The organism is Bacteroides faecichinchillae JCM 17102 (assembly GCF_000614145.1).
Taxonomy (GTDB): domain Bacteria; phylum Bacteroidota; class Bacteroidia; order Bacteroidales; family Bacteroidaceae; genus Bacteroides; species Bacteroides faecichinchillae.
Genome location: NZ_BAKK01000017.1, coordinates 1 through 57671, shown reverse-complemented (window position 1 = coordinate 57671; position 57671 = coordinate 1). Strand labels below are relative to the sequence as shown.

Here is a 57671-nt window from a genome sequence, read left to right as displayed (position 1 = left end):
TGTAATATTATTGAATAAGCTGAAAATAAGTCTTCCGACCATTAGGCCACCCCAATAGAGTGTAGCTAATAAAGCAGGAATTCCTAAGTCCAGTCCCCAAAGGATGAGATGATGTCTGCCGAAAAAAGACAGACCTTTGCCGGATTCAATTAATTCCATGGCGTGAAGATTGACATTTACACCTACAGCTACTTCGGCACCAACATAGAAAAAGATTGCAACTACTCCCAATGTTAAATGACGGAAGGACCAAATGCTGTGTTTTAGCTTTTCTCTGCTGTTTGCTCTGGTTTCTTGGAGATCAGGTAAGTTTAGGCGGGAAGTGATTAATGTGGTGACAAGTACACATAACGTTATTAGGAAAAATGGGACCATCAGTTGAGTAGCTGTTATACTTTCAAGTGCTACGCCTGCAAAGATCACTCCCGTTACAAAGAAAGGAGCAATGGTTGTACCAAATGAATTAATGGCACATACGATATTCATACGTTGTACTGGTTGTGTGTGAGGCAATTCGTAAGCGGCTACATAAGTTGATAACGACTTGAAGTAGTGCGGCAGAGGTTCCCATCAGATATGAGCCTAACAAGAAAATAAAATAACCGTAAGGAATTGTGTCATTAGCTATTTGCAGACAAGCATCTCCGTAGTTTACAACGAACCAAGAAGAAAGAGAGTACATTAGTAGTCCGGCAACCATCACAGTTAAAGCCCGTATTAGAGTCTTTTTATAGCCATGTGTATTTATCCATTTTCCTCCCAGAGAACTATTTAGCAGGTATCCTAGGAAAAAAAAGAATGAAATAAGGGTTGTCAATGTGTTTTTTAACTCATCAACTTGGGAAAGAAATGTAATTTTCAGAGGTCCCTGAAATTGTCCATTGACAGTTGTCAGGAAACCTACGATAAAATAAATGAAAGTCAGGATGATAAATGGTCCCAGACTATTTTTTCTTTGTGTATCCATGATGTAAAGTTTGAGATAATAAAACCTTTTTTATGATAGCAGGTTTTCTAGAACAGACATAGCTCCTTTTTCTTTGATAGCTTCTACCATTAGCAGATATTGTTTTACGAAATCATTAGCTGCTTTTAAGTCTGTACTTTGAAAAGGAGATAGTGCCAGAAAGTCGATCGGATCGTTACTTTTGATTAGTGTTTCATCTTCGGCTGTTATCCAAGGTTCGGCTATATCAAATGTAACACTTTTATCATCGATTTTGTATTTCAGATAGTGACGGTATGTGGCAAAAAGGTAAGTGAGTCGTGAAAGATCCTTATGGTCTTGGATCATTTTGATTAGATTGGGCATTATATATACTGGGAATTTAGAGATCCCGTCGAAACATAAGCGTGCTATTTGATCGCTGACAGAACGATTTCCGAAACGTTCAATTAATGTTTGCTTATATAAATTCAGGTCGGTATTACCGGGAGCTGGTACGTATGGAGTAATGTCTATATTCATGAAGGTACGGACAAATTTAGTAATCCGTTCATCATGCATTGCGTCGTCTACTTTGCGATAGCCACTAAGGAAAGATGGATATGAAAGCAATTGATGAGAGGCATTTAAAAGGCTTAGTTTCATGTTTTCATATGCAGTAACGTCTTGAGTAAATTCTACTCCGACTTTTTCCCATGCCGGGCGACCTGCAATAAAATTATCTTCGATTACCCACTGGATAAAATCTTCACAATAAACCGGTGCTTCATCTTTAGTCCCGTTTTGGGTGTTCAAACGAATGATGTCATCTGGACGAGTGGCGGGTGTAATGCGGTCCACCATACTGTTTGGGAAAGTCACATTTTGGGCTACCCATGTAGCCAGCTCTGCGTCTTGTGCTTGAATGAAAGTGATAAATGCTTTTTTTGCAGTATTTCCATTATGTTGTAGGTTGTCACATGATAAAATGGTAATAGGACCATTTCCTGAAGCTTTCCTTCTGCGTAATCCTTCGGCTACAAATCCAAAAGTTGATTTTGGGGTTTGCGGATGAGTTAAATCGTAATTTATATTTTCATTTTCCAGCATGAATTCTCCGGTTGATTTTTTTATATTATATCCACCTTCAGTAATGGTAAGTGTAATAATTCGGGTACTTTTATCAGCTATTTTTGTAATGACAGTCTCTGGATTTTCGATTGCCCAAATAAGTTCGACGAGTGAACCGATATGATAAACTTCGTCTTTGCCATTACGCCCACATACAGTTAATGTGTATTCGTTATTTTGTTTCTTAAGAGTTTTATATAAGTGTTCGTCACTGGGTAATAACATTGCACCACATATACCCCAATCTTGTTGAGTCGGATCACCTAGCAGCAGATTAGTGTAAAACTCCTCATGGGCACGATGAAAATTTCCCACACCAATGTGTAAAATACCTGTTTTAACCTGTTTGCGGTTGTAATTGTAAGAGATAACTTGTGTCTTCATGATTTCTTTTGTTTTATAAAATTCAATTTCATTTTGATATAACAAAAATAGGGGTTGGAGTATTATAGCAATATCTTTTTTCGGTTCTTTTACCTGCAAACGATTGCGGGAACGTTCCCAAAATCTGCAAACGTTCTCAATGATTAGGATTTATCGTTTCAAATTCATACTTTTGTTTTAATTTAGACAAAAAGTTCCATGAAGCATATCACTATTAAAGATATAGCCCGGCAGCTATCTTTATCTGTTTCAACAGTCTCTCGTGCGTTGATGAATGACAAGAATATCCGTAAAGAGACAAAAGAAAAGGTATTGGAAACAGCAAAAGCTTTAGGATATAAACCTAATCCAGTAGCTATCAATTTGAAATATGGACATACGAATACAGTGGGAGTTATTGTGCCAGAGATGGTTACACCATTTGCTTCACAAGTGATTAATGGTATACAAAGTATACTTTATGCGAATGGAATAAAGGTTATTATTGCCGAATCGGGTGAAGATTCTTCTAAAGAAAGCGAAAATCTTAAAATGATGGAACGCTTTATGGTAGACGGTATTATCATCTGTTTGTGTAGTTATAAAAAAAATAAAGATGAGTATAATCGTCTTCAAAAATCGGAAATGCCTATGGTTTTTTATGATCGTATTCCTCATGGTATGAACGTTTCTCAAGTGATTGTGGATGATTATTTAAAGGCTTTCTTTTTAGTAGAACATTTAATTCGGGAAGGTTGTAAGCGCATTGTTCATTTGCAGGGACCGGATGATGTTTATAACTCTATAGAGCGGGCAAGAGGATACAAAGATGCATTATCTAAATTTAATATCCCATTTGAAAAAGAGATGATGCTTAAAACAGGTCTGACATTTGAAGATGGGGAAAATGCTGCTAATATATTAATAGAGAAAGGGGTGCACTTCGATGCAGTTTTTGCTTTTACTGATACGCTAGCTATCGGAGCAATGAATAGGCTTCGGGATCTGAATAAGAAAATACCGGAAGAGGTTGCTATTGCCAGTTTTTCGGGGACAGTACTTTCTACGATTGTTTATCCGCAACTTACTACTGTTGAGCCACCTTTGTTTCAAATGGGAAAGGAGGCGGCCGAATTGATTCTGGAAAAGATAAAGAATCCTTTGTCTCCAAACCGTTTCATTGTGTTGGATGCAGAAATTCAGTTACGTGCTTCTAGTATGAAGAAATCTTCTCAATAATTTTAATTGTTTTTTTGTAACAGAGTAATAGACATGGAAATAAAAAAGGTTACCTCAGATAAGAAAAAATTTCTGGATTTGTTGTTATTAGCAGATGAACAGGAAAATATGATTGATAGATACTTGGAGCGTGGAGAAATGTTTACTCTGTATGAGGATGGTTTGAAAGCCGTTTGTGTGGTAACAGCTGAAGGTAAAGGAATTTATGAAATTAAAAATATTGCAACCGTTCCGGCTTTTCAGCGCAAAGGATATGGAAAGAAATTAATAGACTTCCTGTTTGGGTATTATTATGATAAGTGTTCGGTAATGTTAGTCGGCACAGGAGATGTTTTTTCTACTGTTTCTTTTTATGAATATTGTGGCTTTTCTATCTCTCATCGGATAAAGAACTTTTTTACAGATAATTATGATCATCCGATGTATGAAGATGGTGTACAGTTGGTAGATATGGTATATTTGAAAAAGACATTTTAGTGTTGTTTGCCATGGGAATGGATATACAGTGATTGGTCGATGAATATAAAAAGCTGATTTCTGCGATTACCGTATGATTCAAAATAAAGATATAGCTTAGGGCAACACAGGAAATGTGATATTCTATCGTATGGATGAATAATTAGTATTGTGTGATTATATTATCAATGAAGCATGGTCGGAAATTGTGCTTTTAAATTAAAGGAAACTACTGCTTACTATTCTTTACATTTTGGGTTTCTAATTACAATAAATGCCGATTGGATTTATAATAAAGTTCGTGCACATTTATTATAAAAGGTACTCTACTTTATTATAAACTATTTTATGAGCTTATTAGTAAAAATAGAATTGTATTATGATGTAAAATAAACAAATAGGGCATTAATCGATTAATTAATGCCCTAATATAAGTATGTTTTAATACTCAAAATGCTTTGAATTGTAGATGTTTCATGTATTCATATTTCTTATTCTATCATACTGTTGTATTTTTTATTTTTCTCCAAAGATACAACATAAAAAGTCATTTGTCAAGTGTTCCATAAGAAAGCAAATGATTTATCGTATTTTCATTTAATCCATATGCTGAATTTGTATACAGAAATAAATAATAAAAATTAAATCTAGAATAAAAGCTATAGAAGACCATTTAATAAATAACTTATCTTTTTTATAAATGCCAAAATATAGTCCAACTATAGAACCGAGGAAGATGCCTATGGGGAATCCCCAAAATCCAAGTAGTATGATTCCTGTAAGTATAATAATACCTGTAATTATTAATATTTTGCTTCTATTCATGTGGCTAAGTTATTTATTCATTGAACCAATCTATCTTTTTCGAGAAATACATCACGATGGCTAAAATGGTAAACAATCCTAAGCTACCGGCTAGCAGTGCGAAAGTTTCCAATTGAATGAGGACAAATATATAAAGATAAAGTATACTTAATAGTCCCACCATAATAAACGCAGGTTTCTTTTTTCTGATAATGCCAAGCATATATCCGCCTACTAATAGGACAGTCAATGCTGATGACAACAAATATGCAGGATTAAAACCGATATGTTCGGAGAAAGAAAGGAGTAAACTATAAAACAGGCAGAGCGCTAATCCCACTAACAGATATTGCAACGCATGGATGCGAGTTTTATTCATGATTTCAGTGAAGAATATAACTCCAAATGTCAGTAAGATAATGAGAATGGCATACTTGGCAGAACGCATGGATTGCTGATACTGCTCCACTGCTATCTTGAAATTGACTCCAAAACTGGAGTTTTCTATATCTTTGATATTTTGGTTATAGTTAATTGTAACTTGCGAATAGTTACGATTTAGATTCAGCACTTGCCATTGTGCAGAAAAATTATTTTCAGTAATATCTCTATTGTTAGGCAGGTAATTTCCTATAAAACTAGGGGTATTCCAATTAGCTTTCAGATTCACTTGAGTTGTTTTTCCTAATGGAATAAAATTGATAGATTGTGAACCTTTCAATTTGATTTTGATCTCATAAGGTAATTTCTTATCCGTTTTCAGAGCTGAAAGGTCAGCGATGGCGTGAACTCCTGTGTTGTTTATTCCTCTATTATCCATACCGGGTTCAAATATATAAACAGAATCGTCCAATGTAATACTAATTTGTTCACTGATACCTCTCATGTCAGTCAGATTTAGGCAGATAGCAGCTTGATCAAATTTCAGGTTATTCATATCTATTCTGCTTTTTATTAACTCTTCTGAGCTGAAAGAACCTTTTAGCGTCAGTTCGGATTGGTATACATTAACCTCATAAAGACTTCTTTTTAGAATTTCGGTTTTCAGTTGTCCGTCAATAAGTAGTTCGTCTGGGAATAGTATCAAGTCTTTGATGGATACTTCTTTCTTTTCATTATTTTCCGTAGTAACTGGATACTGGATATTCAGGTAAGGTCCGGATATTGTTTGTGCCAAACTCCATTTCTCGCTTACCTCATTGATAGCATTTTCTTGAGTGTATCCTCGTTCGGTTATTAGATTTTCAATCATGAACATAGGTATCATCAAGAGAATTACGAGGCCTCCGATAATAAGAATCTTAATCGTTTTAGAGAAGCGATGCAGACAACCCATTGGTTGTTGTGTCTGCTCATTTAATTCTTCATTGAAATTGTCCATAAGAATAGTTGTGTTAAATGAATGATTATGTTGATTCTAAAAATCTCTCCAAGGCTTCAATATGAATTTTAAAGGCTTCTTTTCCTTGTGGGGTAGCTCGAAAAACGGTTCTTGTTTTTCGTCCTACAAAACCTTTGTTGCATTCGATATAGTTCAGTTCTTCTAATGCGCGGGTATGGCTTGCCAGATTGCCGTCTGTCAGTGAAAGCAGTTCTTTCAGAGTATTAAAGTCCATTTCTTCATTGACCATCAAAACAGCCATAATGCCTAGCCGGACCTTGCTCTCGAATGCTTTATTTATATTTTGAAATGCTTCTATCATTTATGATTTCTTTCGTAATGAATATAGAATAGTATCCCATATAAAATATGGAATCCGCCGAATCCTATAGTCCAGAATAGTAGGGAATGACCTCCCCAAAAACTATCTATAATTCCCAAGCAGATGAAAGCATATCCCAACCATGCTATATTAGAATAAGTAAACTTGGAGACATTTATCAAAGTTAATCCATAAAATAAAAGCGTGATGGAAGATATTATGTCATAATACCCATGCCACAAAATGGATATACATAGTACTCCTCCAGTCAGCATTGGAAGTGAGAAATTCCATAATGTCCGGTAAGCTAGTCTACTAAAAAACTTTTGTCGCATTCTCTTGGATTTATTGTATGAGAGAATGCATGCTGTAATCGCCGAAGCTGTTAATACAGCCATAGCAACCATAATTATAGACTCTAGCGTATCTGTCAGACTAGGAATTAATACTATAATACTTGCACCTGTTAATGCGTAAATCCCAGCCATAATAGCTGCGAAACCACTGATCGAGATAAACTTGGAAGATTTTTCCATCAACTCTTTTATCTCATTTACCGATTCTAATGCTTTATCTTTATTCATTTAAAAAAGTACTTTGTACCGCAAAGTAAAATAAAAGATTTCAGATAGCCAAAGATTAAGCAGAATAATTTTGAAAAATTGATGATGATAGGATTATGTCGCTAAGTTGATAAGGGAGGTATATCATTGTTACTCCGAAAGAAGAAGATTTTAAAGAACAGATCCGTTCTGTTTTGAATTCGTAAGGCGGATTTGAAAAACAATTTACAGAATTACAGACTTTGGCGAATAGAGTAAAGATTAAATTGGGATTATTAAATCAGTATATGAATTTATTCGGTTTTTTCAAAAGGGCTTCAATTTCATCAATAAAGAATCCTACCGAGAGATTGGCAATTGCAATATAATCGGCAGGATTGACTTTTAAGAATTCTGTTTCTATATACTTTATTTGTTGTGTTTAACTTTTATTTACTATGGTAATATTCAATCGTTTCTGCAGTTAGTAAATCAATAGGCATATAATTGATACGAGTAACGTCTTTTTTAAAAATGAGATGGTCACAAAGAGCTTTAATACCATTGAAACCCTGCAACTCTGGTTGTTGGGCGATAAGGAAAGAAATGCTACCTTCTTTCAGACAAGAGACATTTCGTTCCAGCAGGTCATAGCCTATCAAGTTGAATTTTCTTTTCTTACGCGTTTGCATATATTCTCCTATGATATAAACTTTGGAATTAAAGGTTATTCCTGTATTTACATTAGGATGGGAGCGAAAGAAATCATCCAACATTTCGTTGTCTTCATCATTACGTTCTGCATGTAAGTCTAGTTCCAATATCTTACATAACGGATGATATTCTTTCATATATTGTTTGAATCCGATTTCACGACTTTCTTGTTGGTTAGAACCAACAATTCCTTCATGTATTTTTTTGAAAATAACAATTTCTTTTTCCTCTCTGGCAAGTAACATCAGCATTCTGGCTGCAAAATATCCGCTTTGGCGTGAATTCTGTCCAAAAAAGGCGAGGGGAGGTGTATCTTCTATTTTTGAATCTATAAATATATAAGGTATATCTAACATTTTAAGTTGGGCAGTGAAACCTTTCGTATATTGAGGAGCAGTTGGCGCTACCATAACTCCGTCTGGCTCTTCTGCCAGAATGGTTTTGCTGGCATTAACAAACGAATGATAATCATAAGGATCATAATAGTTGATTTTAACCGAAGTGTTGAAATCCGAATACGTAGTAACTGCTTCGTAGATTCCTGCTTCGATGGCAGTCCAATATTCTCCTTTCAGATGTTGGGGTAGAAGGCAGATGAAAAAGTATTTTTTGTTAGAAGCAAGTGCACTAGCATACATATTGGGTTGGTAATCCAACTGTTTTAGTATTTCTTCTACTCGTTTTTTACTGGCTTCTGAAACTCCGCTACGACCATGAATTACGCGGTCTACAGTTCCTACTGACACATTGGCTAAATGTGCTATATCTTTTATTCTAATTCTCTCGGGCAATTTATTCATATGATCCCTTATTTATATAAATTTATGTGCTCGTACACAATAATAATCTAAATATTATCGATACAAATATATAACAATTTTTGTAATTACGAAAATTATTGTATCTTTGTGCCCGCACACGAAAGTCTACGACCTTTGTTTATAGATAAATTAATATTCATGTTATCAGTGTATTATGTCTTTTTATAGGCGAAAAATGATAATTTGAAACTTTATAATACTAATAAATTAGAATTTAAAACATAAAATTATGGGAAAGAAAGTAGTTACATTAGGTGAAATCATGCTTAGATTATCAACTCCGGGTAATGCTCGTTTTGTTCAGTCTGACTCTTTTGATGTAGTGTATGGCGGTGGAGAAGCAAATGTTGCTGTGAGCTGTGCCAACTACGGACATGATGCCTATTTTGTAACCAAATTGCCGAAACATGAGATCGGACAGGCTGCTGTAAATGCTTTGCGCAAATATGGGGTTAAAGCAGACTTTATCGCTCGTGGTGGTGATCGTGTAGGTATCTATTACTTGGAGACTGGTGCTTCTATGCGTCCTAGTAAAGTAATCTATGATCGTGCCCACTCTGCTATTGCTGAAGCGGAGGCTGCTGACTTCGATTTTGATACTATAATGGAAGGTGCTGATTGGTTCCACTGGTCTGGTATTACTCCTGCTATCTCAGATAAAGCCGCTGAATTGACTCGTCTGGCTTGTGAAGCTGCAAAACGTCACGACGTAACTGTTTCTGTAGACTTAAATTTCCGAAAAAAACTGTGGACTAAAGAAAAAGCACAGTCCATTATGAAACCTTTGATGAAGTATGTCGATGTGTGTATTGGCAATGAAGAAGACGCAGAACTTTGTCTGGGTTTCAAACCGGATGCAGACGTTGAAGGTGGGCATACGGATGCTGAAGGTTATAAAGGAATCTTCTTACAGATGATGAAAGAATTTGGTTTTAAATATGTGATATCTACTCTTCGTGAATCTTTTTCTGCTACCCACAATGGTTGGAAAGCAATGATTTATGATGGAAAAGAGTTCTATACTTCAAAACGTTATGATATTAATCCTATTATCGATCGTGTAGGTGGTGGTGATTCATTTTCGGGCGGTATTATTCATGGTTTATTGACAAAAGCTACTCAAGGTGAGGCTTTAGAATTTGCAGTAGCTGCATCCGCTTTGAAGCATACCATTAATGGCGATTTTAATTTGGTTTCTATAGAGGAAGTAGAGGCATTGTCTGGCGGTGACGCAAGCGGTCGTGTACAACGCTAATTCTTCATTTTTAATTCTTCATATATAATTTATTAGAGATGGCAAGATTTGATAAAATAGCCGTATTGAATAAGATGGGTTCTACAGGTATGGTTCCTGTATTTTATCACAAAGATGCAGAAGTTGCAAAGAAAGTAGTGAAAGCCTGTTATGATGGTGGTGTTCGTGCTTTTGAATTCACTAATCGTGGTGATTTTGCACAAGAAGTATTTGCTGAAATCGTAAAGTTTGCAGCAAAAGAGTGTCCTGAAATGGCAATTGGCATTGGATCCATCGTTGATCCTGCTACCGCTGTTATGTATTTACAATTAGGTGCAAACTTTGTTGTAGGTCCCTTGTTCAATCCTGAAATAGCTAAAATCTGCAATCGCCGTTTAGTAGCTTATACACCGGGTTGCGGTTCAGTGTCAGAAGTTGGGTTCGCACAGGAAGTAGGTTGCGATCTTTGCAAAGTATTCCCGGGTGATGTATATGGAACTAATTTTGTGAAAGGCTTAATGGCTCCGATGCCATGGTCTAAACTAATGGTTACCGGTGGAGTAGAACCCACTCAAGAAAATCTGACTGGATGGATTAAGGCAGGTGTATTTTGCGTTGGCATGGGCTCTAAACTGTTTCCGAAAGACAAGGTGGTAGCAAAAGATTGGGCTTATGTAACAGAAAAATGTAAAGAAGCTCTTGGATATATTGCTGAGGCTCGTTAATAAGACTTTTTAAATATATGGTTTAGTAAATAGAAACAGGAGCTTGGTAGTGACCAGCCTCCTTGAAATATGTCTCTATTGGTTAGTTAGTTCTGTTAGTAACGAGGCATATTTTCATTTTGTTTAAAGGTGTTTAAAAAGGGATAAACCATCGGAATGAGTGATCATTTTGGTGGTTTTTCTATGTTTTTGAATGAACTGTATTATAGTACATCAAAAGTTATGTAATATTTTGGTTTTGATGATTCGTCCGATTAAGAGAGTTAAAATATAAAATATGGCAAAACCTATTATGGAAAAAACAAATGGACGTTGTTCATCGAAGTTCTGACGTGGAGGTATTACTTTAAAGGCTTTGGCATAATTGTATTCTGTGTTTTTAGAACAGAATTTGTTGTCTGTGATACAATTGCAGTTGTTGATATTAGACTACTATTAGTTACAGCTGTATTGGGAGATATTTCTGTAGACATTTTCTTTATCTTTTTAGTTGAACATATTAATTTATTGGTTACAACATAGTATATAGACTGATTTTAGAAGGTTTTTATCAAAAAACGGAGCCAGAGATAACTAAAAAACTAGTTGGCAATACGAGGGAACCCAATTCTTTTTAAAGGATTTGTTTTAAGTCAATTTCTTAGTTTTAAAAACGGTAATAACTTTAATAAATGGCATGAACTAATTTTAAGCATAAGATGTTTTTCATAAATAAAAATGATATGATATGGAAACTCATCACCACGAACATAATCATCAGCTGACATCGCTCAATAAAGCTTTTCTTATAGGAATATTTCTTAATGTGGCTTTTGTTGTTGTAGAATTTAGTGTTGGTTTTTATTCCAATTCACTTGGATTACTTTCGGATGCCGGACATAATTTAGGGGATGTGGCTAGTCTGGTATTGGCTATGCTTGCTTTCCGTCTGCAAGGAGTAAGCCTAATAGCCGTTATACTTATGGATACAAAAAGAGTACAATCCTTGTTTCTTTGCTGAATGCAGTTATTCTACTGGTGGCAGTCGGAGTGATTGTTGCTGAAAGTATTGATAAATTGTTTCATCCAGTAGCGGTTGATGGTTTTGCCATTGCTTGGACTGCTGGAGTAGGAGTAATAATCAATGCTGTTACGGCATGGCTATTTCTTAAAGATAAGGAGAAAGATTTAAATGTAAAAGGTGCTTATTTGCACATGACAGCAGATGCATTAGTGTCTGTTGGAGTAGTTGTTTCGGGACTTGTTATAGCTTATACGGGTTGGAGTATTGTTGATCCCATCATCGGATTGATGATTGCAGTTATTATTGTTATTTCTACATGGGGGTTACTTCATGACAGTCTCCGTTTATCATTAGATGGCGTTCCGGTAGGTATAGATTCTCAAAAGATAGTGCAACTTATTTTAGAACAGCCAGGAGTGAAAAGTTGCCATCACGTTCATATCTGGGCTATAAGTACGACCGAAACTGCATTAACAGCTCATCTGGTTATTAATGATATTGCTAAAATGGAGCAAGTAAAATGTTCTGTAAAAACGGTCTTGGATCAAGCAGGCATCCATCATGCTACTTTGGAAATAGAAGATGAGGGAACGACTTGTGATATGGAATGTTGTAAGGATTGAAATAAATCCGTACCTTTGCCTCCCTAACACTAACTAACCTTTTTACAGTATGTTAATTGACTTGTTGCAGTCCTCTTATTTTTCTCTCTTCCTGATTGTCGCATTAGGTTTTATGCTGGGAAGAATTAAGCTTAAGGGGCTATCGCTTGACGTGTCAGCGGTGATCTTTATTGCTCTTCTTTTCGGGCATTTTGGCGTTATTATTCCCAAAGAGCTGGGAAATTTTGGTTTGGTACTTTTTATTTTTACCATTGGAATTCAGGCGGGTCCCGGTTTCTTTGATTCTTTTCGTAGTAAAGGAAAAACGCTGATTCTCATTACTATGCTTATTATAAGTTCTGCCTGCCTGACCGCGGTTGGATTGAAGTATGCATTCAACATTGACACACCGAGTATTGTAGGGCTAATTGCGGGAGCACTTACTAGTACGCCAGGATTAGCTGTAGCTATTGATAGTACCAATTCGCCATTGGCATCTATTGCCTATGGTATAGCCTATCCTTTGGGGTTATTGGGGTTATTTTGTTTGTGAAGTTGCTCCCTAAAGTAATGAAGGTCGATTTGGACAAAGAAGCACGTCGTTTGGAAATAGAACGTCGTGGACAATTTCCCGAATTGAGAACCTGTATTTATCGTATAACTAACTCAAATGTATTTAATCGCAGTTTGATGCAAATTAATGCTCGAGCTATGACAGGGGCTGTGATTTCACGTCTTAAACATCAAGATGAAATCTCGATTCCTACAGCATACACCGTGTTACATGAAGGAGATTATATTCAGGCTGTGGGTAGTGAGGAGTCATTGAATCAATTGGCATTGCTGGTTGGAGAACGTGAAGAAGGGGAACTTCCATTAGATAAGACTCAAGAGATAGAGTCTTTGTTGCTTACTAAAAAAGATATGATTAACAAGCAACTAGGGGATTTAAATCTGCAAAAGAACTTTGCCTGTACAGTGACTCGTGTCCGTAGAAGTGGTATTGACTTATCTCCTTCTCCGGATCTCGCATTAAAGTTTGGCGATAAACTGATGGTCGTTGGTGAGAAAGAGGGAATCAAGGGAATAGCTCGTTTGCTGGGTAACGATGTGAAAAAACTGTCTGATACGGATTTCTTCCCAATTGCGATGGGAATTGTACTGGGGGTATTATTTGGCAAATTGAATATATCTTTCTCAGATAGCGTTTCTTTTTCTCCCGGATTGACTGGAGGAGTACTGATGGTAGCATTATTTCTGAGTGCTATTGGTAAAACAGGTCCTATTCTTTGGTCTATGTCTGGCCCTGCTAATCAGTTATTGCGCCAATTAGGTTTGTTACTTTTTCTCGCAGAAGTTGGTACTTCTGCCGGAAAGAATCTGGTAGCTACTTTCCAAGAGAGCGGATTATTGATGTTTGGGGTAGGCGCTGCTATCACATTGGTTCCTATGTTAGTAGCTGTTGTTGTCGGTCGTTTGGTGTTTAAGATCAGTCTTTTGGATTTATTAGGAACGATTACTGGTGGCATGACCAGTACACCGGGATTAGCTGCTGCTGATTCGATGGTGGACAGTAATATCCCTAGCGTGGCTTATGCAACCGTTTATCCGATTGCTATGGTATTTCTTATTTTATTTATCCAAGTGATAGCTTCAGCTGTCTATTAAAATCATTATTAATAGGGATTGATTCCTAAATGAATAGTTTGTATCTTTGTCGCCTCTAAATAAAAAAGAGGTGAAACGATTGATGCTTCATATGATGCGTTATTTTCTGCCAGTACTGTTTATTTCGTACATGGCAGGCATTACATTCTTTGCCCACGTACACGTGGTCAATGGAGCAACAATTGTCCATTCACATCCTTTTAAGAAAGGGGCGGCGCATAGCCATACTACGGTTGAGCTGTTATCCATTCAATTGTTATCTCATTTGATAACTGATGGCGCCACTACTCTTTTTCTTGTTTCTTTAACTGGCCTTTGCATATTGTGTTTGTTGCTGAAACGTCCGCAACTTTCACATTATCATGCACCTTATTATGGCGTGGTAGCACTTCGAGCACCACCAGTTGTTCGTGTCTATATAGTTTAAAATAGAAGATAATGTCTGATTCTTTGCACAGGCTATTAATTATCTATGCTTTCATCTCATTATTTATAAGTAAGAACGAACAACGAACGAAAAATGAAAAAATACATATTTTCGCTTGTCTGTCTGTGCTGTGCATTATTGCCTGCTACTGAAGGACAAGCAGCTCAAGATGAACATCCTGAATTACGTAAATCGGATGCTAATATTATCGGGCATATTCTTGATAAGAATACAAAAGAACATTTACCCTACATGACGATTACCTTAAAAGGTACGACTATTGGAACAGTTACTGATGTAACCGGGCACTATTTTTTGAAAAATCTTCCTGAAGGAAACTTTGTACTTGAAGTAAGTTCTGTTGGTTATAAAACAGCCACTAGGAACGTAATATTAAAGAAAGGTCATACTTTGGAAGAAGATTTTGAAATAGAAGAGGATGCGGTAGCATTAGATGGTGTGGTTGTATCTGCTAATCGTAATGAAACTACCCGTCGTTTGGCTCCGACATTAGTAAATGTAATAGATTTGAAAATCTTTGAAAATACAAATTCTACTACATTAGCACAGGGATTAAGCTTCCAACCGGGTGTACGTGTTGAATCGAATTGTCAGAACTGTGGATTTCAACAAGTACGGATCAATGGTTTGGATGGTCCATATACACAAATTTTGTTGGATTCTCGTCCTATATTTAGCTCTCTCTCTGGTGTATATGGTATTGAACAGATTCCGACTAGTATGATAGAACGTGTAGAAGTAATGCGTGGAGGAGGTTCAGCTTTGTTTGGTTCATCAGCAATTGCAGGTACTATTAATATTATTACTAAAGAGCCAATTCGTAACTCGGGTATGCTGTCACATACAATTACCGGTATCGGAGATGGCGATGCGTTTGACAATAACACTGCTCTGAATGCTTCACTTGTAACGGACGGTCAACGTGCCGGATTATATATTTTTGGACAGAATCGTCATCGTTCAGCTTATGATTATGATGGTGACAGCTACTCGGAAATTCCTAAATTGCATGGACAAACTATTGGATTTCGTTCTTTTTTGAAAACGAGCATTTACTCAAAACTAACATTTGAGTATCATCATATGGAAGAATTCCGAAGAGGAGGAGATTTGTTAAGTCGTCCTCCTCATGAAGCAAATGTTGCAGAGCAGACTGAACATTCTATTAACGGTGGTGGATTAAAGTATGATTATTTCTCTCCGAATGAGAAACATCGTTTCAATGTTTTCGCTTCGGCTCAGCATATCGATCGGGATAGTTATTATGGAGGTAAACAAGATTTGGATGCTTATGGAAATACTACAGACTTAAATTGGGTAGTAGGTTCTCAATATATTTATACGTTTGATAAATGCCTTTTTATGCCTTCTGACTTGACGGCAGGAGTTGAATTTAATCAGGACCGTTTAGAGGATCATATGTGGGGATACAACAGGCATACTAAACAGAACGTTGATATCTATAGTGCTTTCTTGCAGAATGAATGGAAAAATGATCATTGGGGAATCTTGATTGGCGGGCGTTTCGACAAACATAATCTGATTGATCATCTAATTTTCAGTCCTCGTGCTAATTTGCGCTTCAATCTAACGAAGGATATAAATTTTCGTGTAAGTTACTCTTCCGGTTTCCGGGCACCTCAGGCGTTTGATGAGGATTTACATATTGAGAATGTAGGTGGCAATGTAGCGATGATTGAGCTGGCAGATAACTTGAAAGAAGAAAGGTCTAATAGTTTGAGTGTTTCAACTGATATTTACCATCGTTTCGGAGCTTTTCAAATGAACTTTTTGATAGAAGGATTCTATACAAAGTTATCTGATGTTTTTGCCTTGACAGATGGAGAAGTAATAGATGGAGTCCTGAAACGTACACGTTACAATGCTCCCGGTGCACAAGTAAAGGGAATGACTTTGGAAGGGAAAATGGCTTATCTGAATAAATTTCAGATTCAGGCTGGAGTAACTTTGCAGCAGAGCCACTATGATGAACCGCACGAGTGGAATAAGGAAGCGTCGAAAGTAAGAAAAATGATGCGTACACCAAATACCTATGGTTATTTCACAGCTACTTATACTCCAATAAAACCTTTGTCTATTGCATTCTCAGGAACTTATACAGGTTCTATGCTAATTCCTCACGAGGCAGTCCCGGGTTTTCTGGATGCTCCGATAACAGTTGATACCAAAGATTTCTTTGATATTAGTTTGAAAGCTGCTTATGATTTCAAGCTTTATAAATCGATGGATTTACAAGTAAATGTCGGTATACAGAATATCTTTAATTCTTATCAGAATGATTTCGATAAGGGACCTGATCGGGATTCCGGTTATATTTATGGTCCTTCATTGCCCAGAAGTTTCTTTGCAGGAGTAAAAATCAGTTATTGAAATGAATAAGTTTTAAAAAGATGGGCTGAAAGTTGAGGTATTAATCTAACCTTTTTGATTGCTTAGGTTAATAAACAATTATACAGAGTTTATTTATCTTATTTACGCTACAGTTTTTGTTCTACTATAATGGAACGAAAGCTCAGATGTACTTTAAATTATTAATATGTAGATGAGACAAAATTAATCTTTCCTAATGAGGGACTAATTACTTGAATAACTTAAAATGGAATGTCCGACCTGTGAAGGCCGGACATTCCATATATTTCAAATGTGGCTACGTATTATACGTGTGACTAATTAATTCTAATTTTAATATTGCAAAAGTATAAGGCGTTAACTAATTTTTACAATTCCTCATTATGGGTATAATATTGTGTTGAAGTCACAATAAATAATGAGAATGGTACCTTTGCAACCAGTTTGCATTTATTTCTCCCTACTTTTGTGAGCAAAGAAAAAGAAGAATATGAAAGAATATCGTTATGAATGTTTCTCGTTCTTGATGCTGATAGGCGGGATTTTAGCTTCTCATTTTGAACAAAGTTGGTTTGCCGCAGAACATGTTAGATTAATCTGGTATCTCATCGCAATATTACCTGTAGGGTTACCTGTTCTTAAAGAAGCATTAGAGTCATTGAAAGAGAAGGATTTTGCCAATGAGTTTATGTTAATGAGTCTTGCTGCTATTGGAGCCTTTATCATAGGCCAATATCCGGAAGGAGTTGCTATAATGTTGTTTTATGCTGTTGGTGAGAAATTGCAGGATAATGCAGTTGATAAAGCACGTGATAATATTCGTGCTTTATTGGATATGCGTCCTCAAACAGCTTCTGTATTGAGGGAAGGTGAGTTACAAATTGTAACTCCGGCTGAAGTGCAGATTGGAGAAACGATTGAGATAAAGGTAGGCGAACGAGTACCTTTGGATGGCACATTGCAGAATGAGTCGGTTCTTATGAATACAGCCGCTTTAACGGGAGAGAGTGTTCCTCGATTTTTTAAACAATCAGAGGAGGTATTGGCAGGTATGATCCCTTCGGATCGTATAATTCATCTGATAGTAAACAGGTCAGCAGATCAGAGTGTTTTATCACGTGTTTTGAAGATGGTGGAGGAAGCGGCAGAGCGTAAAGCTCCGACTGAAGTTTTTATGAGGAAGATAGCCCGTATTTATACGCCTGTAGTTATGGGAATAGCTTTATTAATAATGGCTTTACCTTTTTGTTATAGTTTATTACAACCTACATTTAGTTATGTATTTGCCGAATGGCTATATAAAGCATTGGTATTCTTGGTAATAGCATGTCCTTGTGCGTTGGTGGTTAGTATTCCATTAGGATATTTCGGAGGTATTGGAGCAGCTTCTCGCAGAGGTATCCTGTTTAAAGGAGGAAATTATTTGGATGCCATAACAAAAATTGATACGGTAGTATTTGATAAAACTGGGACATTGACTACCGGAAAGTTTAAATTGGATAAAGTGATTGGAATCGTGGCTGAGGAGGAGGTTTTGCAGTATATAGTTTCAGCAGAAAGTCAAAGTAATCATCCGATGGCAAAGGCAGTGATAGAGTATGCCAGACAAGAAAACATTCCGATTTTACCAGTCGAATTTTCAAGAGAAATGGCAGGTTATGGTTTGGAAACAAAGATAAACGGGCAGCAGATAATGGTTGGTAATTATCGCTTGCTGGATAAATTTCATATAACGTACCCCATTGAGCTACGTTCTATACCTGAAAGTTTGATTTTGTGTGCCCGTGACCAACAATATATAGGTTATGTTGTATTAGTAGATGAACTGAAAGAAGATGCACATCAAGCTATTCTGGATCTAAAGAAATTGGGAGTCCGACAAATCGAAATATTATCGGGAGATAAGGATGCTCTTGTACAGAGTATTGCTCGAAAATTGGGAATTGATAAAGCTTATGGTAATTTATTACCTAGTGGGAAAGTGGAACATTTGGAGGCATTGAAACAGGAAGGGCGTCAGGTTGCTTTTGTCGGTGATGGTATCAATGATGCTCCGGTATTGGCTTTAAGTGATGTAGGAGTGGCAATGGGAGCTCTAGGAAGTGATGTTGCTATTGAAACAGCAGATGTTGTGATACAAAATGATCATCCCTCTCAGTTAGCAACGGCAATAAAAATTGGAAAATATACTCGCCGTATTGTCTGGCAAAATATTACCTTTGCATTTGTTGTTAAGATTATTATTCTTATTCTGGGTACAGGTGGACTCGCTACATTGTGGGAAGCTGTATTTGCAGATTCTGGAGTGGCGCTTTTAGCCATTTGCAATGCAATGCGTATCGGAAAATTACTAAAATAAATGATGAAGGAAATGAATTCAAATCAAGTTTATATAGAACGACTGGAGAAGAAAAATATAAAACCAACCTCGATGCGTATTTTGATTTTGCGTGCGATGATGGATGTGCCTTATGCAGTTTCATTAGCGGATTTGGAAGATAAATTAGATACAGTCGATAAATCAACGATTTTTCGTACTTTGACTTTGTTTCTGAGCCGTCACCTGATACATGGTATTGAAGATGGTAGCGGATCTTTGAAATATGAGGTTTGTAGTAGTGAGTGTGAATGTAGTGTAGATGATATGCATACACATTTTTATTGTGAAAAATGCCATCGTACATTTTGTTTTAAGGGAATACAAATTCCGGTTATTGATTTACCGGAAGGGTTTATGATGGAGAGTATTAATTATATGGTGAAAGGAATTTGTTCAGATTGTGTAGGAAAAGAAGATATCTCTTCCTGTATTTAATTCTTCTTTATTTCTTTTTTATGTGATGTTGCCAAAGGTAGAGGGGGGTGAGATAGAAAATCCCTATTAATAATAGAATAACAGGCCTTTCTCATTATTAATGGGTTATTATCTGATATATTTTTTGATATTTTAAGATTTTAGCTTATTTTTGTAGGTATCAAAACAAACATAGTTTAGTAAATATGAAAAATTTAAGGTACCTTTCTTTGGGAATTATTGGCTTGATACTAGCCTCATGTGTAGATGAGAAGAATTTGTATAAGCAGGATGGGGAAACATCAAAAGATGAACAACTTGGTTTGTCCTCGGATTTTAATCTAAAGACAGTAAAAAACATTTCAATTACTGCACTCAATGGGGATGGAGAACCACAAAAGGATGTAAAATTCGGAGTTTTTATGAGTCAGCCTTACACTGGTGAAGGGGGCATTTCTATAGATCCGGTATATGTTGGATATACGGATGTTTCGGGAAAATTGGATGCGAAAGTAGTAATAGCAAATAATATTTCAACAATTTATGTAGCTCCTCTTACAGCTGGTTACGGTCAGGTGCAGGAAGTGAATGTTCAAGATTTTATTTCATTAAAATTTCGAGGTGTTGCTTTTCCTCAATTAGCTACTAATGTTCGTGCCACTACTTCTATTGAGATTCCTGAAACTTTTACTAAGGTTAGTGGATTGTATGAATTATATGTGCCTTATAAAAATGCGGAGGTTGATAGAGATGGTATTCCGGTTCAAGACGGTTGCTCTTTGGTATCTAAAGAATTACTGTCTACTGCTTTGATTAATCAGATTGATAGCTGGTATCCCGAACAGGAAAATGTTCAGCAAGCAGACCTTTCTAAAAATTCTGATTTGAGGGTTATTGATGTAAATGGAGCTGAGGTTTGGGTGACTTATGTGGGTGATGGAGGTTTTTATGTTTCCAATCAAGCAGTTTATAATTCATTATTGTATTATAATTATAAAGAAGGAGAAATAAATAGGCATGATGATATTGATAAGCTACATATGACTATGTTACTTCCTAATACAAATCAGATCCAATGTCCATCCGGGTTGAAGGTTCAGTTGCTTTATTGGAATGGAACTGAATATAGTACGGTGTTTCCAAAGGGAACACGTATTGGATTTGCTGTAGCACGAGCTGGTTTTAAGAAAGATGGCACGTTTATAACGGAAAAGAATGCATATTCTTTTAAAAATAAGATATACCCAATTGTGAATGGTGATGTGTCTGGAATGTATTATTCTACTCCGATGCTGAATGCTTGGGGCAAAACTCAGGCTGTAACTCGTCAATTGGGTTCTTATAACTGTTGTGTGACCGGTTTTGATATTCGTCCTTTTGGTGATAGTAAATCTGATTATGATTTCAATGATGTGATGGTGAAAGTGACAGCTAGTCCTGTGGAGGCCATTGAGCCTGGTGAAGATATTCCGGTTGAAGAGGAAGTGACTGTTAATGAATCTATTCATGGTACATTAGCTTTTGAAGATCAATGGCCTAATCCCGGTGATTATGATCTAAATGATTTTGTAGTGAACTATACTTATAGTGTAGTTAAAAATACTGATAATAAAATTACGGATATCAAACTACGTTTAAAGCCAATAGCTAAGGGAGCGGTTGCTTATACAAAAATAGGTTTTGGAGTGGAATTACCTTTAGCAGAGAATGATATTGAGGTTGCAAAGGTGGAAGGTGCTATCTTGGAAAGTGGGAATGCAAAAGCTACTTTCGTTGTATGGGAAGATGTAAGTGAACTCTTTCCAGATGCGAATGGCTTTATAAATACAGAGAAGGGATCTGATTTTGTTTCAGCAGAAGAGGTCGTTGTAAGCATCCCCTTGAAAGTTTCGGTCAATAATCTTTCTTTGATGAAATTCAATCCGTTTATATTTGTCAATGGGCGTTCCAGGGAAATTCATTTACCGGATTTTGCTCCAACGTCTAAAATGGATAGAACATTACTTGGAACAAAGAAGGACTGTTCTGATGAATCAAAAGGAATTTTCTATCGAATGGAAGATATGTTTTGTTGGGCATTGGATTTTCCTCGTGCTTCTGCGAATGAACCCGCTTGGAGATATCCCAAAGAGAGATCATCTGTGGTAAAGGCCTATAAAAGATATAATGAGTGGGTGACTAATAAGACAGATTTATCTTGGTTTGATTCTACAATTTCTGGAAACGTGAACGAGGAGGAATTGTATTAAGTACGGTATAATTATTTTTTAAGTAAAAGGATTATCTTTCACGAGGTAATCTTTTTTTTGAGTGATAAACGTGAAAATTGAACATGAACTTGTTGGCATATCGATGTTTACATAATCGCATAAATTAGGTATGGATTGCACAAGCTTGATGAATATTGATGAGCTATTCATGAGATTTGTGAAATCCACGCCTAGAAATAGGTATGATGTAACTTTTTACATATCCCCTAAGATTCAATAGTTTAACTTTAAAATTTAGATGTATGAATCTATAAGTAAATCTTTGTATCTTAATGATGGAAGAGGCGGATACCTGTAAACGCCATTGCCATATTATATTTATCGCAAGTTCCAATTACATGGTCGTCACGTACTGAACCGCCCGGTTGAGCAATGTAGCTGACTCCACTTTTGTGAGCACGTTCGATATTATCTCCGAAGGGGAAGAAAGCATCAGACCCTAATGCTACACCAGTCATAGTATCCAGCCAAGTACGTTTTTCTTCGCGAGTCAGTATTGCTGGTTTTTCAGTGAAGAATTGCTGCCAAACTCCATCTGCTAATACGTCATCGTGATCCTCAGAAATATATACGTCAATAGTATTATCACGATCAGCTCGGCGAATTTTATCAATCCAGGGTAAATTCATTACTTTGGGGTGTTGGCGCAAATACCAGATATCCGCTTTATTCCCAGCTAGACGGGTACAATGGATACGTGATTGTTGACCTGCACCAATACCGATTGCTTGTCCGTCTTTGGCATAACATACTGAGTTAGACTGAGTATATTTCAGTGTAATTAAGGCAATAATTAGATCACGTTTTGCATCAGCCGGAATTTCTTTGTTTTGTGTGGGCATTTCTTTCAATAGACTTTCATCGATTTTCAATTCATTTCTACCTTGTTCAAAGGTAATGCCAAATACATCTTTATGTTCGATAGGAGCAGGACGGTAAGCTGGATCTATCTTGATAACATTATAAGTTCCCTTTCTTTTATTTTTTAGGATTTCCAGTGCTTCAGGAGTATAATCCGGAGCAATTACACCATCAGATACTTCACGATTGATGATACGAGCTGTTTCTTCATCGCATGTATCGGACAATGCGATAAAGTCTCCATAGGATGACATACGATCAGCACCACGTGCACGTGCATATGCTGTAGCTAGCGGTGATAGTTTGACATCATCTACAAAATAGATTTTCTTAAGTGTTTCGTTCATTTCTACAGCTACGGCAGCACCAGCCGGACTGACATGCTTGAATGAAGCAGCAGCTGGTAGTCCAGTTGCTTCTTTGAGTTCTTTTACTAACTGCCAACTATTAAAAGCATCCAATAAGTTGATATATCCAGGTCGCCCATTCAATACTTCGATAGGAAGTTCGCCTTCTTTCATGAAGATACGTGCTGGTTTTTGATTAGGGTTACAGCCGTATTTTAATTCGAGTTCTTTTGCCATAATATGGAATTAATTATGAAATACTGATTACAAATTGATAGCGACAAAATTACTAAAAAAAGCATATTCTTCCTAACCCCTTGTGTATTTAGTAAGAGATAATTTAGTAATTAGTATTTTGTAATAAATCAAAATACCTATAAATAGTGATTGTGTACCCGCTAAATAATGTGTTTCTTTGTAGGCATTAATATTAAATAGGTGTAGATGGATAACTTACAGAAATACAAGCCAACAGATAAGATGATTGATCTCATCAGTGATAACTATTCCTTGTTACAAGTGATGAGCCGTTTTGGACTTTCGTTAGGTTTTGGCGACAAAACGGTCAAGGAAGTATGTGAACTTAATAGGGTAGATTGCCGCACTTTTTTGATAGTTGTTAATTTCATGGCAGAAGGATTTTCTCGTTTAGATGGAAGTAATGATGAGATTTCCATTCCTGCACTGATTGATTATTTGAGACAGGCGCATCTCTACTTTCTTGACTTTTGTTTTCCTGCAATTCGTCGTAAATTGATTGAAGCTATAGACTGTTCACAAGATGACGTGGCTTTCTTGATTCTTAAGTTTTTTGATGAATATACGAGGGAAGTACGTAAGCACATGGATTATGAGGAAAAGACTGTATTTAAATATGTAGATGCGCTACTACTGGGCAATGCTCCTAAAAATTATCAAATTAGTACATTCTCTAAGCATCATGACCAGGTAGGTGAGAAGTTGACAGAGCTCAAAAATATTATAATTAAATATTGTCCTGCTAAGACGAATGTAAATCAACTCAATGCTACACTTTTTGATATCTATGCTTGTGAAGAGGGATTAGAATCACATTGTAAGGTTGAAGATTATATTTTTGTTCCTGCTATTCTGAATTTGGAAAGGAGAATAAAAAAAAATGAAAAATAACGAAACCGTCCGAATTGCAATTGCTGAAAGCTCTGTGATTATTCGTAGTGGATTGACAGCGGCTTTGAAACGCCTTCCTAATCTGAAAATACAGCCGATAGAATTATTATCTGTTGAGGCTCTACATGATTGTTTACGAACGCAATATCCTGAAATGCTGATTGTAAATCCTACATTTGGCGATTATTTCGATGTAAATAAATTCAGGCAAGAAACTTTTGGGAAGAAAATGCGTTTGATAGCTTTGATTACTTCGTTCGTGGATGTGACTTTATTAAGTAAATATGACGAATCTATTTCTATATTTGACGACCTAGCAGTACTTTCCCAAAAGGTTCATGGGTTATTGAATGTGAGTATAGAGCAAGAGGAAGTGGATAGTCCTGATACATTGAGCCAACGAGAGAAAGAAATTGTGAATTGTGTAGTAAAAGGTATGACGAATAAAGAAATCGCTGAAAAACTATTTTTGTCTATTCATACTGTCATTACTCATCGTAGAAATATCAGTAAAAAACTTCAGATACATAGTGCGGCTGGTTTGACTATTTATGCTATTGTAAATAAGCTGGTTGAATTGAGTGAAGTAAAGAATTTATAACTCAAAAATAATGTTATAAAATATAAACTTGTTTGTGGGCACAGAGATTCTTTCATATATTTGCAGTGCAGTTGTGAAACTGTTATTAGTTTATAAGGTAAAGAAAAGATTTTTTAGGTATTTATATTAATTATGGTAATAGATTTAGTTTTCATAGGATAAGTTTTAATAGAAGGTAAAAGGTAGTAATAAGGTAAGGAAGTTTTGAGGTAAAGGGAAAGAACGTTTTTAGGAAAAAGAGGAAAATTAAAGAAAAGCCATAAGGCTTTTCTGATGCGGGGCGAGTGATTCCATCTAGGGAATTGGCTCGTTTTTTTGTTGTTAACTTTGAAGATATGACGGGGCTTGCATTAATTATAAAAATGATAGCTCTTGAAGACAACTTGCTCTTTGTACATATATATGGTTTCACTGGGGAGGTGACAGCTGGCAGATGAATATTTGCTGAAGCACATTATGATTTTAGAATAAAAACAAAATCCCGGCGAAATCACTTCGACAGGACTTTATTTCATTTTTACTTAAATGTGGCTACGTAATAAAATTATGACTAATTAATTCAATTTTGATACTGCAAAGATAGATTGTTTTAATTTGTGTCACAATCCCCTTTTAAAGGTATACTGTAAAGTAACTCTCATCATTTATAGTTACTATAGGTTGATTATTACCCTTTTTTCCATTTTTTTGTTTCAAAATCGTAGGATTTGATCACTCTAGCCGGACTTCCGGCACAGACAGAATAAGAGGGAATGGAACGAGTAACAACACTTCCGGCTGCTACTATACAATGTCTTCCTAAAGTTACTCCAGACAATATAACTGAATTGGCTCCTATCCAAACATCATCTTCAATAATGATGGGCTGAGTACTGACTCCCTGTTCATCAATTAACTTTTCTACATTTTGAAAATTATGATTAAGACCACTGATTGTTATATTCTGAGCCAGATTTACATGATTTCCGATACTGACTGGCCCAATAATTGTATTTCCTAATCCGATACGAGAGTAATCACCGATGATAATATCACCAACTGCATTATTCAAACAGCAGAAATCTTCTATTACGGAATAACGTCCTAAAGAAAAACGCTTGAAAGGAGGAAGATCTTTACGGACGCTACGATATATAATTGAACCTTTTCCACATTTCAAATAGGTGAAATAGAATAATCGAATCCACCAATTAGGGCGTGTCTTGACTGAGTGCATAATAAAGCGATGGATTATCTGTTTCAGAGCAGGATGTTGTTTGATTCGTTGTTTTAAAGTTATCGTTTTCATATTAAAAGTTTTTTTCTTTTTTTCTCTTTAACTAGATAATCAGGTATTGCCAGACTGTATGTAATTGTAAGCCCGAATAATATTATCCACCATTTGAATGATTCTCCAAAACTATAGACTGTCATCAATAAAGTCCAAATATTGACACAGATATATAATTTAGTTGGAGATGGAAGTAGCTGTTGGATTATTCGGTTACAGAAATTCCAATTTCCTTCGAAAAGAGAAGATAAAAAATATGAAAGAAATTTTCTAGTTCTTTTGCGATAGGGATGAGCAGGAGTTGAATTGCAATATACTATTGCGTCGGGTAAATATTCAATATATATATTCTGTCGGAATAATTTTCGCTCTAGATTCGTTTTAGACGTTTTTAAGTTGTTTTGTAGCCAAGTCAAATCAATAGCTATATTCGTTCCATATAAATTAGATGAAAAACCAAGTTGAGTATTTCCAGTTCTAAATAAACTATTATTTATTTCTTCGCATAAAGCTTGTATATATTTTTGAATTCCTTTATCGATCTTTTATCACGGTATGTAATTGAATAACTTTTATTCCGGCATCATATACATTACAGACATTTTCGAAAAGGTGAGGAGAGAGATTGTCAGCAACGCTGGAGAGAAGGATTACTATATCATACTGTTCTTTGTCCAATGAATAAACGGTTTCCTGTAAATTTTTATATGCGATTAATTTGTATGATGCTTTCTTGTCAATATCATTAAAGAATTGATTTTCTTCGGGGATAAGGATGACGCAACGATATTTACATTTAGTTTTAGAATATTGTATGCGTTTGCCATGGGAAGCAATAACAAGAATAAACCAATATATCAATATAACTCCTGTGCAAAGCAGTAGTAAGTCGTCTATCATATAAACAAAGGTATTCATAAGTAGAGGGAATTATACATTCTCTTTTTGTACAAAGGCAGTGACTGTTTTCAGAATTATTTTCATATCCAATCCAAATGAAAAGCTTTTTGCATATTGGATATCCAACTGCTTACGTTCTTCTGCAGATAGTTTGCCAGATTCACCTCTTTTTTCTACTTGCCATAGTCCGGTAAGTCCTGCTGGTCCCATAAAACGATCGATATGTTCGTCACTGGTCAGTAGCTCAGCTTCGTAAAGCGGGAGAGGACGGTTGCCAACAATAGACATATCACCTTTCAAAATATTAATGAGTTGTGGTAATTCGTCAATGCTATATTTACGAATGAAACGTCCTACTTTAGTTATTCTAGGGTCATTTTCCAGTTTTACGAAAGCGTTATTTTTCTCTTGGGATTTCTGGTGGATATAATTTTCTTCGGAAATAACAAAATCGTCGGACACTAAAAGAATTTCTCCAAAATTTTCTTCTTTAATATCTGATATTTCTTTTTCCTTATTTTCTTTTGTTACTACATCTTCCTCTTGCTGATATTGATTTAGAGTATTAAACTCCTTTAAGTGTTTGTCCGCATCAGTATACATTGAACGGAATTTTAGAAAGTCGAATATTTGATAATTGCTTCCGACGCGCTTAGATTTATAGATAATTTGCCCTTTACTTTCCAACCGGATAGCTAATACTGTTACAATTAAAAGAGGAGAGAGAAATAATAAAGCCATGCTGGAGAAAATAATATCAAAAATTCTTTTCCATAAAGGTAAATGGAAACTATATTGATTCTGAGTTTTAAGCTGTAGATCCTTTATTTTTTGTTCTTTTCTACGATTAAGGAAAGTAGATAGAGTAATAAATGTATCACGAGTTGTTTCGTGCTTGATAGTGTTATTTACACCAGCTTTTAGATATTTTGCTCCTTCTTCCTGAGTGATGGCGTTAATTACTAGTACCATATAAAGCCCCGGATATTTCTTACGTATATAAGAGATGTTTTTAATGTCTTCGGAAGTGGTGGATTGCTCAAAAAATAATACGGCATCATATTTCTCATGAATATTGTCTAGTATACTAAATGCCTTTTGGCAGGTAGGAACAGCACAAAATACTCCTATACTTAGTTTTGAGAACAATTCTATCGTTTTATTATTTTTTCCTATGTAAACGAAATATTGCATGATATTACCGTGGATTAATCTATAATCTTTTTGATACGGATTTTAAGTTCTAGCGGATTAAAAGGCTTCAATATATAGTCTTCAGCTCCTTCTTCCAGAAGTCTGATTCTTTCTGTAGTACTTTCTTCGCTGGATAACATGACGATGGGTATTGATTTGAATAGTTCGTTGGTTTTCATGTAGTGTAAAAATTCATCTCCCATCATAAAAGGCATACGAATATCTGAAATAATTAGATCCGGTAGGTTGCCTTCATTAAGCCATTGTATTGCTTTTAATGGGTTCTCTATGTAGGTAAAATCATAATCTTTGCCTAAATATATTCCAGCCACTTTTCCAATGGTTTCTTTATCATCAACCAATAATATTTTCTTTTTCATATAAATACAATTAGAACCGTTTTTTAATGTTTGTTTTGTCCTTCGGTTTTAAATGGATAGATTAAGTACTTTTGTCATATTTCTATGATCTATGCAAATATAGCTATTATTTTGAATATTCTTTCAATCTGTGTAGATAAAATTCTGAAGATTGCATCATTAATGCTATTTATTTGATATTAAGGGTACGAATTCCTTTCATTCAGTTAAATTCGTATCCTTATATTAAGAACTAAAGTTAGTTTTTATTAGTTTGAAAAACTTTTGTTTCGTTCCAGTCATTCCACCAGTTTTTATTTCCTGCACCACCGCTGGTTACCCAATCATTAAATTGGTTATAAGCTGTTTTAATATTGACATATTCCAATGGCCATTTAAAGTTGGTAGGAACAATGATTCCCCAAGCAAGATTTTCTTTACTCAAATAGTATTTTTTAGCAGAAATAGAGCTGGCATCATCATTTCCTCCAAATGAACTAACATCTGCTAGTTGGGTAGGTTGGTAACCTGCTACATGGATTTCTCTACGATTTGCAGCATTCCCATCGGTAATGATAAAAATATTCAATTTGTTAATATTAAAGGCATCAGCTGGTAGAGTTGGTTTATCAAATTCTATAGAAAAGCTATAGTCTTTGTTTTTTTGACATTGTTTGAATGACCGGAAATAGTGTTTATCTGTATATACCGATCTCTTCCCAATGCTTTATGGGCATCGTCAAACAATGGAACTACTGCATATTTTTGTCCCTTTTCTATATTATAATTGTTTAAATTGAAGTTTTTAATAAGAGTATTATCATCATCATCGTCGTCATCGGCAAAATCTACCTCTTCTGTAATATCACTTGCAAGAACTCCGTCAAACATAATAGCGGCACCGATTTTCTTTGTGGCCCCAACGGCACTCAATTCAATCTCGAGTTCGAATTCTTCAACTTTATTATCGTGTTTTGATAATTTTAATTTCCTTTTTTTGATAGTCATAACGATGTCATTCATATCGTAATCTCCATATAAAGGCCATTGATCTTCGAACAGATAACTATAGTTACGATTATCTTCTAGCTTTATAGGGAATTGCGGGTCTTTGGGGGCTGTTCCCGGATCTGGAACTTCTGTTATTTCACTACATGAAGTGATGATTGTTTTAGAACCATTTGGTATATATAATTTAACTGAATTATCCATTATATAAGCCTCTTTTGAAAATTTTCCTTCTGGACATTCAATATCTAAATTACCTTTAAAATAGGTAGTCCATCCAGTAGAAATGCTTTCGGTTGCTTTTAATAATGAGCGAGTCCCTTCTGAATCAGTTTTGATGGTAGAGTCAGTAATGGTGATTTTTTCCGCTTTTATCATTGAACCATTATTTATTTCAACAGTAGCTTGTCCACTACCAAGAGTGAAAGAAGGGATAGCTATAATATTGTTTCCATCTATACCTCCTGCAAGAATCCCTTTATTCATTATAATTTTTCCATTAGTTCCTGAAAGATTAAAGGATTCTTTAGCATATAAGCTACAGTTATTTGTAAAAGTGGGATTTCCCGCATTAGTTATTTTAAGGGCATTAATTGTTCCATCATTAGTTCCAATTCCTCCTATAATGAATGTTGGGGTATTAACGACAGCTCCATCTCCATTGTAGAACAACTGCATGCTATCTTCTGAATTTAATTTTAAAGTACCATTTTGAATAGTAAATCCACCGAAATTGGAAATGAGCCCTTTTGTGAATACTGTAAATTCTTGTAAACCTATGGACTTGCCTGTGATAACAACACTAGCTTTAGGAGCATTGTACAAAGTACAATTTGAATTAAGATCCTTCATACTATTTACATTGACTGTTCCGAAATTTTTCATCAAGGTTTTTGTTGCTAGTCTTAAGTCATTTCCGACTAAACTTCCTCCGGATTGAATAGTCAATGTAGAATTATCACCTATTAAAAAGGAATCAAATTTACTGATATTGAGTTTACCTCCTTTTAATACAATAATATTGGCACTTTGGACCATGTTGTGAGGAGGAGTCCATTCACTTTCTACAAATATAGTAAATATTCCGCTATATTGGCTATTGTCATTTATGTTTCCTGTAAAAGAATTTTTTATTATATAACTTTTTCCTCCTTCTAAGTGATGATTATCTTGATTCCAGTTGGTATTACCAACCAGTTCAATAGCTCCTGTTGTGTCATAAGTTTCTTCTGAATATTTTTCAGGGAGCTCATTAGTACGAGTATTCGCTTTTAAAGCTCTTACAGTTTTTACAGACAAGTCTTGTCTATCTCCGATAGCCAGCGTGTTAACGGATACTCTACCTTTGGGATCTGTTTTACGGATATATAGATAAGTAATACCTTGTGGATAAATAACTTCTTGTGAAAAAGTCTGTCCAGGTTTAACGGTCCCTTTGGCTAATACATTGTAGTCAGAATTTGAAAATGGGTTTGCATCTAATACTTCGACCAAAGAATAATATTGGGCATCTTCATTGTCAGCTTCCACACTGACAGTAGTAGTTTCAGTCATTGACCAATCAAAACCATCAGGAGCAACAAATTCGTCTCCCATTGGATTAGGCATTCGATAAGATGAATCATAGAAATTTTTATCGGAATCAACGCAACTAAACAAAGTGCTTACAATTGCTATCGCAATAATGGATGCAAATAGGATAATTCTTCTCATACTATTGTAGATGTTTGATTGTTTGTTAATTAGTTTGGTACAAAGATACTTGTATATTTTTAAATAAAGATGTATTTATTGATTTTTTTGTTTGTTAGAACAATATATTACTTTTTTAGTTTCAATTTTAGCTTTAAAAAGTGAAAGCCCTTTGATTTTTTCTTTATTATAGCGCATAAAATAGAAAAAATCAAAGAAGATAATTGTCTATATGATATATACTTTTATGACTTAGTAATTTCCCCAATTAGGCATGAATCCATTTTATTGCGAATCTCCTTGTTGGGTAATTCGTGTCCCAATAAAAACATTAATTTAGTAATTGCACATTCCGGAGTGCTATCATAACCACTGATAACTCCTGCTTCTAATAAATGCATTCCAGTTTCATAACGTTCCATTTCTACAGCTCCGGAGGAGCATTGTGTAATATTTACTATAATAATTCCTCGTTCTGTTGCCTCTTTTAATTGCCTGATAAACCACTCTTTTTGTGGTGCATTTCCTGAACCAAATGTTTTCAGAACAACAGCTTTCAGACCAGGGACATGGAGTAGGGAAGTGACTATCTCTTCTTGAATACCAGGGAAAAGAGTAAGTATAACAACGTTGGTGTCAAATAAATAATGCGGTTTGAGTGGTTTGTTTGGATCTGGTTTGCGAATAAGGTTAGGTTCATATTTAATATGAATACCTACTCGTGCCAGTGGGGGGTAATTGAAAGAACGAAAAGCATTGAAATTTTCAGCGTTTATTTTGGTTGTACGGTTACCACGCATTAAGTGATTCTCAAAGAAAATACAGACTTCAGGGACAATAGCCGTACCGTCAGTATGTTTTGCTGCTGCTATCTCAATTGATGTAATTAGGTTTTCTTTTCCATCTGTACGTAATGTTCCAATAGGGAGCTGAGAGCCTGTTAAGATCACCGGTTTACTCAGATTCTCGAGCATAAAACTTAGTGCAGAGGCAGTGTAGGCCATTGTATCTGTCCCATGAAGGATGACAAAACCATCAAAATCATCATAATTGTAATTGATAATCTTGACTAACTTGGCCCAGTAGACAGGCTCCATATCCGAAGAATCAAGAGGAGGATTAAATTGATAAGAAGAAATACGGTAATTGAATCTTTTTAATTCGGGAACATGCTTGAGCAAGTGGTCGAAATTAAAGTTTTCCAAGGCACCAGTTTCGGGATTTTCTATCATTCCGATAGTACCACCTGTGTAAATTAACAAAACGGATGGGGCATTTACTCTCATAATTGACGGATCTTTGTTAAATGGCTAACAAAGATATAGATTTATCATGAATAATAGATAGTGAATGATGTATTTGTTGGTAGTTTACATTATAATGTTATAAAAATGAATATTTATTCGTATATATACTGCGAATTAAAAGAAAAAACTACAGAAATAAATCATTCACTATTTGTCATTAGGGGTATATTTTTATTTGAGTGCTTCTTTTAAGCGAATGATTGCTTTCTCAGGATCTTTTTCTTCTTCAAGTAAAGTTACGAAACGACTACCGATAATAGCTCCGGAAGCATGCTTACAAGCTGCTTCGAAAGTTGCTTTATTGGAGATTCCGAAACCTACCATCAAAGGATTATTCAAATGCATATCTTCTATCTTTTTAAAATAAGCCTTTTTTTGTCCATCGAAATCTTGCTGGGCACCAGTCGTAGCTGCCGACGATACCATATAAATGAATCCATCTGTATGTGTGTCGATTTCTTTTACTCGCCCTTCACTTGTTTCAGGAGTAATAAGCATAATCACTTTGATGTTATAACGTTCAGTTATGATACGATACTGTTCCTGATAGTCTTTGAAAGGTAGGTCCGGAATAATAACACCGTCGATGCCACATTCTACACACTTTTGGCAGAAGTTCTCAAATCCAAATTGCATGATTGGATTTAAATATCCCATTAATATGAGTGGTATTTTTACATCCTGACGAATATCACGTAGTTGCTCAAAAAGAATTCTCAGAGACATGCCATTACGTAATGCCTGAGTGGCAGCATTCTGAATGACAATCCCGTCAGCCATAGGATCACTGAATGGAATCCCGATTTCAATCATATTGACACCTTGTTTCTCGAGGGTACGGATTACATTGGCAGTACTCTCTAAGGTTGGGTTGCCTGCACAAAAATAAATGGAAAGTAAATTCTTCTTGTTACTGCTGAAAAGTTGGTTTATTCTATTCATGACTTTGATTATTTTTGATTGATTATATAGTTTCTAATTTATGGAGAAATTCCTGAATGCGCTTCGTATCTTTTTTCCCCGGTTCCAATTCAAAACGGCTGTTGATATCGTAACCTGCTAAACGTGGATGTTTGAATATTTTCAATAACTGAATACTATTCATATTGATACCTCCGCTTAGAAGAAATGAAGTCTTCCCATTATAGGTACGGAGAATATTCCAATCGAATTGTGAACCGGAACCACCGTACTGTTTACATTTAGTGTCGAATAGGAAATAATCACAGACTTCTTCGTATTTGCATACATTTTCCAAATCTTGGATATTGGCTATAGAGAAAGCTTTGATAATTTTTATTCCGTGAGTAGATAGGGAACGGCAATATTCGGGTGATTCGTTGCCATGAAGTTGTACATAGTTCAGTCCGAAACGATCAGCATAAGTAGCGATAACTTGTTTGTCTTCGTTTACAAATACTCCGACACGTTGAGAGTGAGTTGGCAAATAGGAGGGTAACTCATATACAAACCGGGGAGATTGAGGATAGAAGATGAAACCTATCATATCTATACATCCAAATTCTTCCAAGCTTTGTATATTCTCAGCTTCTCGCATACCGCATACTTTGATTATTTTTCTATTTACCATGATACTATTTGTTTTGAAGATCAGGGATTATTGAATTGATTGTATAAAACTTTGTAGAGTTTCTCCAGGTTGTGGAGTTTTCATAAATGTTTCTCCGATCAAGAAACCATGGAATCCATATGCTTGAAGTCGTTTTACTACTTCAGGTTTAGAGATACCGCTTTCCGAAACCAACACTGTATCTTGAGGAAGTTGTCTGGCCAGACGGAAGGAATTCTCAATATCAGTAATAAATGTTCCCAAATTACGGTTATTGATACCTACCATATCAACCTCATTATTTATATATGATAATTCTTCGATACTATGAATTTCTAACAAAACTTCCAGTCCCAATACATGCGCCTGTTCTGTCAATTGCTGACATTTGTCTTTTTCTAGTGCGGCAGCGATGAGAAGGACTGCATCTGCACCGACAATCCTTGCCTGATATAATTGGTATTCATCAATGATAAAATCTTTTCTGAGAATTGGTATATCGACTAAAGGACGTACTGTACGAATGTCTTTCAAAGAGCCACCAAAAAACTTTTCATCGGTAAGTATCGATAATGCGGAAGCACCTGCTGCAACATATGAAGGAACAATCTCTTTCGGACAGGCCTCCTGCTTGATCCATCCTTTTGAAGGTGAGCGGCGTTTGAATTCAGCAATAATGCCTGAACTGGAGGAAGATAAAGCTTGCTTCATGGAACGTGCCATCGGAATATCCCCGATACCTTCTTGCAATTGTTCGAGTGATATCGTTTGTTTTTGCAGATCAACTTCGAATCGTTTGTTAGCTATGATTTCAGATAATATATCTTTCATACGAGTTTTATTTATTTAGTTCGATAAATTTTTTGAGGGTTGCTAGTGCCCTTCCGCTTTCCAGTGATTCTTTAGCAAGAGCAATGCATTCTTCAATTGTATTTTCAGGGCAAATCACATGAATAGCAAAAGCTGCATTGATCATTACTGCATTTTTCTGTGCATTTGTAGCTGTATTATTCATTACACTGTCAAAAATATTTGCAGCATCTTCGGGAGTTTGTCCACCATCCAGTTCTGCTTCGGTGCATCGGGAAAAGCCAAGACTTTCCGGAGTATAAATTTTCTCGTGATTACAGGTGGCAACTTTAAATTCGTTAGTCAGAGAGATTTCATCGTATCCATCCAGACTATGAACTACTGCGAACTTTGTTTTACTTTCCTGATAAGTGTAAGTGTAAAGACGTAGCAAAGGTAGATTATAGACACCCAATAGTTGATAAGCAGGAAGTACAGGGTTAACTAATGGACCGAGCATATTGAAGAAGGTACGTACGGCTAGTCCTTTACGTACAGGTGCAACAGCTTTCAGAGCCGGATTAAATAACGGTGCATGTAGATACGCGATGTTACACTGTTCAATGCTTCGACGTAATTGATCTACATTGCTTGTGAATTTGACTCCATGTTGCTCCATTACATTACTAGCTCCACTGACAGAAGTTGCTCCATAATTACCATGTTTTACAACAGGAAAACCTGCTCCGGCTACAGTAAAGGAAGCGGCTGTAGAAATGTTGAAAGTGTTTTTTCCATCACCTCCTGTACCCACAATGTCTATTGGTGAAAACTCACTTAAATCAACAGGAACACGCATTTCTAACAAAGCATCGCGGAATCCGCATAATTCTTCTACAGAAATATTACGCATCAAAAAGACAGTAATTAGTGAAGCGACTTGTACATCATTATACTTTCCTTGTGCAATATTTTGTAAAATAGTGCGAGCTTCGTTGCGTCCTAGATATTGATGTTCAAAAAGTTTATATAGAATCTGTTTCATAAGTTTGGCTATTTAAAAAGTTCTTGATAATTTCTTTACCTTGTGGAGTTAGTACGGATTCTGGATGAAATTGAATTCCATGTACATCATAAGTTTTGTGGCGTAGTGCATGATCTGCCCTTCTTTACTTTCTGCTGTGATTTCCAGACAGTCGGGGAAATTATCACGACTGACTACCCACGAGTGGTAGCGTCCCACAGGTATTTCTTTCCCTAAGTGTTGAAATAGAATATCTTCACGAAGGATGGATACCGGAGTCTGTACTCCATGATACACTTCTTTCAGGTTTTCCAAATGGGCACCGAAAGATTCTCCAATGGCTTGATGTCCCAAGCAAACTCCCAAAATACTTTTAGTTGGTGCATATCTTTTGATAATAGGTAGTAATAATCCGGCTTCCTCTGGTATTCCCGGTCCGGGAGAAAGGATTATTTTATCGAATTGTTCAACTTTGTCAAGAGATATCTGGTCATTACGAAATACTTCTATGTCTAGAGCACCAAGCTCTTTTACAACATGTAAAAGGTTGTAGGTGAAAGAATCATAGTTGTCTAAAAGTAATATTTTCATTTTTCTATTTTATTTTTAAAGTTGATATCTTAAAATGAAGTTTTAAGTAGAATTACTAAGATCAATTCTTTAATGTAACGGCTAAATCAATCGCTTTTTTCAAAGCTCCTAGTTTATTGTTCACTTCTTGTAACTCATATTCTTCCTGGCTACGTGCTACTATACCTCCTCCGGCTTGAAACCACAATTCGTTGTTACGACTGACAAAGGTACGTATAGTGATAGCTTGATTTAACTCTCCGTTCAATCCGATGAATCCGATACAGCCTCCGTAAGCACCACGATTATGCGGTTCTATTTCGCTGATCAGTTGCATGGCACGAACTTTGGGAGCACCGCTTAAAGTCCCTGCCGGGAAAGTGTCGATAAAAGTTTTTATTTTATCCGCTCCTTCATTCAATACTCCGGAAACACGACTAACTAAATGGATGACATGACTGTAATATTGGGGTTCTTTATAGAATAGCACTCGTACGTCATAACAATTTCGTGAAAGATCATTTCTTGCCAGATCTACCAACATGACATGTTCTGCATTTTCCTTGGGATCGGCTAACAATGCTTCTGTTAATTCACGGTCTTTGACTGTATCTCCTGTACGACGTGTTGTTCCGGCAATCGGATCAATATAGGCGTGTCCATTTTCTATTTTACAATGTGTTTCAGGTGAAGAACCAAATATGCGATATCCTCCGAAATCAAAGTAGAAAAGATAGGGAGAAGGATTTATACTACGTAAGGCGCGATAAACTTTGAAATCATCTCCGGAATACGGCTGTATAAATCTGCGGGAAAGGACGATTTGGAATACATCTCCACGCATACAGTGAGCAATTCCTTTTCGCACGTTGGCTTTGTGTTGTTCGTCGGTAATGGGACTGGTAACAGGGCCTGTAACTGCAAAATTGTATGAAGCATAATTACGGTTTTCAATAGCTGCCTCTAGTTCAGCCAAGCCGCTTTTTTCGCCTTCGGAAAGCATCTCTACTAATGTCAATTCATTTTTGAAATGATTGAAGACAATTATATATTTATATAATATGTATAGTAGATCCGGTGCGTCATTTTGTTCATCATGGCTTTCTTTTACAGGAATCTTTTCGAAATATTTTACCGCATTAAAAGTAGTGTATCCATAGAGTCCACATACATTTTTGTTTTCTCCGCTGACATGAAACTGATTAATAAAACGATTCATGGCTTTTTCTACAGTGAAAGTTTTACCTAATGGCTCTTCTGTTTGGGACTGATCCGGATAAGTAGTAGTTACGATACTACTATTTATTCCGATAGTTGCCAATGGGCAAAGCGCGATGAATGACAACGAATTTTCTCCGGCATGATAGTCGGAACTTTCCATTAATGCGGATTGTGGATACATATCGCGTACTTTCAGATAGATACTGACAGGAGTATGCATATCTCCAAGTACCTGTTTACTATGAGTGGTGTAATTAAATGTTTTCATCTTTGTTAATTTTGAATGGTCGATCATTTTTTATTAATCGTTAAACGCTAAATACGTTTCAACATCTTTATCTCCACGTCCTGACACCGTAAGTACGACTATGTCATTAGTTTTAAACTTCATCTTTTTCAAAGCACCAAGTGCATGTGCCGATTCTAATGCAGGAATAATACCTTCAAGTTTGGTTAGTTCATAGGCCGCTTCTATCGCTTCATCATCATTTATAGCCAATACAGTAGCACGCTTTTGTGCTGCAAGATTGGCGTGGATAGGTCCGATACCGGGATAATCAAGCCCAGCAGAGATAGAATAAGGTTCTTCAATTTGTCCGTCTTCGTCTTGGATAACGTAAGTTCGTGCTCCATGGATGATTCCCATTTTACCTAACTGGATGGTTGCGGCAGTCATTCCTGTTTCTATTCCTTTCCCACCGGCTTCTGCAAGAACGATATTGATTCGTTCGTCATTGATAAAATGATAAATAGTTCCGGCAGCATTACTGCCTCCTCCTACACAGGCGATCAGATAATCAGGATGGTCACGTCCCTCTTTCTCCAAAAGTTGTTTTTTGATCTCTTTACTAATAACAGATTGCAAACGTGCTACCATGTCGGGATAGGGGTGTGGCCCTACGGTGGAACCGATAATATAATAAGTATCCGAAGGATGACAGCACCAGTCGCGGATTGCTTCATTTGTTGCGTCCTTCAAGGTCATGTTACCGGAAGTGACGGGGATTACTGTTGCACCTAACATTTTCATTTTTTCTACATTGATATGTTGGCGCTCAACATCTGTTTTGCCCATATATACAATGCATTCCATATTCATCAGTGCACATACGGTAGCTGTTGCTACTCCATGTTGTCCGGCACCCGTTTCAGCAATAATTCTTTTTTTACCCATGCGACGTGCTAATAGGATTTGTCCAATAGTATTATTGATCTTATGGGCGCCCGTATGATTTAAATCTTCTCGTTTGAGATACAATTTGCAACCATACTTCTCGGAAAGTCGTCGTGCCAGATAGAGAGGTGAAGGACGTCTACGTAGTCACGTAATAATTGGTCGAACTCTTTTTTAAATTCTTCACTTTCGAGTACTTCAAGATACGTATTCTTCAATTCCTCTACACATTTGTGGAGTATTTCCGGTACATATGCACCACCGAACTCTCCGTAATAACCATCCTGATCAACTAAAAAACTTTTCATGATTCTTATTTTTATTTTGTTAAAACTCTAACTAGATTTGAAATTTGAGTATACGAAAAGAGCCCTGTCGCAAGTTGCGACAGGGCTCTTTCAAATATCTTATATCTTTAATGAAGTATATACATACGAGCACTGCTCCCTTACGACTGTCGGAGTTGTAACGGGCGCCACCACCAATATGTATTTACTAACATTGTTCTCATATCTTTTTTCTTTAATTCGCAGCAAATATAGACATTTTGTTTTAAACAACAAACTTTTGATGACTTTTTTTCTTCCTGCTTTTGATTTTTTCTAAAATAGAACAATTCTCTTTCTTATCTGTTCTAATAAATATTGAATATTAAAACAGAAACAAATTATGAAACAGAGAAAGATTTTAGTAGCATTGCCGTAGCTATTTTTATTATACTTTTACTTTATTGGTTGCTTGTTGCAGAGGACATGAATGCATGGTTATCAGCTATGGTTCTTTAATATATGCTATTGGAGCATATGCAACCTATTTGAGCGAAAACTTTGAAAAAAGTTAATTACTCGAAATCCTTTTAATAAAAATGTGAGAGTCTGAAGTTGAGAAGATGTTTTATGACTAGTTTAAACCTCTGTGATTACTGGAATTTTGAACCAGAAACAGGAACCTTCTCCTTCTTTTGATTCTACTCCAATACCTCCTCTCGTGTGTTCGGCGTTTACGTTGATAAAAATTATACACAAAATTTTAGGAATGCAGTTCAGTTATTAATATCCACAGGGTAGCTTTCTGTTAGATAACTTTTCCTTCAAGTAAAAAAGAACTATTGTTTTATTGTATTCGATCTGTTAAAACTGTACTTTTATAGCGGAATTGTTAATATAATAATGACCTATGAAAACGATACGAATATTCATTGCATCTTCGGAAGAATTATATGACGATAGGAATGTTATTAGCCTTTTCATTGAGCAACTAAATGAAATCTATGAATCTAAAGGGCTACAATTCAAAGTGGTCAGATGGGAAAATCTGAATCCGGCCTATAAAGGTTTGAGGAAGCAAAGCGAATATAATGATAAAGTGCGCAACAGTCAGTTATTTATAGCACTATTTTATCATAAAGTCGGAATGTTTACATTGGAAGAGATATCGGTAGCTCAGGAATCATTGAAAGAAACAGGATCTCCTGCTATTTGTTTTTACATAAAATCTTTGCGGGTTGGAGAAAAGGAAAAAGAGGAGATGAGGTTATTGAAAGATCGGATCCTAAATGAAATGAAGCATTTTATTGAAAAACCATATTCACATCCAGATTCGTTAAAACTAAATATTGTATTGCAATTACAACGTTTAGAAAATGGAAATGTTATTCAAGCCAAAGCCGAAGAAGATAAAATAATGGTAGATAACATTTGTATTGGCAGTTTAAATAACATATCCTTTGCTAACAGAAATAAGGTGTTCAGGCAGATAAGTGACGCCATAGAATATTTGCAGAATGAATTGATAATGTTGAGAAATGATGAAAAAGATTTAGAAGAAGATGTTCAAAATTTGAAAAGTTGTGGCATCCAAACAGAAAAATTGCAGAGGAAACAACATCGGTTAGATGAAGTGCGAAAGAGAATTTCCGATCTTATGTTGAGATTAAAAAAGCAGAAATATGAGCTTAACATGCAAAGTAAGTCTTTATTGAATACGGCAATACAGATTAATCAATTTTCCATTGATAATCAGAGCCAAAGACTAAGAACTGCAATTGATTTGTTTGAAAAAGGAGAGACTGAGGCTGCAGATGCACTTCTTGATTTTGATGAAATAGCTGATGAAGCTCATAAACATATTTCAGATATTCATCTAGGAGCCAAATTAATGGAAGAATCTATTAATGCTTTAAAAGTAAATATTTATCAGTTGTTGCTTAAAGCTAAAAAATTTGAGAAATAACAGACATTCTTATGGTCAGACCGAACAGATTGATACAATATATAGACAAGTGGTTAAATTGATATCCGAAGTACCTGATGAGAACTTCCGGGCTATGACTATCTATGAAATTGCTCGATCTTACCAATCATGGGAATACAATGCTGAAGCTATTAAATATTATGTCAAAGCGTTGGAATGCTATCAGAAAATAGTTTTATCTCTGGAGGGTGAGGAAAAGCTAGTTGAGACTCAAATAATGATTGCTACTATTAAAAATAATTGGGCATATCTTCTGAAATGTACAAATCGGAATAGTTCTCGCGTAGAAGATTTATATAAAGATTCTTTGGGGATCTATGCGATGTTGTCTGAAAAGTTTGATGAAATCTATAGATTAGATTTGGCACAAGTACTTAATAATCTGGCTGGTTATTATCAGCAAGAACATCGAATAGCAGATGCAAGGCTGACTTGGAAGGAAGCTTTGGAGATGTATGAAAATGTTTCTCATAAATTGAATAAACGAGATTGGTTAACGATTGCTTCAATTAAAAATAATCTGGCTGGGATATATGCGCATACGCATAATCGGAAGAAAGAAGGGGAAATGTTATACAATAGTTCTTTGGATATTTATACATCTTTATTGGATAAGTCTAATGGAGATTCTTTTTATCTTCAGGAAGTGGCTAAAATAAAAAATAACCTGGCGACTCTTTATGTTGAAATGAAACGATATGCTGAGGCGGAAATTTTGTACAGTGATGCATTGGGATTGTACAATAAGATGAAGGAACAGGAACAAATCTTTAATGAAACTCATATTGCTTGGACTCAATGTAATATGGGGTATTTATATAAAAAAGAGAAAAGATATGATGAAGCTGCTTGTCTTTATGAGAAGGCGATAGATATTTATAATAGTTATGTATGCTGGGACGAAGCTACTTATTTACCGCAATTGGCTTGGGCAAAGGCTTGTTATGGAGGTTTATATTATTATACTCATAAAGATAAAGAAAAATACGAAGCTCTTTATCAAGAGGCTTTGACTATTTACCAGAAAATATCTGTTGAAAACAATTATATTTATTTACCGGATATAGCTTCTATTCAGAATAATTTGGCAATCCTATATAAACGTAATAATGACTTACTGCATGCGTATGAACTGTATTCCAGGGCATTGGAGAATTATCGTTTGTTGGATGAAAAGAATCCTGGGGTGTTTACAAGGGCAATGGAAGTGATACGGAGTAATATGAGTGCTTTAAACTAAGTATAGAAATAACTTTTTGATATCTTTTACCTATTGGTAGTCATCTATAATCTTTATTAAAGACGGTATGCAAATGCTTATGTGTAGTTTTATTGTTTAAAAACCTAGATATGATAGCTTATGAAAAAGAATTATTTATTTCTCAATTACTATAGAGGGATTGTGTTATTGTTATTTCTACCTTTGTTGTTAGGCGATATCAATAATGTTTGGGCTATCTCTAATTCATATTTGAAAAATGAGAGGCAAGGGATGGACAATACTATTGGGAAAGATAGTCTGGGAGCTTATTATACCGGTGTTTATCCTAATTTGTTTAAAGAGTATTTGGGAATTTCCCAGCAACAAACAGATGAAAAAATAGAGCAAATATGGGAGCATTTCTTTGTAAAGGATGCAACGAAGGTTTATTTTGAAAGTGATGACAATACAGCTTACATTTACGATACAGGTAATCGGGATGTAAGGACAGAGGGAATGTCCTATGGTATGATGATTTGTGTACAGTTGGATAAGAGAGTGGAATTTGATAAGTTATGGAGATGGGCTAAGAAGAATATGTTGTATACATCGGGTAAGTGGGCCGGATATTTTGCATGGCAATGTGATATAGATGGTCGGAAGATAGGAAGGGAGCCTAGTTGTGCTCCGGATGGTGAGGTCTATTTTATAACCTCTCTGTTTTTTGCTTCTCATCGATGGGAGATGAAGGTAGTAGTAATTATGGTCGTGAAGCACAGGAAATATTGAAGAATATTATGTCAAAAGATGGGACAAATGGTGTTTTTAATATGTTCAACCCGGATTCCAAATTAATAACCTTTGTTCCTTCAGGAGATATGTGGAAAATTACGGACCCTTCCTATAATCTGCCGGCATTCTTTGAACTTTGGGCTGCTTGGACGGATACAAATAAAGATTTTTGGCAACAAACTCCGGATGCGGCTCGCTGTTTATTGGCTAGAGCTTCACATCAAAAGACAGGATTATTTCCTGATTATTCTACTTTTGAAGGGAAACCTTATCAACCGGAGTGGAAAAAAGACTATGATGCAAGACGTTATCAGTTTGATGCAATAAGGTGTGCGATGAACGTCGGTATGGATTACTATTGGTTTGGGAAAGATGCTGAAAAACAAACGATTATGATGACACGTTTACTGAAATTCTTCAAATATGATAATTTCTTGCATGGACAGTTTAACTGGGATGGAAGTCGTGTAAGTGGTAATTATTCGGAAGGTATGGCAGGGGCAAATGCTGTTGGAGCTTTTGCTCTTAAAGATGATAATTTGAAACGTGAATATCTTCAACATCTTTGGGATGTAGCGATTCCTACCGGCACTTATCGTTATTATAATGGTATGGTATATATGCTTTCCATGTTACATGTAACCGGAAATTTTAGAATTTTCAAACCCTAATTCACAGGAATTCCATACAATTGAATGAACTTAAAATATATTTATTTTGTTTTAATTAAGGTGGAAAAGAATTGTTTTTATTCACTCAAATAAACTTTTATCTAATCAAAATAAAACATTCATTTTATTTTTGCTTATGCTGGTAACCATTATTATTCTAGTTCTTTCAGCTGTTTTCTTTGTAAACGGTAAGATACGTTCTGACCTTGTCGCACTCTGTGCATTGGTTGCATTACTTGTATTTCAGATATTAACGCCGGATGAGGCTTTGTCTGGATTTTCCAATTCAGTGGTCATCATGATGATTGGACTCTTTGTAGTAGGAGGAGCCATTTTTCAGACAGGATTAGCTAAGATGATGAGTTCACGAATTCTTAAACTTGCCGGAACTAGTGAGATACGTTTATTTTTGTTGGTCATGTTGGTAACTTCTGCTATTGGTGCTTTTGTTAGTAATACGGGGACAGTGGCGTTAATGCTTCCTATTGTAGTTAGTTTGGCAGTGAGTGCCGGTATGAACCAAAGTCGTTTACTGATGCCTTTAGCCTTTGCCAGTAGTATGGGAGGTATGATGACATTGATTGGTACTCCGCCTAACCTTGTTATTCAGAATACATTGACTTCTGCAGGAATGGAGCCACTTTCGTTTTTCTCTTTTTTTCCGGTAGGACTTGTCTGCGTAGCGGTAGGAACGTTGGTTTTGATGCCGCTTAGTAAATGGTTCCTGTCCAAGAAAGGACAAAAAGAAGGTAATGCGCTTACAGGTAAATCGTTAAAACAATTAGTCAAAGAGTATGGATTGTCCAGTAATCTTTTTCGTTTACAGGTCATCGAAGATTCCCGGCTGTTGGGAAAAACGATCATTGAACTAGATATTCGTCGTAAATATGGACTAAATATTTTGGAGGTTCGTCGAGGAGATGTCTCACAACATCGCTTTCTGAAAACGATTACACAGAAGTTAGCCGCCCCTGATACTATATTACAGGCAGAAGATATTCTGTATGTAACAGGAGATATTGAGAAGGTGCAGCTGTTTGCCGAAGATTATTTGTTGGGGATGTTGGATGGACATGCAACAGAGGAAACGCTACAAAAGAATAAATCGTTAGAGTTCTACGATATAGGTATTGCTGAAATTGTGGTGATGCCTGCTTCCGGTTTGATAAATCAAACAATTAAAGATGCCGGGTTTCGTGATAAATTTAATGTAAATGTATTAGGAATTCGTCGTAAAACAGAGTACATTTTGCAGGATTTGGGCAGTGAACGGATTCATAGTGGAGATGTATTGTTAGTCCAAGGAACTTGGAGTAATATTGCCCGTCTTGGCAAAGAGGATGCTGATTGGGTAGTGTTGGGGCAGCCTTTAGCGGAAGCGGCTAAAGTGACTTTGGATTATAAGGCACCTGTTGCAGCAGCTATTATGATATTGATGGTAGTGATGATGGTTTTCGATTTTATTCCTATTGCTCCGGTTACAGCTGTTATGATTGCTGGAATACTAATGGTGCTTACTGGTTGTTTTCGTAATGTTGAAGCTGCTTATAAAACGATAAATTGGGAAAGTATTGTGTTGATTGCTGCCATGTTACCTATGTCTTTAGCATTAGAAAAGACGGGTGCTTCAGAGTATATATCCAACACATTGGTTAGTGGTTTAGGTGCATATGGACCTGTGGCATTAATGGCAGGTATCTATTTCACAACATCTTTGATGACAATGTTTATTAGCAATACAGCAACGGCTGTATTATTAGCTCCTATTGCTTTGCATAGTGCTATACAGATAGGGGTTAGTCCTGTTCCTTTCTTATTTGCCGTGACAGTAGGAGCAAGTATGTGTTTTGCTTCACCATTTTCCACACCGCCCAATGCACTGGTAATGCCTGCCGGGCAATATACCTTTATGGATTATGTAAAAGTAGGATTACCATTACAGATTATTATGGGAATTGTGATGATTTTTGTTCTACCTCTGTTTTTCCCTTTCTAGTTAAGGAAGATAGAAGGAAGATATACCTTTAATTTATTCAAGTCTACAAAGGAGACTATTTAGGTCTGTAATGAGAGTATATAAAAGAGTTGTGTTTGATGACTAATATATGAATCGTGAATATTAAAAGGACACGAATTCTTTTTTATTAATATCATTTATCCATAAAAGTCGCTGATACACTAACTTGTCTGTTAGAGATTTTTCTTCTATTACACAACAATAATGCATATTATTCAATAAACTTGTGCATAACTTACAAAAAGTCCGTATAGTTTGATTGATTTCTCCTTAATGTTTGATAAAAACAATAGGAAGATTGAATGGAAAGATACGGATGAAGTCACCAAAGGGAACGGATAATGTCACCCAAAAATACGGATGGTATAAGCAAACTGTCTTTATAATCTCATCATACAAAATATATGTCTGTAATTTATACTTTATAACCTTTTAATTTTCTATTTTACTCTTTTAAATGAACGAATTGCAAAAGATAAAGTGGAGTAAAATAGATGTGGAAAGTATCAATCAGATATGAAAATTGTAAATGAACTGTCTTTAATGAAGGCAATAAATAAAAGTATGAGAATTATGATTCTACTTGATGTCTCTGTATGCGCAGAAAATTGTTCGCACTTGAATAAGCGCCGAAAGAAGCCATTCCTGACACTGTATAAAATACAAAATGTCAAAAGTAGCTTTTTGTCAAAATCAAAATCCGATTATATTTTATTCTTGGTATATAAACTGTCAATGATTCCATCGGACAATCCAATAGTCGGTACTGTAATTCCTGTAGCATTTACTAAATTTGCAATTTCAAGAAATATTCCGGCAGCAGGTACAATAACATCTGCACGATCCGGTTTTAATTTGAATTGTCTGATACGCTCTTCGGGTGAGAGAGTTTTCAGTGCTTCATAGGTATCACGTAGTGATTTGATAGGTAGAAATGAGACCTTTTTATCTTTTTTATCCGCTATACGGAAAAGCTTATTGATATTACCTCCAGAACCGATAATATTGATAGGCGTATATTCCCGGACAAGTTCTGCGAGATCATTCAGTAATGCTTTCTTTTCTTCTTTTTTTACCATTCCACTAAGTATACGTACTGTGCCGATATTGTAAGACCGTGAACTTTTTAATTCACCATTGCTGATGAGATTCATTTCCGTACTACCACCTCCTACGTCTACATACAAATAATTCTGTCCAGAAATAAACAATTGTTCAATATGGTTATTATATACGATGTGTGCTTCTTCCTGACCGTCGATAATCTCAACGCGGATATTGGTCTTTTTAGCAATGCGTTGTGTAATTTCTTTGCCGTTGCTGGCATCACGCATGGCAGATGTGGCACAAGCACGGTAATCGGCTACATCATATATTTTCATCAATTGCTTATAAGCCTTCATCAAACGGATTAATTTTTTTGCCTTTTCTTCTGAAATGACTCCCATTGTAAAAGCATCCTCACCTAGTCTCAAAGGAATACGGATGAACTGTACTTTACTCATTAATTCCGCAGAGTTCTCTTCATTTACACATTTCACTAACAATCGTACAGCGTTGGAGCCTATGTCAATAGCTGCATAATTAACCTTCTTCATTCTGTATTCTTTTTATATTCTTTATAAAGCTCTTCCTGAGAACGGAAAAGAGATATCTTTGTTTCATCAACTTGTTTTTCCGAAAGAGTAGGGTAGATATCTTTCCAGGGTAGATTCTCTCCACTGCCATCTACGATATGTCCTTTCACAGTATCTTGCAAATCATAATAAATAATTTGTTTCAAATCTGCTTGTATTTCTTTATTGTAAACAGGTACAAGTACTTCAATACGGTTATCCAAATTACGTGGCATCCAGTCCGCAGAACCGATGTAATACTTCTCTTCTCCGCCGTTGGAGAAAATAAAGATACGCGAATGCTCCAAATAACGATCGATAATTCCATTGATATGTATATTTTCACTAACGCCCGGAATACCTGTTACTAAAGAACAGTTGCCTCGTACTAGCAGATCAATTTGAATACCGGCAGTTGAAGCCTCATAAAGTTTTTCTATTAGCGTGCGATCGGTTATATGATTTACCTTAGCCAGTATATAGGCATCTTTACCCTGCTTTTTATTTTTGATTTCTTTGTTGATAAGAGCTATTACTCGTTTCCGCATATCATTCGGAGAAACCAGTAACTCACGAAATTTTACTGGAGTATAAGGCTTCTCAATAAAATTGAATACCTCATTCACCTCTTTTACGATTTGCCGATGAGCTGTCATAATTGTGTAATCTGTATACATACGTGCATTTCCTTCATGGAAATTGCCTGTACTTATACAAGCTATATCTCCATGACGAGATGCAATGTGAACGAGTTTCGAGTGTATTTTTAAACCTTCCACACCAAAAATGACATGAATGCCTGCATCTTGCATTCTCTTGCTCCAATAGATATTGGAAGCTTCATCAAAACGAGCTAATAATTCGATAACTACTGTTACCTTTTTTCCATTCTTTGCAGCACAAATCAGTGCTTTTACCACTTTCGAATCTTTAGCCAGGCGGTAAAGTGCTATTTTGATACTTTTTACTTCCTTACTGATAGCTGCTTCACGAAGTATCCGTATAAAAGAGTCGAATGAATGGAACGGATAATGTAACGAACGATCTTTATGTCGGATTAGTGTTAATAAACTTTCAGCGCCATTCAACTCCGGTTTGAAGATTGGAGGCCAGACCGGATATTTTAAATTTTTACGATTACAGTCCGGGAATTTCATCAGGTCTTTGAAATTATGATAACGACCACCTGCTACACGAGTATCATTTTTGTCTATATTTAGACGTGTAATCAGTTTTTTTAGCAGATCTTTGGGCATCTGTTGATCATAAACAAAACGTATTGGTTCTCCTTTTTTTCTACTTTTCACTCCTTTTGAAATCTTTTGAAGTACTCCTGTACGGAGATCACTATCTATTTCCATCTCAGCATCTTTGGTGAATTTAAAGGTATAGGCTTCATAATCCGTATATTTCATACCGACAAATATCAAAGGCAAACAATAGCGAATGACATCATCCAGAAACATGAGGTAGGTTTTGCCATCTACATCCGGGAGTTGAATGAAGCGTCCGAAATCGCCAGTTGGAAGCTCAATTACTGCATAGTCTTTTTCCCTTATTTTTCCTTCCGTATCTTTTCTGATGAGACGGGTTGCCAGATAGATATTTTCGTCATTTTGATCGTCTAAAGGACGGCTATTATTTAGTAAAACCGGATTTGTAGAACCATTTAGTTTGCTACGATAAAAGGAAGTGATAAATTCTTGTTGTTTCGGAGTCATCTCTGTTTCTTTGATGACAAAAATGTTTTCCTGCTTCAGTTCCTCCATAATTTTGGCAAACGTTTCCTCAAACTGTTGATAGTATCGATTATGTAGTTTTCCAATCTGTTTTAGAGTTTGTGAAGCTATTTCCTGTTCTTTTCGGATGTTTTTGTCGTCATATTCGATAATACGATTTAAAGTTGCTACACGTACACGAAAAAACTCATCCAAATTGTTCGAATAAATACCAAGGAAAGTCAGACGTTCCAATAAAGGGACTTCCGGGTTGGCAGCTTCGAGTAAGATGCGTTGATTGAAATACATCCAGCTGATGTCACGTTCCACATAAGGAAGTTTTTGTTTCTCGTCGTTTGATTTCATAAAGAAAGACCTTTATTATTATTTTTGCAAAAGTATCGGATGCAGATGTTATCGATATAACATTTTTAATACGAACTTATTACAATCTGAGTTTGTTATTTTTATATATGGATAGAAACACTTATATTCGCAAAAGTATTGAAATAGACTTCGTTAAAAAATATAGAATATATGAAAACAATGAATTTTTCTCTTATTCGCATACTATTTGCACTAGTAATAGGTTTGGTATTGGTAATTTGGCCTGATGCGGCTGCCAATTATATTGTTATTACAGTAGGAATCGCTTTTTTACTTCCAGGTGTGATTAGTCTTATTAGCTACTTCGGACGGAAAAAGCCAGCGGATGGAATGTCTTTGCGTTTCCCGATTGAAGGGGTAGGCAGTTTGTTATTTGGTATTTGGCTGATCGTGATGCCTGATTTTTTTGCTGATGTATTGATGTTTTTGTTGGGTTTCATTCTGGTGATGGGTGGAGTTCAACAGATCGCTTCTTTATCAATGGCGCGACGTTGGATGCCGGTTCCGGGAGCTATTATCTGGTGCCTTCGCTGATTCTTATTGCAGGAATTGTTGCTTTATTCAATCCGACTGGGGCACGTAATACTGCATTTATTATTATCGGAATCACTAGCTTGGTATACTCAGTTTCAGAATTGATAAATTGGTTTAAGTTTGTACGTCGTCGTCCTATAAATCCGGTTTCACATTCGGATGACGATATTGAAGATGCCAAAATAATAGAGTGAGTATAATGAGTATAAAAAGAAGAGGACTACTTCACAGTACTCCTCCCCACAAACTTAAAACAACCAACAAAAGAAATAGATAATTTCAATCTGAATGAGGCTATATCCAAAGTGATATAACCTCATTTCTTTTTTATCTGATAAATAACAGTTCTCTATATTTCGGAAGCGTCCACATCTGGTTATCCACGATAAGTTCGAGCTTGTCGATGTGATAACGGATTTCTTCCAGTGCCGGGACAATCGTGTCATGATAAGCAATTGCTTTCTCACGTTCACTCTCAATCTTGTTTGCTACCTTGCGGGCCTCGATCATCGCATCCACGTGCTCTTTGATGAATGCTGTACGGTCTGCAATCTCTTCGATCAGTTCCAGATTTTTGGAGGAAAGTTTGGCAGCTTTTTCAGCCGGGAATAGAGACTGCATCTTATATACGTTATTAATTAAGTCGGTCTGATATTGAGTAGCGACCGGTATAATATGATTCATAGCCAAGTCTCCTAAAACACGTGCTTCGATTTGAATTTTTTTGGTGTACATTTCCCATTTCACCTCGTTACGTGCCTCCAGTTCTTTCTTTGTCATAACTCCGGTAGCTTCGAACATTGCAATGCTTTCCGGTTTCAGATAATTATCGAAGATAACGGGAACACTGGTTTCGCAATCCAACTCACGACGGACTGCTTCCTCTTTCCATTCCTCACTGTAACCGTTACCGTCAAAATGAATAGGTTTACATTCTTTGATATAACCGCGGATAATTTCCAGAATGGCGGAGATTTTCGGTTCTCCTTTTTCTATCAGAGCATCCACATCTTTTTTGAACTTATTCAGTTGGTCGGCAACTGCTGTGTTCAAAGCTATCATAGCAGAAGCACAGTTTGCTTCGGAACCTACGGCACGAAATTCGAACCGATTCCCGGTGAAGGCGAAAGGAGAAGTACGGTTACGATCAGTGTTATCAATTAACAGTTCGGGGATTTGCGGAATATCCAGCTTCATACCCTGTTTACCGCTAAGGTTGATCAGATCGTCTTTGGTACTGTTTTCAATGTGCTCTAATACTTGGGACAACTGCTTGCCAAGGAAAGAAGAGATGATTGCAGGAGGTGCTTCGTTAGCTCCCAGGCGGTGAGCATTCGTAGCGCTGGAAATAGAAGCCTTCAATAATCCGTTGTGGTGATAAACTGCCATTAAAGTATTCACTACGAATGTAACAAAACGCAGGTTGTCTTCAGGAGTTTTGCCCGGTCCCATTAATAAGATACCTGTATCGGTACCTAGCGACCAGTTGTTGTGTTTACCGGAACCATTGACACCTTTAAACGGTTTTTCGTGCAGTAGTACACGAAAACCGTGGCGACGGCTTACTTTCCGCATTAATGACATGATAAGCAAGTTGTGATCATTTGCTAAGTTGCATTCTTCAAAGATAGGTGCCAATTCGAATTGGTTTGGAGCAACCTCGTTATGACGGGTTTTCACCGGGATACCTAGTTTCAAAGCCTCAATTTCCAGATCCTTCATAAAAGCAGCTACCCGGGTTGGAATAGCACCGAAATAATGGTCTTCCAATTGTTGATTCTTTGCGCTATCGTGTCCCATAAGAGTGCGTCCCGTCATCAATAGATCCGGGCGGGCTGCATAGAGTCCTTCGTCTACAAGAAAATATTCTTGTTCCCAACCTAGATAAGCAACCACTTTCTTTACTTCCGGATTAAAATAATGACAAACGGAAGTTGCTGCTTTATCTACGGCACGAAGTGCTTTCAATAATGGAGCCTTATAGTCAAGTGCCTCACCGGTATATGCGATAAATACAGTTGGGATGCAAAGAGTATCATCAACAATAAATGCAGGTGATGAAGGATCCCATGCACTGTAGCCGCGAGCTTCGAATGTGTTACGAATACCACCATTGGGGAAAGAAGAAGCATCCGGTTCCTGCTGTACTAACAGTTTGCCTGTAAACTCTTCCATCATACCACCTTTCCCGTCGTGTTCAACAAAAGCATCATGCTTTTCTGCTGTACCTTCGGTCAGTGGTGCAAACCAATGTGTATAATGGGTAGCACCCATCTCAATAGCCCATTTCTTCATACCGGCAGCTACTTCGTCAGCAATACTGCGGTCGAGTGGGGCACCGTTGTCAATTGCGTCAATCAGTGTGTTGTATACCTTGCTGGGCAGGTATTTAAACATCTTTTCTTTGTTGAAGACATACTTGCCGAAATATTCCGAAGGACGTTCGACAGGCGTTGCTACTTCCACTGCTTTCTTTTTGAAGGCCGTTTCTACTACTCTGAATCTTAGTTTTGACATAATTACCTAATTAATTTGTTGTTTAATATATTAGAGTCTATAATCACTTTCTTTTTAAACTTCCGGGTAGGCGGTCAAACCTGCCTGGAATGATATTTGTTTCGTTGTACAAAATCTGCTTTATAAGCAATAAACAGTTTATTTTAGTTATAAGCAGACTCTCCATGCTCATAAATGTCAAGCCCTTCCTCTTCCACACGTGCCGGAACGCGAAGTCCATGAATTTTATCAAGTGCTTTGAATATGATGAATCCCATACTTGCTGCCCATGCTCCGACAACCAAAGCACCGAATATCTGTGCCCCCAAGAAAACGAAACCGTGTCCGTAGAATACTCCTTCACTGACGGAGAAGAGCCCCGTCAGGATTGTTCCGAGGCATCCACATACTCCATGTACAGATGAGGCACCTACAGGATCATCTACTTTCAGAATGCGGTCAATAAATTCGACAGAGAAGATCATTATCACGCCACAGATTGCACCGATGATAACTGCCCCTGCTGCGGAAACTGCATCACATCCTGCAGTGATACCTACCAAACCTGCTAAAATACCGTTCAACGTTAAAGAGAGTGAGGGTTTGCTGTATTTTATCCAGCTAACTAGCAGAGCGAAGAAGCCACCGGCACAAGCTGCGAGGTTAGTAGTCAGAAATACGTGTGAGATAGCTTCCTGATCGGCTGTCGTAGCAGCAGCCAGTTGTGAACCGGGATTAAACCCGAACCATCCGAACCATAGAATGAATACTCCGAGGGCAGCAATGGTCAAATTGTGTCCGGGTAATGCTTTTGACTTACCGTCTTTTCCATATTTACCGATACGAGGCCCAAGAATGGCGGCTCCTACTAATGAAATCCAACCTCCGACAGAGTGGACAATGGTGGAACCCGCGAAATCATGAAAGGTAGTTCCGAAAAGATCCATCATGAAAGATCCTTCTTCACCGTTCATCAGCCAACCTCCTCCCCATGTCCAGTGACCTGAAACCGGATAAACTAATACACTGATAAAAATGGTGTAGACTAAATACATAGAAAACTTTGTACGTTCTGCCATTGCTCCTGATACAATGGTAGCAGCAGTTGCACAAAATACAGTTTGGAATATCAGGAAACCTTCTCTAGGTAATTCGGAATCTAAAAAGGAAAGATTGAAGAAGTGAGGCATTCCAACGAATCCGCCTACTCCAAACATTAGTCCAAATCCGATAAACCAATACAAAAGGGAACCGAACATAAAGTCTACAAAGTTTTTCATTAAAATGTTAGCGGTGTTTTTTGTACGGGTGAATCCCGCTTCCACAAGAGCGAATCCCGGTTGCATGAAAAATACCAGCATTGCGGCTAACAACATCCATACAGTATTCAGTCCTGTTGCTAATTCTGTGATATTATCGGTTGCTGCTTCTATAACAGGGGAGGCTACTATAGTCTCTGTAACCGTTTCTATTACTTTTGTACTTGTGGAGGAGGCGCTACTGTCTTGTGCGAAAGTTTCTGTTGTGAGGTTCAGTGCAAAAAGCATAGTACTGACTATACACAGCTTTATAAAGCTGCGTTTTTTATATGTATCCATTATGTAATATCTTTAGATTTGTAATATCTATTTATTGTAATCAGAGGTACTCCGAAACTTATTGTTTATCTTGAAATTAACGTTCCTGTTCGGCATTATAAAGAGCGATATCACCTCTTTCTGCAGTCCGGATACGAATGGCATCTTCTATGGGGATAACGAAGATACGTCCGTCACCAATTTCTCCGGTTTGTGCAGCCTTGATGATCGCCTGTACGGCCTTTTCTACATTCTTATCACGTACTACAATAGAAATCAAAATACGTTCGATGCTACTGGTATCATACACTACGCCGCGGTAGATACGTCCTTGCCTCGCTTTTCCAATACCTCTCACATCATAGTATGAGAACCATTCGATATCCGCTTTAAGAAGAGCTTCTTTCACGTCTTCAAATTTTGTTTTGCGGATAATTGCTTCAATCTTTTTCATACACCTTACTTGTTAGTGTGACTTATTCTTTTTTTACTCTCTTAAAAACTTAGCCCGAATGTGAAGTAAGCTCCTCGGTACGGGGATTTACTGTTACTTTGGCAAAGGCAGGAAGGGTGAACGAGCTAGTTACCTTGATATCTTTTGTAGCACTGAGGCTGACATCGGAAACACAGAATCCACTGGTGTAACCGTTATAGAAAGTCGTTTCCCAAGGTATCATACCTAAATCCACATTCCATTCAAGTCCTCCGAAAGTTAATGGGACACTGACTGCCAGATAGGAAGAATATGCTCTTTTCCCATTTTTTTTGATACCATCATTTCCTGCAAAATTGGTATACCAATTTACAACCAGAGGACCGAAATCATAGCCAATCTGTGCTTCGAATACATGTGCTGTAGAATAAGTTCCGTAATGAAAATATTCCTCGGAGGTAGGCATTCCTGTCTTAAAGTTGTCACCTTTATTAAACCAATAGTCGGTTACTGAGAAACTAAAACCTCCGGTCGAATATCCAAGAGTTAAATCCAGTTCTTTTGTATCGGATGACTCAATACCGACCGATCCCCAAGCTCCTAGTGAGAAACCTTTGTAGCTAACTGCTAAAGAAGGTTGTATGCTAACGTCTCCTAAATGCTGACCACGCCAGATATAACCACTAACCAAATCCGCTCCTACGAAAGCCTCCAGTTTGTCTTGTGCCATCATTCCGGATGACGGGACAAGAGTTGCAAGTATAGCCAATGCTATCACTTTCAATTTTTTGTTCATCGTCGTTTTCATTGTCTTTTTACCTTTAATAGTTTAAAAAATGTGGATGTACGGTCCATGTGTTATATAGTAGCGCGCAAAATACTATTTAAAGCCAGTTCTTGATTCTTCTCATTGCTTCTATGCAATCATTACGTTCCCCAAATGCTGTTAAGCGAATGTAGCCTTCTCCACTAGGACCGAACCCTACACCGGGAGTGCCGACTACATTGGCTTCATACAACATTTGTTCGAAGAATCGCCAAGAAGAAATTCCGTTGGGTGTTTTTAGCCATAAGTAAGGAGCGTTTACTCCTCCATACACTTTCAAACCTGTTGCTTCCAGTCCTTCTTTCATGATTTTAGCATTAGTCATGTAGTAATGTATGGTTTCTTTCACTTGTTCTTTCCCTTCTATACTGTAGACTGCTTCCGCAGCACGCTGGGTGATATAAGAAGTTCCGTTGAATTTTGTACATTGGCGTCGATTCCATAATCTGTTGAGTGGAATACGGTTACCTTCTAAAGTCGCTGCAGTCAGTTCTTTGGGTACAACTGTATATCCGCAACGTACTCCCGTAAAACCAGCAGTTTTTGAGAAACTGCGGAACTCAATGGCACATTTCCTAGCTCCTTTGATTTCATAAATAGAATGGGGGACATCTGCATCTTGAATATAAGCTTCATAAGCAGCGTCAAATAAAATCAGCGTATCGTTTGCCAAAGCATAATCCACCCATTTCTTTAACTCTGGTTTGGTTAATGTAGTCCCGGTCGGATTATTCGGATAACAGAGATAAATGATGTCTATCCTTTTATCTGGGATTTCCGGAATAAAATTGTTTTCGCTCGTACAAGGCATATATGTAACATTACTCCATTTGCCTGTCTTTTCTTCCAATATTCCGGCACGTCCACACATCACGTTACTATCAATGTATACCGGATAAATAGGATCTGTTACTCCCACGCTGTTGTCATGCCGAAGAATATCACCAATATTGCCGGTATCGCTTTTCGCCCCGTCATTAATGAATATTTCTGATGTTGAGAAATGGATACCTCGTGAGGTGAAATCATTTTTTATAATTGCTTCAATTAGGAACTCATAACCCTGCTCAGGACCATATCCGCGAAAGGTATCTTTATTAGCCAGCTCATCAACTGCTTTGTGCATGGCTTCAATACAAGCTTTTGGAAGCGGTTGGGTAACATCACCGATACCTAAGCGGATGATGTCCTGTTTGGGGTGCGTTATCCTGAATGTATTAACTTTTTTGGCTATATCCGAAAATAAATAACTTCCGGGTAGTTTTAAAAAATGTTCGTTTACTAGTGCCATATTGTTATTGTTTTAAGTTTCTTCAATTTATTGTTGTTATGCCTTCAATATCAATTCTCTATTTCTCCATCGAAAACCTTGGTGGCAGGTCCGGTCATTAATATATGTCCCGAAGCTTGTTCCCATTCGATAGTGACGGTTCCCCCGTCCATTATGATATCACATTTTCTTCCGGTTAGCCCGTTCTCAAAAGCTGCTACTGCTGTGGCGCAAGCACCGGTTCCGCAAGCTTGGGTAATGCCTGATCCTCTTTCCCACACTCTCATCCGGATTTTATCTTTGTCGATAATTTGTGCAAACTCTACATTAGTCCTGTCCGGAAAAAGAGGATAGCGCTCTAATTCGGGCCCTGTTTCCGATAGATTAATTGAAGTAATATCTTCTACAAATGTTACCAAATGAGGATTTCCCATTGATATCCGGGTGGATTGCAGAGGATATTTTCCTTCTAACCGGATTCTTTCTATCTCTAGCGGAGTGCCCATATCTACAGTAACTGATGTTACTTTACTGTTTTCGATATTTAGTTTCAGAACTTTAATGCCAGCCAGCGTTTCAAGAGTGATCTCAGTCTGATGGGTAAGACCATATTCATATACATATTTGCCTACACAACGACTTCCATTACCACACATCATCGCTTCAGAACCGTCTGCATTGAATATGCGCATACTGAAATCAGCTATTTCTGAAGTTCCAATCAATATAAGTCCGTCACTGCCGATTCCCGTATGATATTTACTCCATTCAATTGCTTTCCTTTCGGGAGCTACTATCGGATACTTAGTAACATCTACATATATATAATCATTACCAGCTCCATGCATCTTAGTAAACTTTATTTTGTTTATCATTTCGCTTTTTAATAGCTTGTTGTTCTTTCTTTTTTGTTTTATTTTAATGCAAAGATATGACTTTTTGATTTATCTTTTTATTAAAATCATGTCTAATATCTATTAGTTTTTATCTAACTTTCATTTGGTATAAATATGGATATGAATAGTATTAAAT

At 36.6% G+C, this 57671-nt stretch carries 38 protein-coding genes and 9 pseudogenes (1 of these 47 running past the window's edge); 19 read left to right on the top strand and 28 right to left on the bottom strand.

Annotation, left to right across the window (positions count from 1 at the left end; genetic code table 11):
• A pseudogene (locus tag JCM17102_RS27160) lies at positions 1–967 on the bottom strand (MFS transporter) (it extends 348 nt beyond the left edge of the window).
• Positions 968–997: 30 nt separating this feature from the next.
• Positions 998–2440: a mannitol dehydrogenase family protein gene (locus tag JCM17102_RS10575; protein WP_025075090.1), complete on the bottom strand. Its 1443-nt coding sequence runs from the start codon at positions 2438–2440 to the stop codon at positions 998–1000.
• 198 nt (positions 2441–2638) lie between these two features.
• Here JCM17102_RS10575 and JCM17102_RS10570 point away from each other — a divergent pair, with 198 nt between their 5' ends.
• Positions 2639–3658: a LacI family DNA-binding transcriptional regulator gene (locus JCM17102_RS10570; protein ID WP_025075089.1), complete on the top strand. Its 1020-nt coding sequence runs from the start codon at positions 2639–2641 to the stop codon at positions 3656–3658.
• Between the two features lie 33 nt (positions 3659–3691).
• On the top strand, positions 3692–4135 hold the full coding sequence (locus JCM17102_RS10565; protein ID WP_025075088.1) for a GNAT family N-acetyltransferase: 444 nt from the start codon (positions 3692–3694) through the stop codon (positions 4133–4135).
• A gap of 817 nt (positions 4136–4952) precedes the next feature.
• Here JCM17102_RS10565 and creD read toward each other — a convergent pair.
• From creD to JCM17102_RS10540, 4 genes are all read right to left on the bottom strand, one after another.
• Complete coding sequence (creD, locus tag JCM17102_RS10555) at positions 4953–6299, bottom strand: cell envelope integrity protein CreD (RefSeq protein WP_025075086.1); 1347 nt, start codon at positions 6297–6299, stop codon at positions 4953–4955.
• A gap of 25 nt (positions 6300–6324) precedes the next feature.
• On the bottom strand, positions 6325–6621 hold the full coding sequence (locus JCM17102_RS10550; protein ID WP_025075085.1) for a winged helix-turn-helix domain-containing protein: 297 nt from the start codon (positions 6619–6621) through the stop codon (positions 6325–6327).
• Positions 6618–7205: a hypothetical protein gene (locus JCM17102_RS10545; RefSeq protein ID WP_025075084.1), complete on the bottom strand. Its 588-nt coding sequence runs from the start codon at positions 7203–7205 to the stop codon at positions 6618–6620. The genes JCM17102_RS10550 and JCM17102_RS10545 overlap by 4 nt, the downstream gene beginning before the upstream one ends.
• A 407-nt stretch (positions 7206–7612) precedes the next feature.
• On the bottom strand, positions 7613–8677 hold the full coding sequence (locus JCM17102_RS10540; RefSeq protein WP_025075083.1) for a LacI family DNA-binding transcriptional regulator: 1065 nt from the start codon (positions 8675–8677) through the stop codon (positions 7613–7615).
• Between the two features lie 250 nt (positions 8678–8927).
• Between JCM17102_RS10540 and JCM17102_RS10535 the strand changes: the two genes are divergently transcribed.
• The 9 genes and pseudogenes from JCM17102_RS10535 (at position 8928) to JCM17102_RS10495 (ending at position 21791) form a co-directional block, all read left to right on the top strand.
• Positions 8928–9953: a sugar kinase gene (locus tag JCM17102_RS10535; protein WP_025075082.1), complete on the top strand. Its 1026-nt coding sequence runs from the start codon at positions 8928–8930 to the stop codon at positions 9951–9953.
• 38 nt (positions 9954–9991) lie between these two features.
• Positions 9992–10657, top strand: a complete 666-nt coding sequence (locus tag JCM17102_RS10530; RefSeq protein WP_025075081.1) for a bifunctional 4-hydroxy-2-oxoglutarate aldolase/2-dehydro-3-deoxy-phosphogluconate aldolase — start codon at positions 9992–9994, stop codon at positions 10655–10657.
• Between the two features lie 727 nt (positions 10658–11384).
• Positions 11385–12283 (top strand): annotated as a pseudogene (locus tag JCM17102_RS27155) (cation diffusion facilitator family transporter).
• 49 nt (positions 12284–12332) lie between these two features.
• Positions 12333–13930, top strand: a pseudogene (locus JCM17102_RS27150) (aspartate:alanine exchanger family transporter).
• Between the two features lie 94 nt (positions 13931–14024).
• Positions 14025–14357, top strand: coding sequence for a DUF8478 family putative metalloprotein (locus tag JCM17102_RS10515; RefSeq protein WP_506256222.1), 333 nt, complete (start codon positions 14025–14027; stop codon positions 14355–14357).
• A gap of 93 nt (positions 14358–14450) precedes the next feature.
• Positions 14451–16769 carry a TonB-dependent receptor gene (locus tag JCM17102_RS10510; RefSeq protein ID WP_025075079.1) on the top strand — a complete coding sequence of 773 codons (2319 nt, stop codon included), beginning with the start codon at positions 14451–14453 and terminating at the stop codon, positions 16767–16769.
• Between the two features lie 469 nt (positions 16770–17238).
• Positions 17239–19107 (top strand): heavy metal translocating P-type ATPase, encoded by a 1869-nt coding sequence (locus tag JCM17102_RS10505; protein WP_025075078.1) that lies wholly within the window; start codon positions 17239–17241, stop codon positions 19105–19107.
• Between the two features lie 12 nt (positions 19108–19119).
• Positions 19120–19563, top strand: a complete 444-nt coding sequence (locus tag JCM17102_RS10500; RefSeq protein WP_025075077.1) for a Fur family transcriptional regulator — start codon at positions 19120–19122, stop codon at positions 19561–19563.
• A 185-nt stretch (positions 19564–19748) separates the two neighbouring features.
• On the top strand, positions 19749–21791 hold the full coding sequence (locus tag JCM17102_RS10495; protein WP_025075076.1) for an LruC domain-containing protein: 2043 nt from the start codon (positions 19749–19751) through the stop codon (positions 21789–21791).
• A gap of 290 nt (positions 21792–22081) precedes the next feature.
• Here the strand turns inward: JCM17102_RS10495 and JCM17102_RS10490 are convergent, their stop codons facing one another.
• Positions 22082–23257, bottom strand: a complete 1176-nt coding sequence (locus JCM17102_RS10490) for a phosphoribosylaminoimidazolecarboxamide formyltransferase (protein WP_025075075.1) — start codon at positions 23255–23257, stop codon at positions 22082–22084.
• A 207-nt stretch (positions 23258–23464) separates the two neighbouring features.
• Here JCM17102_RS10490 and JCM17102_RS10485 point away from each other — a divergent pair, with 207 nt between their 5' ends.
• Together JCM17102_RS10485 and JCM17102_RS10480 are read left to right on the top strand one after the other, a co-directional pair.
• Positions 23465–24169 carry a hemerythrin domain-containing protein gene (locus JCM17102_RS10485; protein ID WP_025075074.1) on the top strand — a complete coding sequence of 235 codons (705 nt, stop codon included), beginning with the start codon at positions 23465–23467 and terminating at the stop codon, positions 24167–24169.
• Positions 24159–24770, top strand: coding sequence for a response regulator transcription factor (locus JCM17102_RS10480; RefSeq protein ID WP_025075073.1), 612 nt, complete (start codon positions 24159–24161; stop codon positions 24768–24770). The genes JCM17102_RS10485 and JCM17102_RS10480 overlap by 11 nt, the downstream gene beginning before the upstream one ends.
• A 667-nt stretch (positions 24771–25437) precedes the next feature.
• Here the strand turns inward: JCM17102_RS10480 and JCM17102_RS10470 are convergent.
• The 13 genes and pseudogenes from JCM17102_RS10470 to trpB all read right to left on the bottom strand — a co-directional run bounded on the left by JCM17102_RS10470 (position 25438) and on the right by trpB (position 39156).
• Positions 25438–26058 (bottom strand): acyltransferase, encoded by a 621-nt coding sequence (locus tag JCM17102_RS10470; RefSeq protein ID WP_033886737.1) that lies wholly within the window; start codon positions 26056–26058, stop codon positions 25438–25440.
• Positions 26055–26958 (bottom strand): annotated as a pseudogene (locus JCM17102_RS27145) (glycosyltransferase family 2 protein). The gene JCM17102_RS10470 and the pseudogene JCM17102_RS27145 overlap by 4 nt, the downstream one beginning before the upstream one ends.
• 12 nt (positions 26959–26970) lie before the next feature.
• Positions 26971–28134, bottom strand: a complete 1164-nt coding sequence (locus JCM17102_RS10460) for a sugar transferase (protein ID WP_025075071.1) — start codon at positions 28132–28134, stop codon at positions 26971–26973.
• A gap of 14 nt (positions 28135–28148) precedes the next feature.
• Positions 28149–28514: a response regulator gene (locus tag JCM17102_RS10455; protein WP_025075070.1), complete on the bottom strand. Its 366-nt coding sequence runs from the start codon at positions 28512–28514 to the stop codon at positions 28149–28151.
• Between the two features lie 238 nt (positions 28515–28752).
• Positions 28753–31214, bottom strand: a pseudogene (locus JCM17102_RS27140) (LruC domain-containing protein).
• Positions 31215–31438: 224 nt separating this feature from the next.
• Positions 31439–32479, bottom strand: a complete 1041-nt coding sequence (locus JCM17102_RS10445) for an asparaginase (protein WP_025075069.1) — start codon at positions 32477–32479, stop codon at positions 31439–31441.
• A 192-nt stretch (positions 32480–32671) separates the two neighbouring features.
• Positions 32672–33442, bottom strand: coding sequence for a tryptophan synthase subunit alpha (trpA, locus tag JCM17102_RS10440; protein WP_025075068.1), 771 nt, complete (start codon positions 33440–33442; stop codon positions 32672–32674).
• Positions 33443–33464: 22 nt separating this feature from the next.
• Positions 33465–34091, bottom strand: coding sequence for a phosphoribosylanthranilate isomerase (locus JCM17102_RS10435; protein ID WP_025075067.1), 627 nt, complete (start codon positions 34089–34091; stop codon positions 33465–33467).
• A gap of 27 nt (positions 34092–34118) precedes the next feature.
• A complete protein-coding gene (trpC, locus tag JCM17102_RS10430; protein WP_025075066.1) occupies positions 34119–34901 on the bottom strand; it encodes an indole-3-glycerol phosphate synthase TrpC in 783 nt (260 codons plus the stop codon).
• A 7-nt stretch (positions 34902–34908) separates the two neighbouring features.
• Positions 34909–35904, bottom strand: a complete 996-nt coding sequence (gene trpD, locus JCM17102_RS10425; RefSeq protein ID WP_025075065.1) for an anthranilate phosphoribosyltransferase — start codon at positions 35902–35904, stop codon at positions 34909–34911.
• Positions 35885–36474: pseudogene (locus JCM17102_RS27135) on the bottom strand (anthranilate synthase component II). The gene trpD and the pseudogene JCM17102_RS27135 overlap by 20 nt, the downstream one beginning before the upstream one ends.
• 61 nt (positions 36475–36535) lie before the next feature.
• Positions 36536–37942, bottom strand: coding sequence for an anthranilate synthase component I family protein (locus JCM17102_RS10415; RefSeq protein ID WP_025075064.1), 1407 nt, complete (start codon positions 37940–37942; stop codon positions 36536–36538).
• 33 nt (positions 37943–37975) lie between these two features.
• Positions 37976–39156, bottom strand: a pseudogene (gene trpB, locus JCM17102_RS27130) (tryptophan synthase subunit beta).
• An 868-nt stretch (positions 39157–40024) separates the two neighbouring features.
• Here trpB and JCM17102_RS10400 point away from each other — a divergent pair.
• From JCM17102_RS10400 to JCM17102_RS10385, 5 genes are all read left to right on the top strand, one after another.
• Entirely contained in the window at positions 40025–41080 is a 1056-nt protein-coding gene (locus JCM17102_RS10400) for a hypothetical protein (RefSeq protein ID WP_025075063.1), read from the top strand.
• Positions 41070–42341 carry a tetratricopeptide repeat protein gene (locus tag JCM17102_RS10395; protein ID WP_025075062.1) on the top strand — a complete coding sequence of 424 codons (1272 nt, stop codon included), beginning with the start codon at positions 41070–41072 and terminating at the stop codon, positions 42339–42341. The genes JCM17102_RS10400 and JCM17102_RS10395 overlap by 11 nt, the downstream gene beginning before the upstream one ends.
• A gap of 120 nt (positions 42342–42461) precedes the next feature.
• Positions 42462–43091 carry a glycosyl hydrolase family 8 gene (locus tag JCM17102_RS31550; protein WP_275564368.1) on the top strand — a complete coding sequence of 210 codons (630 nt, stop codon included), beginning with the start codon at positions 42462–42464 and terminating at the stop codon, positions 43089–43091.
• Positions 43040–43765: a glycosyl hydrolase family 8 gene (locus JCM17102_RS31545; RefSeq protein ID WP_275564367.1), complete on the top strand. Its 726-nt coding sequence runs from the start codon at positions 43040–43042 to the stop codon at positions 43763–43765. Before JCM17102_RS31550 ends, JCM17102_RS31545 begins: the two co-directional genes overlap by 52 nt.
• Positions 43766–43901: 136 nt before the next feature.
• Complete coding sequence (locus JCM17102_RS10385; RefSeq protein WP_025075061.1) at positions 43902–45761, top strand: SLC13 family permease; 1860 nt, start codon at positions 43902–43904, stop codon at positions 45759–45761.
• Positions 45762–46486: 725 nt separating this feature from the next.
• On the opposite strand, the gene JCM17102_RS23220 is transcribed toward JCM17102_RS10385, so the two are convergent.
• On the bottom strand, positions 46487–47380 hold the full coding sequence (locus JCM17102_RS23220; RefSeq protein WP_033886735.1) for a Ppx/GppA phosphatase family protein: 894 nt from the start codon (positions 47378–47380) through the stop codon (positions 46487–46489).
• On the bottom strand, positions 47377–49482 hold the full coding sequence (locus JCM17102_RS10375; protein WP_025075060.1) for an RNA degradosome polyphosphate kinase: 2106 nt from the start codon (positions 49480–49482) through the stop codon (positions 47377–47379). Before JCM17102_RS10375 ends, JCM17102_RS23220 begins: the two co-directional genes overlap by 4 nt.
• A gap of 171 nt (positions 49483–49653) precedes the next feature.
• Between JCM17102_RS10375 and JCM17102_RS27120 the strand changes: the two are divergent.
• Positions 49654–50231: pseudogene (locus tag JCM17102_RS27120) on the top strand (HdeD family acid-resistance protein).
• Positions 50232–50364: 133 nt separating this feature from the next.
• Here the strand turns inward: JCM17102_RS27120 and JCM17102_RS10365 are convergent.
• From JCM17102_RS10365 to dapF, 6 genes and pseudogenes are all read right to left on the bottom strand, one after another.
• On the bottom strand, positions 50365–52554 hold the full coding sequence (locus tag JCM17102_RS10365; protein WP_025075059.1) for a glutamine synthetase III family protein: 2190 nt from the start codon (positions 52552–52554) through the stop codon (positions 50365–50367).
• 143 nt (positions 52555–52697) lie between these two features.
• The gene (locus JCM17102_RS10360) at positions 52698–54131 is read right to left on the bottom strand and encodes an ammonium transporter (protein ID WP_025075058.1); all 1434 of its coding nucleotides are present in this window, start codon (positions 54129–54131) and stop codon (positions 52698–52700) included.
• A 76-nt stretch (positions 54132–54207) separates the two neighbouring features.
• Positions 54208–54564, bottom strand: a complete 357-nt coding sequence (locus JCM17102_RS10355) for a P-II family nitrogen regulator (RefSeq protein WP_025075057.1) — start codon at positions 54562–54564, stop codon at positions 54208–54210.
• Positions 54565–54605: 41 nt separating this feature from the next.
• A pseudogene (locus JCM17102_RS27115) lies at positions 54606–55351 on the bottom strand (hypothetical protein).
• Between the two features lie 76 nt (positions 55352–55427).
• Entirely contained in the window at positions 55428–56660 is a 1233-nt protein-coding gene (locus JCM17102_RS10345) for an LL-diaminopimelate aminotransferase (RefSeq protein WP_025075056.1), read from the bottom strand.
• Positions 56661–56710: 50 nt separating this feature from the next.
• Positions 56711–57514 carry a diaminopimelate epimerase gene (dapF, locus tag JCM17102_RS23205; protein WP_033886734.1) on the bottom strand — a complete coding sequence of 268 codons (804 nt, stop codon included), beginning with the start codon at positions 57512–57514 and terminating at the stop codon, positions 56711–56713.
• Positions 57515–57671: the final 157 nt, after the last annotated feature.

What these genes read in the sequence shown, in the direction of transcription:
- JCM17102_RS10575 (WP_025075090.1), bottom strand. Translation starts at nt 2,440, where the DNA reads ATGAAGACACAAGTTATCTCTTACAATTACAACCGCAAACAGGTTAAA.
- JCM17102_RS10570 (WP_025075089.1), top strand. Translation starts at nt 2,639, where the DNA reads ATGAAGCATATCACTATTAAAGATATAGCCCGGCAGCTATCTTTATCT.
- JCM17102_RS10565 (WP_025075088.1), top strand. Translation starts at nt 3,692, where the DNA reads ATGGAAATAAAAAAGGTTACCTCAGATAAGAAAAAATTTCTGGATTTG.
- creD (WP_025075086.1), bottom strand. Translation starts at nt 6,299, where the DNA reads ATGGACAATTTCAATGAAGAATTAAATGAGCAGACACAACAACCAATG.
- JCM17102_RS10550 (WP_025075085.1), bottom strand. Translation starts at nt 6,621, where the DNA reads ATGATAGAAGCATTTCAAAATATAAATAAAGCATTCGAGAGCAAGGTC.
- JCM17102_RS10545 (WP_025075084.1), bottom strand. Translation starts at nt 7,205, where the DNA reads ATGAATAAAGATAAAGCATTAGAATCGGTAAATGAGATAAAAGAGTTG.
- JCM17102_RS10540 (WP_025075083.1), bottom strand. Translation starts at nt 8,677, where the DNA reads ATGAATAAATTGCCCGAGAGAATTAGAATAAAAGATATAGCACATTTA.
- JCM17102_RS10535 (WP_025075082.1), top strand. Translation starts at nt 8,928, where the DNA reads ATGGGAAAGAAAGTAGTTACATTAGGTGAAATCATGCTTAGATTATCA.
- JCM17102_RS10530 (WP_025075081.1), top strand. Translation starts at nt 9,992, where the DNA reads ATGGCAAGATTTGATAAAATAGCCGTATTGAATAAGATGGGTTCTACA.
- JCM17102_RS10515 (WP_506256222.1), top strand. Translation starts at nt 14,025, where the DNA reads ATGCGTTATTTTCTGCCAGTACTGTTTATTTCGTACATGGCAGGCATT.
- JCM17102_RS10510 (WP_025075079.1), top strand. Translation starts at nt 14,451, where the DNA reads ATGAAAAAATACATATTTTCGCTTGTCTGTCTGTGCTGTGCATTATTG.
- JCM17102_RS10505 (WP_025075078.1), top strand. Translation starts at nt 17,239, where the DNA reads ATGAAAGAATATCGTTATGAATGTTTCTCGTTCTTGATGCTGATAGGC.
- JCM17102_RS10500 (WP_025075077.1), top strand. Translation starts at nt 19,120, where the DNA reads ATGAATTCAAATCAAGTTTATATAGAACGACTGGAGAAGAAAAATATA.
- JCM17102_RS10495 (WP_025075076.1), top strand. Translation starts at nt 19,749, where the DNA reads ATGAAAAATTTAAGGTACCTTTCTTTGGGAATTATTGGCTTGATACTA.
- JCM17102_RS10490 (WP_025075075.1), bottom strand. Translation starts at nt 23,257, where the DNA reads ATGGCAAAAGAACTCGAATTAAAATACGGCTGTAACCCTAATCAAAAA.
- JCM17102_RS10485 (WP_025075074.1), top strand. Translation starts at nt 23,465, where the DNA reads ATGGATAACTTACAGAAATACAAGCCAACAGATAAGATGATTGATCTC.
- JCM17102_RS10480 (WP_025075073.1), top strand. Translation starts at nt 24,159, where the DNA reads ATGAAAAATAACGAAACCGTCCGAATTGCAATTGCTGAAAGCTCTGTG.
- JCM17102_RS10470 (WP_033886737.1), bottom strand. Translation starts at nt 26,058, where the DNA reads ATGAAAACGATAACTTTAAAACAACGAATCAAACAACATCCTGCTCTG.
- JCM17102_RS10460 (WP_025075071.1), bottom strand. Translation starts at nt 28,134, where the DNA reads ATGCAATATTTCGTTTACATAGGAAAAAATAATAAAACGATAGAATTG.
- JCM17102_RS10455 (WP_025075070.1), bottom strand. Translation starts at nt 28,514, where the DNA reads ATGAAAAAGAAAATATTATTGGTTGATGATAAAGAAACCATTGGAAAA.
- JCM17102_RS10445 (WP_025075069.1), bottom strand. Translation starts at nt 32,479, where the DNA reads ATGAGAGTAAATGCCCCATCCGTTTTGTTAATTTACACAGGTGGTACT.
- trpA (WP_025075068.1), bottom strand. Translation starts at nt 33,442, where the DNA reads ATGAATAGAATAAACCAACTTTTCAGCAGTAACAAGAAGAATTTACTT.
- JCM17102_RS10435 (WP_025075067.1), bottom strand. Translation starts at nt 34,091, where the DNA reads ATGGTAAATAGAAAAATAATCAAAGTATGCGGTATGCGAGAAGCTGAG.
- trpC (WP_025075066.1), bottom strand. Translation starts at nt 34,901, where the DNA reads ATGAAAGATATATTATCTGAAATCATAGCTAACAAACGATTCGAAGTT.
- trpD (WP_025075065.1), bottom strand. Translation starts at nt 35,904, where the DNA reads ATGAAACAGATTCTATATAAACTTTTTGAACATCAATATCTAGGACGC.
- JCM17102_RS10415 (WP_025075064.1), bottom strand. Translation starts at nt 37,942, where the DNA reads ATGAAAACATTTAATTACACCACTCATAGTAAACAGGTACTTGGAGAT.
- JCM17102_RS10400 (WP_025075063.1), top strand. Translation starts at nt 40,025, where the DNA reads ATGAAAACGATACGAATATTCATTGCATCTTCGGAAGAATTATATGAC.
- JCM17102_RS31550 (WP_275564368.1), top strand. Translation starts at nt 42,462, where the DNA reads ATGAAAAAGAATTATTTATTTCTCAATTACTATAGAGGGATTGTGTTA.
- JCM17102_RS31545 (WP_275564367.1), top strand. Translation starts at nt 43,040, where the DNA reads ATGGGAGATGAAGGTAGTAGTAATTATGGTCGTGAAGCACAGGAAATA.
- JCM17102_RS10385 (WP_025075061.1), top strand. Translation starts at nt 43,902, where the DNA reads ATGCTGGTAACCATTATTATTCTAGTTCTTTCAGCTGTTTTCTTTGTA.
- JCM17102_RS23220 (WP_033886735.1), bottom strand. Translation starts at nt 47,380, where the DNA reads ATGAAGAAGGTTAATTATGCAGCTATTGACATAGGCTCCAACGCTGTA.
- JCM17102_RS10375 (WP_025075060.1), bottom strand. Translation starts at nt 49,482, where the DNA reads ATGAAATCAAACGACGAGAAACAAAAACTTCCTTATGTGGAACGTGAC.
- JCM17102_RS10365 (WP_025075059.1), bottom strand. Translation starts at nt 52,554, where the DNA reads ATGTCAAAACTAAGATTCAGAGTAGTAGAAACGGCCTTCAAAAAGAAA.
- JCM17102_RS10360 (WP_025075058.1), bottom strand. Translation starts at nt 54,131, where the DNA reads ATGGATACATATAAAAAACGCAGCTTTATAAAGCTGTGTATAGTCAGT.
- JCM17102_RS10355 (WP_025075057.1), bottom strand. Translation starts at nt 54,564, where the DNA reads ATGAAAAAGATTGAAGCAATTATCCGCAAAACAAAATTTGAAGACGTG.
- JCM17102_RS10345 (WP_025075056.1), bottom strand. Translation starts at nt 56,660, where the DNA reads ATGGCACTAGTAAACGAACATTTTTTAAAACTACCCGGAAGTTATTTA.
- dapF (WP_033886734.1), bottom strand. Translation starts at nt 57,514, where the DNA reads ATGATAAACAAAATAAAGTTTACTAAGATGCATGGAGCTGGTAATGAT.